A 57,671-nucleotide genomic window follows, 5' to 3' on the forward strand; every position below is an offset into this window, starting at 1 on the left:
CTGCGCAACGCCATCGAGCGTAACGAATTCCGGCTGTTCGTGCAGCCCAAGATCATGCTCGACACGGGGCAGGTGGTGGGCATGGAAGCGCTGGTGCGCTGGGTGCATCCGGAGCGCGGCAACGTCTTCCCGGACGAGTTCATTCCGTTTGCCGAGCAGACCGGCTTCATCCGCCTGCTCACGCGCTGGGTGATGGAAAAATCGGCGCAGCTGTGCCAGCAACTGGCCGCACAGGGCCATCACCTGAAGGTCTCGGTCAACCTGTCCACCCGCGATTTGCTGGACCAGGACCTGCCGGTCAAGTTTGCCGACCTGCTGGCGCGCCACCGCCTCTCGCCCGCGTCGTTCTGCCTCGAGATCACGGAAAGCGCCATCATGGACGACCCGGTGCGCGCCCAGACCACCCTCGAGCGGCTGTCGCACATGGGCGTGGATCTGTCGATCGACGATTTCGGCACCGGCTATTCGTCGCTCGCCTACCTGAAGCGCCTGCCCGTCAACGAACTCAAGATCGACAAGTCCTTCGTGCTCAACATGGAAAACGACGAGGGCGACACCAAGATCGTGCGCTCGACCATCGACCTGGGGCACAACATGGGCCTGCGCGTGGTCGCCGAAGGCATCGAGAGCGAGGCCGTCTGGCGCCTGCTGGCGGAACTGGGCTGCGACCAGGGCCAGGGCTACTTCATGAGCCGGCCGATTCCGGGCGACCAGCTGGTCGCCTGGCTGGCGACCTGGCAGGCGCCGATCGCGGTGCCTGTGGCAGCGCCGTTTGCAGCCGCTTATCTGGCCGAATAAAAGTTTCCTGGCGGGCTGGCCTGGCGTGTCATATTCGTCATCGTTCAGGCTATGATCTGGTGGCCGGACACCTCCGTCCGTTTTCACCAAGGATCGCAATGCCACGACGACTGACTCTCCTCGCTTCCCTGATCTTGACGCAAGCTGCCGCCATGGCGCAAACCTGCAACGGCAACTGGCCGGCCATCGATTACCCCGTGACCCGCACGGTGGACCAGCAGGACAACTACCACGGCGCCACCGTCGCCGACCCGTACCGCTGGCTCGAAGACGCCAACAGCGCCGAAACGGCAGCCTGGGTCCAGCAGCAGAACCGGCTCACCCAAGGTTACCTGGCGCAGATCCCGGGCCGCGACGCCATCAAGGCGCGGCTCACCAAACTGTGGAACTACGAGCGGTTCAGTGTGCCGTTCAAGGAGGGCGGACGTTATTTCTACAGCCGCAACGACGGCCTGCAAAACCAGGCGGTGCTCTACACGATGAAGTCGCTGGCCGATACGCCGCGCCTGCTGCTCGATCCGAACACCCTGGCTGCCGACGGCACCGTGGCGCTGGCCGGACTGGCGATCAGCCCGACCGGCAAATACCTGGCCTACAGCACGGCCGCCTCGGGGTCGGACTGGAACGAGATCCGCGTGCGCGACATCGACACCGGCAAGGATATTCCCGACCAGATCAAGTGGGTCAAGTTTTCGAACACCGCGTGGCTGCACGACGGTTCCGGCTTTTTCTACAGCCGCTACGACGAGCCGACCGAAGCGGGCAAGCTCGCTGCCGTCAACTACTTCCAGAAGCTGTACTTCCACAAGCTCGGCACGCCGCAAAGCGCGGACGCGCTGGTGTACGACCGTCCCGACAACAAGGACTGGGGCTTCTCGGCCGAGGTGACCGAGGATGGCCGCTACCTGGTGATCACGTCCTCGCAGGGTACCGAGAACAAGAACCGGGTCTTCTACAAGGACCTGCAACAGCAGGACGGCAAGGTGGTGAGCCTGCTGGAGCAGTTCGACGCTGCCTACAACTTCGTCGGCAACGATGGTCCCGTGTTCTACTTCCATACCGAGCGCAATGCGCCGCGCGGACGCATCGTCGCCATCGATGTCAGGCAGCCGGCGGTCGCGAGCTGGCGCCAGGTGGTGCCCGAGAGCGGCAGCACGCTGGTGTCGGCCTCGCTGGTCAACAACGAATTGCTGGTCGATTACCTGAGCGACGCCCACAGCCTGGTCAAGGTGTTCGACCTGCAAGGCAAGCCGCTGCACGACGTGGCGCTGCCGGGCCTGGGCACCGCGTCCGGCTTCTCGGGCAAGCGTGCCGACACCGAGACCTTCTATTCGTACACCAGCTTCACCACGCCGGCGACCATCTACCGCTACGATCTCAAGACCAACAAGAGCAGCGTGTACCGCCAGCCCAAGGTGGACTTCGACCCGTCCGCGTATGAGACGCGCCAGGAATTCTTCACCAGCCGCGACGGCACCCGGGTACCGATGTTCATCGTCGCCAAGAAAGGCATCAAGTACGATGGCAGCAATCCGACCTATCTGTATGGCTACGGCGGGTTCAATATCTCGCTCACGCCCACCTTCTCGGTGGCCAACCTGGCCTGGCTCGAGATGGGCGGCGTCTACGTGATGGCCAATCTGCGCGGCGGCGGCGAGTACGGCGAAGCGTGGCACGAAGCAGGCACCAAGCTGAAAAAGCAGAATGTCTTTGACGACTTCATCGGCGCAGCCGAATGGCTGGTGGCGCACAAGGTGACGTCGCCGGCGAAACTGGCGATCGGCGGCGGCAGCAACGGCGGCCTGCTGGTGGGCGCCGCCATGACACAGCGTCCCGACCTGTTTGCAGCAGCCATCCCGCAGGTGGGTGTGCTGGACATGCTGCGCTTCCATAAGTTTACGATCGGCTGGGCGTGGACGTCCGATTATGGCTCGTCCGACAACGCCGACGAATTCAAGGCGCTGCTCAAGTACTCGCCGCTGCACAACGTGAAAAAGGGCGCCTGCTACCCGGCCACCATGATCACCACGGCCGACCACGACGACCGCGTGGTGCCCGCCCACAGCTTCAAGTTTGCAGCCACCGTCCAGGCGGCACAGGCAGGACACCCCGGCGCCGCCCCGGTCCTGATCCGCATCGACAGCAAGGCAGGCCACGGCGCCGGCAAGCCGACGGCCAAGCAGATCGAAGAAGTCGCCGACCGCTGGGCCTTCCTCACCCGCGCCCTGCACATGGGCTCCAGCAATACCGGCAATACCAGCAACATCAGCAACACCAGCAACCTCAGCAAATAAAGGGGCCCCTCGTAAACCGCTGCGCGGCCCGCTGTCGCTTCTGCGTTGCGCAGCGTGCCGTCGCACGCTTGCGCTACGCAAGACGATGGCAGGCCGCGCGCAACGGTTTGTCGAACTCCCCCGAGCTTCGGTCCTTGGGCTAGCGGTGGATGACCACCATCAGTGCCTTGGCTTCGGTCTTGCCGACGTTGCGGATCACGTGCTGGAGGTCGGCCGGGTAGCGGGCGGTGGCGCCGAGTTTGACTTTCTTCCTGTCGGTGCCGACCGCCACTTCCACCGAGCCGTGCAGCAGTGTCAGATGTTCCTGCGCGCCCGGGTCGTGGCCCTGCGAGGCCAGTTCGCCGCCCGGCGCGAGCGTCAGTTCATACCATTCGTATTTGCCGGCCAGTTCCATGGGGCCGAGGATGCGCAGTACGTAGCCCGCGTGGTGGCCGGGCAGGGTCGGGGTTTCGTGGGCGTCGAGCACGCGGATGGTGGCGATCTCCTTTTCGGCCGTCGCCAGCAGGTCGCCGATCGGCACGCCCAGTGCATTGGCCAGGCGCCAGGTGATGGCGATGGTCGGATTGGCCTTTTCACGCTCGATCTGCGACAGCATCGACTTCGACACGCCGGCAATGCGCGACAGGTCTTCGAGCGTCAGGCCGCGCGCCAGGCGCAGGCGTTGCAGGGCGGCGCCCACTTCGGGCGGGGCGTTGGTCGACACGGGTATAGTCATTGTTTTATCGGACGGTGAATAAATTGGCAGGGGTGACGTCAGGCCTGCAGCAGCCGCTTCGCGTGATGACGGCTTGCGCGGTTCACTACTTCTCTATAATATTCACTATATTGAATTTTAGTTCGACATAGCGGATTTCTGCCCCGGCAGTGAAAACGTGTCGAGATCGTACCATATTCCACCGCGGCTACCGGCACCACCATCCAGACAAGGGACCACCAATGAGCATCGACGCCAAACAAACCTTCTTCACCGGCCTGCAGCATTCCCTCGACCAGCTGCGCAGCGACGGCCTGTTCAAGCCGGAACGGGTGCTGGCGTCGCGCCAGGGCGCCGAAGTGGTCGGCCAGGACGGCCGCACCCTGATCAATATGTGCGCCAACAACTACCTGGGCCTGTCCGGCGAGGAGTGGGTGGCACAGGCGTCGATCGACGCCACCGAAAAATACGGTTACGGCCTGTCGTCGGTACGCTTCATCTGCGGCACCCAGACCGTGCACAAGCAGCTGGAGCAGGCGATTTCGGCTTTCCTCGGCACGGAAGACACGATCCTGTACGCGGCCGCGTTCGACGCTAACGGCGGCGTGTTCGAGCCGTTGTTCGACGACAACGACGCCATCATCTCGGACGCGCTCAATCACGCGTCGATCATCGACGGCATCCGCCTGTGCAAGGCCGCGCGCTTCCGTTACGCCCACAACGACATGGCCGACCTTGAAAAGCAGCTGCAAGCGGCAGCCGGCAAGCGCCACAAGGTCATCGTCACCGATGGCGTGTTCTCGATGGACGGCACCATCGCCCAGTTGGACAAGATCTGCGACCTGGCCGACCGGTACGGCGCGCTGGTGATGATCGACGAGTGCCACGCCTCCGGCTTCATGGGCGCCACCGGCCGCGGTACCCACGAACACCACAACGTGATGGGCCGCATCGACATCATCACCGGCACGCTGGGCAAGGCCCTGGGCGGCGCCATGGGCGGCTTCACCTCGGCGCGCAAGGAAGTGATCGACATGCTGCGCCAGAAATCGCGTCCCTACCTGTTCTCCAACACGCTGGCGCCATCGATTGCCGGCGCGTCGCTGGCGGTGCTCGAGCGGCTGTCGCAATCGACCGAGCTGCGCGACCGCCTGCATCTCAATACCGCCTACTTCCGCAAGGAGATCGAGCGCATTGGCTTTACCATCAAGCCAGGCACCCACCCGGTGGTGCCGGTGATGCTGTTCGACGCGCCGGTGGCGCAGAAATTCGCGGCCCGCATGTACGAACTCGGGGTGCTGCTGTCGGGCTTCTTCTACCCGGTGGTGCCGCTGGGCCAGGCCCGCGTGCGCGTGCAGCTGTCGGCCGCCCACACGCGCGAACAGCTCGACACCGTACTCAAGGCCTTCGAACAGGCCGGCAATGAACTGGGCTTGTTGAATCACGCCGCCAAACAATAATATGCAGATCGTCAGGAACCCCATGAACACCCATACTCCCAGCGCCGAACGTCGTCCCGTCGAACGCATCCTCGTCATCGGCGCCAACGGCCAGATCGGCAGCGAACTGGTGGAGGCGCTGGCCGCCACCCACGGCGCCGACAACGTCTTCGCGGCCGACATCAGCCCCACCAACCTGTATAACGCCGCGCGCTACCTGACCCTCAATGTGCTCGACAAGGAAGCGCTGGCGGCATTGGTGACCGGCGAAGGCATCACCCAGGTATACCAGCTGGCGGCCATGCTGTCGGCCACCGGCGAAGCGGCTCCGCTCAAGGCCTGGACCCTGAACATGGATGGCCTGCTCAACATCCTCGAGGTCGCGCGCGAGCGCGGCGCCATCGGCAAGCCGTTGAAAGTGTTCTGGCCGTCGTCGATCGCCGCCTTCGGACCGAGCACGCCGGCGGTGGACACGCCGCAAACCACGGTGATGGATCCGACCACCATCTACGGCATCAGCAAGCTGGCCGGCGAGCGCCTGTGCGAGTATTACTTCATCAAGTACGGCGTGGACGTGCGCAGCATCCGCTACCCCGGCATCATCAGCTACAAGTCGCCGCCGGGCGGCGGCACCACCGATTACGCCATCGCGATCTTCCACGCGGCGCTGCGCGGCGAGCGTTATGAATGCTTCCTCGGCCCGCATACCACGCTGCCGATGATCTACATGCCCGACGCCATCCGCGCCACCATCGAACTGATGGACGCACCGGCCGAGCAGGTCAAGGTGCGCTCGTCGTACAATGTGGCGGGCGTATCGTTCAATCCCGAGCAGCTGGCGGCCGCCATTACCCGCGCGGTGCCGGCATTTACCATCGCCTACCAGCCGGACAGCCGCCAGGCGATTGCCGACTCCTGGCCGCAAAGCCTGGATGACGCCGTTGCCACGGCCGACTGGGGCTGGCAGGCGCGCATCGGCATCGACGCCATGGTCGCCGACATGCTGGCCAACGTGGACGTGCAGCCGGGGCAGGCCGTGCAAGGCAAGGCCGCTTAAGCACATTCGACCAGGCAGGCCGCCGGGTCGCACCGGTAGCGACTATCACCAAAAACATAACGAGAGACACTGATGGACATGAGCGTATTCGATCTGTTCAAGATCGGCATAGGACCGTCGAGTTCCCACACCGTGGGGCCGATGGTGGCGGCGCGCCGCTTTCTGCTCGACTGCGGACCGCTCGACGACGCAACCGGCGTTACCGCCGAGCTGTACGGTTCGCTGGCGCTGACCGGCGTGGGCCACGCCACCGACAAGGCGGTGATCCTGGGCCTGATGGGCGAGACCCCGCAGGACGTGGCGCCCACCGAGGTCGATGGCCGGCTCGCGGCCGCCGAAGCGGCCGGGCAGCTGGCGCTGCTCGGACAGCATCGGGTGCCGTTCAAGCGCGGCGTCCACCTGATCTTCCACATGGCGGAATCGCTGGCCGAGCACCCGAACGGCATGCGGTTCACGCTTACCCGCAGCAGCGGCGCCACCACCAGCAAGGTGTATTACTCGGTCGGCGGCGGCTTTATCCGCGAGGAGGGCGAGGCCCAGCAGCCCGCGCCCGACGCCGGCCGCCCGACCTTGCCCTATCCGTTCGATACCATGGACCAGCTGCTGGCGCACGGCCAGGCCAGCGGCCTGACCATCCCGCAGATGTTGCGCGCCAACGAGTGCGCGCGCCTCGGCAACGATGAACTCGACGCCGGCATCGACCGCATCTGGCACGTGATGCGCGACTGCATCCGGCACGGCCTCGATACGGGCGGCCTGCTGCCTGGCGGGCTGCAGGTCAAGCGCCGCGCGGCCCACCTGTGGCAGCAGGCGCAATCGAATGTCGTCCCCGCCAACCACTTGCCACACGATGCGCTGCACCAGGTCAGCCTGTATGCGATGGCGGTCAACGAGGAAAACGCCGCCGGCGGCCGCGTGGTGACGGCGCCCACCAATGGCGCTGCCGGCATCATCCCGGCCGTGCTGCGGTACTACGCTGAAGACTGCAAACCGAGCGATCCGGTTACCGGCATCCGCGACTTCCTGCTCACGGCAGCTGCCGTCGGCATGCTGTGCAAGCGCAACGCCTCGATCTCCGGCGCCGAGGTAGGCTGCCAGGGCGAAGTGGGCGTGGCCTGCGCGATGGCTGCAGCAGGCCTGGTGGCAGCGCTGGGCGGGACCAACCTGCAAATCGAGAATGCGGCCGAAATCGGCATCGAGCATCACCTGGGCATGACCTGCGATCCGATCGGCGGCCTGGTGCAGATTCCCTGCATCGAGCGCAATGGCATGGGCGCAGTCAAGGCGATTACGGCAGCGTCGCTGGCGCTGAAGGGCGACGGCACCCATTTCGTCAGCCTCGACGAGGTGATCGAAACCATGCGCCAGACCGGCGCCGACATGCAGGTCAAGTACAAGGAAACGTCCCTGGGCGGCCTGGCGATCCACGTCATCACGGTCAACCACGCGGCCTGCTGAGGCGTGGCACGGCGGCGCGGCGCTGGGGGGCGCCGGTGACTGGCAAGGCGGCGTCACGTGAGCGATAAAACAACGCGATCTGCACCGTAATCGCCGTGGCGCACTATAATGTTCGCTCATTTTGCAGTGTTCCGTTTTTTCGTCGCCAGTACAACCGGACTTATCTCACCTATGCACTACGTCTCCACCCGCGCCGCCACCGCTGCGGCGGCTGCCGCCTCGCCCGATTCCCCCCGATTCTCGGACATCCTGCTCGGCGGCCTGGCCACCGACGGCGGCCTGTTCCTGCCGGCAGAATACCCGCAGGTGACCGGCGCCGAACTCGATGCGTGGCGCCAGCTCTCGTACGCCGACTTGGCGTTCGAAATCCTGCGCAAGTTCGCCACCGACATACCGGAAGCCGACCTGCGCGCGCTCACCGCCAGGACCTATACGCAGGACGTGTACCGTAACGCCCGCGCCGACGACGATGCAGCGCGCATCACGCCGCTGCGGGTGCTGGAAGAGGGCGCCGATGGCAGCAAACTGATGCTGCAGGCGCTGTCGAACGGCCCCACGCTGGCGTTCAAGGATATGGCCATGCAATTGCTGGGCAACCTGTTCGAGTATGCGCTGGCCAGGCAGAACGCGGAACTCAATATTTTTGGCGCGACGTCCGGCGACACCGGCAGCGCAGCCGAATACGCGATGCGCGGCAAGCGCGGCATCCGCGTGTTCATGCTGTCGCCGCACCGGAAGATGAGCGCATTCCAGACCGCTCAGATGTTCAGCCTGCAGGATCCGAATATTTTCAACATCGCCATCGAGGGTGTGTTCGACGACGCCCAGGACATGGTCAAGGCCGTCTCGAACGACCTCGCTTTCAAAACGCGCCACAAGATCGGCACCGTCAACTCGATCAACTGGGCGCGCGTGGTGGCGCAGGTCGTGTACTACTTCCGCGGCTACCTCGAAGCGACCACCGCCAACGACCAGAAAGTGTCGTTCACGGTCCCGTCGGGGAACTTCGGCAATATCTGCGCCGGTCACATTGCCCGCATGATGGGTCTGCCGATCGACAAGCTGGTGGCCGCCACCAACGAAAACGACGTGCTCGACGAATTCTTCCGTACCGGCGTGTACCGCGTGCGCAAGTCGTCCGAGACCTACCACACCAGCAGCCCGTCGATGGACATCTCCAAGGCGTCCAACTTCGAGCGCTTCGTCTATGAACTGGTGGGGCGCGACGGCGACCGCACGCGGGCGCTGTTCCGCAAGGTGGAAACCCACGGCGGCTTCGACCTGTCCGGCAAGCCGGGCAGCGACGGCGACGAGTTCAAGCTGGTGGCGAAATACGGTTTCGCGTCCGGCAAATCGACCCATGCCGACCGGCTGGACACGATCCGCGACGTGGCCGACGACTACGGCATCGTGATCGATACCCATACCGCCGACGGCGTCAAGGTCGCGCGCGAGCACCTGCAGCCGGGCGTGCCGATGATCGTGCTGGAAACGGCGCTGGCGGCCAAGTTCAACGAAACCATCCTCGAGGCGCTGGGCGAAGATGCCGAGCGCCCGCCGGGCTTCGAGCACATCGAAGACCTGCCGCAGAAGTTCGTGGTCATGCAGGCCGACGTGGAGGCGATGAAAGCCTACATCGCCGCCAACACCGGCCTGTGAGCGGCGCCATGCATACCCCCAAGCCGATGCTGACCATGGCCGAAGCGCTGGCGCAGATGCTGGCCGCCGCGCGTCCGGTGACCGACGTCGAGACCGTGCCCACGCTGGCCGCCAATGGCCGCGTGCTGGCACAGGCCCAGGTCTCCGGCATGAATGTGCCGGGCCAGGACAATACGCAGATGGACGGTTATGCCGTGCGCGCGCACGAGTGCATCAGCGGCCACGCGGTGCTCAAGGTGTCGCAGCGCATTCCGGCCGGTCACGTGGGCCAGCCGCTGGAACCGGGCAGCGCGGCGCGCATCTTCACCGGCGCGCTGATCCCGCCCGGCGCTGACGCGGTCGTGATGCAGGAGCAATGCGAAGCGGGCGGCGGCGATACGGTCACCATCCGCCATGCACCGAAGGCCGGCGAGTGGATACGCCTCGCCGGCGAGGACATTACCGCCGGCAGCACCATTCTGCCGGCCGGTGTGCGCCTGCGCAGCCAGGAGCTGGGCCTGGCCGCCTCGGTGGGCCTGGCAACGCTGCCGGTGCGGCGCAAGCTGCGCGTGGCCGTGTTCTTCACCGGCGACGAGCTGACCATGCCGGGCGAGCCGCTGGCGCCGGGCGCCATCTACAATTCCAACCGGTTTACCCTGCGCGCGCTGCTGGAAAATCTCGGCTGCGAGATCAGCGATTTCGGCATCGTGCCCGATACGCTGGACGCTACCCGCGCCGTGCTGCGCGAGTGCGCGGGCGGCCATGACCTGATCATCACGTCCGGCGGCGTCTCCGTCGGCGAGGAAGACCATATCAAGCCGGCCGTGGAAGCGGAAGGCCGGCTCACCATGTGGCAGATCGCCATCAAGCCGGGCAAGCCGCTGGCGTTCGGCGAGGTCGGGCAGGCGGCTTTCGTCGGCTTGCCCGGCAACCCGGTATCGAGCTTCATCACCTTCCTGATGTTCGTGCGGCCCTTCATCTTGCGCCTGCAGGGCGTGCAGGGAGCGGTGGCGCCGCGCGCGTTCACCATGCGTGCCGATTTCAATCTGCCCAAGGCCGACCGCCGCAACGAATTCCTGCGCGCGCGCATCAATGCCGGCGGCGGCCTCGAACCGTTCCGCAACCAGAGTTCGGGCGTGCTCACTTCCACCGTGTGGGGCGACGGCGTGATCGACAATCCCCCGAACCGCACCATTACCGAGGGCGACATGGTGCGCTTCATTCCTTTCAGCGAGTTGATGTACTGATGGCAGTGACCGTAAAATTTTTTGCCAGCGTGCGTGAAGCCGTCGGTACCGGGACCGTCACGCTGGACCTGCCGGCAGGCGTGGCAACGGTCGGGCAATTGCGCGAGCACCTGTCCGCGCGCGGCGAAGCATGGCACGCGGCGCTGGCCAGCCCGTCCCTGCGCATGGCCTGCCAGCAGGTGATGTGCGACGCCGCCACCCCGGTGGTCGATGGCATGGAAGTGGCGTTCTTCCCGCCGGTGACCGGCGGCTGACCAACACCATGCAGCCTAGTGTGCCATCTTTTCGTGTCGCCGTCATCGGCGGCGGCCCGGCCGGCCTGATGGCGGCCGAAACCCTGGCGCGGGGCGGGGCGCAGGTGGAGGTCTTCGACGCGATGGCGTCGGTCGGCCGCAAATTCCTGCTGGCCGGGCGCGGCGGCATGAACATCACCCATGCCGAACCGTATGCCGATTTCGTCACCCGTTATGCGACGGGCCGCGGCGCGCGGGCGCTGGCGCTGCGGCCGATGCTCGATGCCTTCGGTCCCGACGCCGTGCGGGCCTGGATCCACGGACTGGGCGTGGCGACGTTCGTCGGCAGCTCCAACCGCGTCTTCCCCAGCGATATGAAAGCCGCGCCGCTGCTGCGCGCCTGGCTGCACCGGCTGCGCGAGCAGGGCGTGCACTTTCACATGCGCCACCGCTGGACCGGCTGGCGCGACGCCGGCGACGTGCTGACTTTCGAGTCGCCGGAGGGCGCCGTGGCGGTGCAGGCCGACGCGGTGGTGCTGGCCCTGGGCGGCGGCAGCTGGGCGCGGCTCGGATCGGACGGCGCCTGGATACCGCTGCTGCAGGCGCGCGGCGTGGGCGTGGCGCCGCTGGCGCCGGCCAATTGCGGTTTCGACGTCGACTGGAGCGCGCATTTCAGCGACCGCCATGCGGGCGAGCCGCTGACCACCGTGGCCGTCACGTCGGTCGGTGCGGACGGCCGTGCGTTCCGCAAGCAGGGCCAGTTCGTGGTGACGGCTGGCGGCGTCGAGGGCAGCCTGATTTATGCGCTGTCGGCGGCGCTGCGCGAGCAGATCGCCGCTGACGGTCAAGCCACCATCCATCTCGACCTGCTGCCGGACCTGACTGCCGAGCGGGTGGCCGACCAAGTGGCGCACCCGCGCGGCGCCCGGTCGCTGGCCAGCCACCTGCAAAGCCGGCTCGGAATCAAGGGTGTCAAGGCGGGGCTGCTGCGCGAATGCCTGGACAAGGATGCCTACGCCGATCCCGTGCGGCTGGCGCAGGCCATCAAGCACCTGCCGCTGCGCCTGCGCCGTCCGCGTCCGCTCGACGAGGCGATCAGCAGTGCCGGCGGAGTAAAGTGGGATGCGCTCGATGGCCTGATGCTCAGGGCGGCGCCCGGCGTGTTTGTGGCCGGTGAAATGGTCGACTGGGAAGCGCCGACCGGCGGCTACCTGCTGACCGCCTGCTTCGCCAGCGGCGTGGCTGCCGGACAGGCGGCTCTGGACTGGCAGAGCAGGCGGCGCGACCGGGCATAGTTCCCGGCGCGATGGCGGTCGTATTCCCGACGCGATCGCAGACGTCCACGTTGCCGTGACGGCAGGCGCGCACCCGAACCCGATAGCGGGTATCCGCCGATGACCGGTGTGCCTATGGACGCGCGGGTGGGCGCCATTCGTGGCTGATGGCGGACGTTCATTCGGACGCGGCCGCGGCCGGGGCTGCAGAGGCGGGCCCGCTGCGCCGCTGCCGGCGCGGGCACCACCGGCAACGCCCGCTCACTGCCAGTCCACCGATCCCGATCCCTTGTGGCTGACGTCGCGCTGCACCGGTTTGCCGTACACGGTCAGGTTGCCGCTGCCCTGCAACGCGACTTCGGCAGCTTGGCGCGCGAAGACGTGGCCCGTACCCGATCCCTTGAGCATGACCTGCACCCGGTCGGCCGCCAGGTGGCGCGCATCGACCGTGCCCGAACCGAGCAGATGCATGTCCATGACCTGGCAGCTGCCGGCGGCCGTGATACGTCCCGAACCCAGCAGTTCCAGCTCCACGTGCTGGCTGCTGCCGGCATTGAGCGCCAGGTTGCCGCTGCCGTGCAGTGCCGCGCCCAGCTTGCTGTAGCGGCCGTTAAAGGCGACGTCGCCGGAACCCTGCAATTGCATTTCCATCAGTTCGCCGGTGAATCCGCTGACCTTGACGCTGCCGCTGCTGCGCACCACCAGCGCCTGCAGCTGCGGTAGCACCAGTTCCACCTGCAGGCGGTGGCGCGGGTTGAGCAGCATGCCCGTGGTGCGGATCTGCAGGTCGCGGCCGTGTTGATCGGTGGCGATATTGCCCAGCGACCGCTGCTCGCCGCGCACCTTGAGCGACGCTGTCGGCCCCTGGGTGAGGACCAGGTCGATCGGCCCGGAGACATCGACCACCGAGGTCGTGGCGTCCACGCGGCGCGTTTCGCTGGCCAGCGACCGTCCGGCATTGCTGGACGGGTTGGCGGCGCCGTACGATTTCAGCATGCTGTAGGTGATGCCGATCAGCACGAACGAGAGCAGCAGCAGGCTGAAACCGATCTTGAGCAGGGAACGCATGGCCGGCCCCTCACTGTCCGCGCAGCAGCGACAGGTTCATGGCCGCGTAGCGGCGCATGCCGATCGCCGTGTAACGGGTCAGCACGATGCAGATCAGGCACAGCCCTATGCCGCCCAGCACCATCCCCATGCCGATCAGGGCCTGGGTGGTGCGGGCGCCGCTGTCGATATCGGTGGTGATGGTCATGTCCGCGTTGGCCACGGCTTCGGCCCGGTCCCACAGGCGGGCATTGCGGTCCGCGCCGGCGTTGTCGGCTGCGCTGTCGCTGGCCTCGTTGACGGCGATGGCAGTGCGGGCCGTGCCCGGTTCGCCGTCGCGAAACACCTGCAAGCCGTGTGCGGTGATCGCGACCTTCCAGCCCATGGCCTGGTCTTCCTCTTCCTGGGTGTCGAAGTGCGAATCGGTGAGCGCCATCAGCTGGCGGATCGGTCCCTGCAGCGACAGTTCGTTTTGCCCGGACAGGCCGCTGGCCGTCACCGCCACGCCGCCGATGTAGGAACTGAACGACACCAGGTACATGCTCAGCAGCAGCGCCGCGTACACCAGTCCCGGAATGACCATGAACAGGTTGAAGATCGACAGTCCCACCAGCGAACCCACGGTGCGGATGATGTGGCGTTGCGGCGGGGTTGCTGTCGGCTGGTGAACGGGAGCGGGTTTCATGACATTCAATATATGTTGCTGCGGATATTGCCACTGTACGCAAGCACGCAGAGCCGCGCCATCGCCATGTGACAGGCTGCGCAAATGGCGGTACAGGCGACACGCCGGTGCGCCAGGCCGTCGGCGCCCGTGACGGCGAGACTGCCTGCGGGCCGGCTCACGCGCCGTTGACCAGGCGCGCCGCCGCCATACCGCTGCGCACGGCCGATTCGATGGTGGCCGGGTAGTCGCCTGCCGTATAGTCGCCGGCCAGCACCAGGCCCGGCACGCCGGTCGCGTTGGCCGGGCGCACCAGTCCCGGCGTACTGGCGTGGGTGGCGCGTTTTTCCGTGATCACCTTGAACCACTGCGGCCGGCCCAGTTCCGGACGCTGGAAGGCCACGGCCAGCTGCACCGCCACCGCCTCGGCCAGCAGCGCCTGCTGCTCGGCGGCGGCGCTGGCCGAGGCGCTGATCACCACGGCCAGCAGGCCGGCCTGGGCCCGGTCCAGCTGGCCGCGGTCGAAGACGAACTGGCCCCATTCGTGGTTCTCGGCATCGTCGAGCAGGGCATAGAACGGCAGGTCGAGCCCGATGTCGGCGGAAAACTGCAGGTAGACGGTGGTGATGGTTTCGGATTCCAGCGCCGTCAGCCGGGCGCAGGACTGCGCCGTGTCGCAGTCCGGTATCGCGTGCAGCAGCGTTGCCGCCTGGTGCGGGCCGGTAGCGACCACTACCGCGTGGAAATAGGTGCTCCAGACGCCGCCGACCGCTGCGCCGCTGATGTCGGCCTGCCACAGCCGCCCTTCGACCGGACGCAGCGCCTGCACCTTGGCGCCGATGCGCACCGCGCCGCCGTGCGTTTCGATGAACTTCGCGGCGGCGTCCGGCAGCAGCGCGGACAGGTCCACGCGCGGCAGCAGCATGTCGGACGCGGCGCGGCGCGCACCGAGGCTGTCGCGCAGCACGGCCAGGAACACCTGGGCCGATGCGCGTTCGGGCGGGGTATTGAGCGCAGCCAGGCACAGCGGGCGCCACAGCAGTTGCGTGAGCCGCGCGGTCTGGTCATGGCGCTGCAGCAGCTCGGCCACCGTGCAGTCGTGGTGCAGCTGCCAGCCCATCCAGCGTGCGGCGCTGGAAAATCTCAACAGGCTGAGCTTGTCGGCGCGGTCCAGGCCCTTGCTGCGCCACAGGGCGATCGCCACGTGCAGCGGCGCCGGCAGACGCGGGGCAACGAAGTCTATGCCGCCCGGATTGCCGTACTCGCCAGGGATGCGCGGATAGCGCATCTGCAGCGGCAGGCGCAACAGCGTCGTGGCCGGATCGACGCCAACGAGCTTCATCATGCGCAAGGTTTCGCTGTAGGCGCCGAGCAGGATGTGCTGGCCGTTGTCGAGCCGCTTGCGGTCGGTGTCGACCCGGCGCGCCCGTCCGCCCAGCACGCGCGCCGCTTCGAACAAGGTCACCTTGAAGCCGGCGCGCGCCAGTTCCACGGCAGCCGTGCAGCCGGCCCAGCCGCCGCCGATGACGGCGACCGCGCGGCGCGGGTCGTTGTGGCCCGTGCCCCGGGGCGGCGGCGCGAGGCGCTGGTCGAAGGCGACCGGGCTGGCAGTGCCGCCGTGGCTGCCCTCAGCCGCGGACATAGGTTTTCCACGCCAGCCACAGCTTGCGGATCGGGGTGAGCGATATGCGCTGGGTCAGCACGTGGTAGCCGTCGGCCTGCACCTCGTCGAGCAGGGTGCGGTAGATGGCCGCCATCATCAGGCCCGGGCGCTGGGCGCGGCGGTCCTGCTTCGGCAGCAGGGCGAAGGCGTCGTCGTAGGCCTGCTGGGCGCGGGCGACCTGGAACGCCATCAGTTGTTCAAACTTGTCGGAGTGGCGGGCGTTGAGCAGGTCGGCCGCCGTGACGCCGAATTGCTGCAGTTCGTTGACCGGCAGGTAGATGCGGCCCTTGCGCGCATCCTCGCCGACGTCGCGGATGATGTTGGTGAGCTGGAAGGCGTGACCGAGCTTTTCCGCGAACTGCAGCGTCTGCGGCGTGGTCACGCCGAAGATGCTGGCCGACAGGATGCCGACCACGCTGGCCACGTGCCAGCAGTAGCGGGTCAGCGCCGCGTAATCGAGGTAACGGGTCTGGTTCAGGTCCATTTCCATGCCGTCGATGATGGCCTGCAAGTGCTCCTGCTTGAGGTCGTACACGGCCAGGTGCGGCTGCAGCGCCTGCGTCACCGGATGGCTCTGGCGCCCTTCGTACATGCCGGCAATTTCTTTGCGCCACCACGCCAGCTTGACGCGGGCCACCGACTCGTCGGTGCAATCATCGACGGTGTCATCCACCTCGCGGCAAAAGGCATACAGGGCGGTAATGGCGCGACGACGCTCCGGCGTGAGAAACAGGAAGCTGTAGTAAAAACTGGAGCCGCTTTGCGCGGTCTTTTGCTGGCAGTAGTCGTCGGGTGACATGAAAAAGCGGGGTTGGCTGATCGAAGCCGCTATTTTATAGCGTCGCGCCCTGTAACGGGGCCGATTTCATCCGCTGCCGCATGTGCAGCGCCGCCCACAACACGTGCAGCCAGTCGCGCCTGGTCAGCTGGGGACGGTGGCGGAACACGTCGTATTGCACGCGCTCGATCTCGTCCAGGATCTTCAGCCCGCCTTGCACCACCATGCGCAGTTCGAAACCGATGCGGCCCTTCATGCGCAGCGCCAGCGGTGCGCCGCTCAGCATCAGGGCGCGCGCGCGCGCCACCTGGAACTTCATCATGGCGCGCCAGCGGGCGCGCGAGTCGGGCGCATCGAGCGCACCGGGCAGGATGGCATAGCGGTTCAGGTCTTCCAGCGGTAGATAGATGCGCTCCTTGTGCAGGTCGATCGCCACGTCCTGCAGGAAGTTGATCAGCTGTAGGGCGCTGCAGATGGCGTCCGAGTCGCGTAGATTGTCTTCGGTGGCGGCGCCGTACAGGTGCAGCATCAGGTGCCCGACCGGGTTGGCCGACCGCGCGCAGTAATCGAGCAGGGCGCCGTAGCTGGCATAGCGGTGCACGGTGACATCCTGCTTGAAGGCCGACAGCAGCGCGTACATCGGCTCGAGCGGCAGCTGGTACGCGCGCACCACCACCGCCAGCCGTTCGAACAACGGGCTGTGATCGGTGGCGCCGGCGGCGATGCGGTCGAGCGCGGCTTCGTAGCCGGCCAGGTCGGCCAGGCGCTGCGCGGGCGTGGCGTCGCCCTCGTCGGCCAGGTCGTCGGCGCTGCGGGCAAAGGCGTAGATGGCCTCAACTGCAGGGCGCAACTTTTTTGGCAACAAGATGGATGCGACAGGGAAATTTTCGTAGTGTTCTACCGACATTGTGCTCTGCATTCCCAGCAAAAAATTGCCGACTTTTATTTAATGACCCGAAAGTCATTTGCAAACCAGGTTGCTGGGTTTATAATCAATTTAGTTAGTTATAGGAAAGTTATTTGTTTCCAGCCCGTAATGGTATTACCTCCCGTCATAGGGAGCAAGAAAAAGGAAAGTACCGTGCGCTTCTTCAGTTGTTCCCAGTTTTCTTCGCGATGCTCTGCCGCCGGTCCTCAGGCGCCGGCCCGTCCCATGCTGTTATCGCCGATCGCGGTGGCCGTTGTCTGTGCGCTGCTCGGCGCCTGCTCGAAACCGGTGGAAAAAACCGAGGATATCCGCCCGGTGCGGGTAATGGTGCTGGCCGGCAGCGACGTCGATGTCAACGCCGAGTTCGCAGGCGAAGTGCGGGCGCGGATCACCTCGCAGCTCGGTTTCCGTGTGGGCGGCAAGATCGTCAGCCGCAAGGTCGAGGTCGGCACACCGGTCAAGCGCGGCCAGGTGCTGATGGCGCTCGATCCGCAGGACCTGAAGTTGTCGCAGGCGCAGGCCCTGGCCGCGCTGCGCTCGGCCGAGACCAGCCGCGACCTGGCGCGCGCCGATGTCCAGCGCTACCGCGAGCTGCGCAGCAAAAATTTCGTCAGCCAGGCCGTGCTCGACGAGAAGGAGTCGGCGCTGAAGTCGGCCCAGGCATCGGTCGAGGCCCAGCAGGCGCTCTACAGCGGCCAGTCCAACCAGGCCGCCTATGCCACGCTGGTGTCGGACGTCGATGGCGTGGTCACCCAGGTCGAAGCGGAAGCAGGGCAGGTGGTGGCGCCCGGCACGCCGGTGGTGCAGGTGGCCAAGGACGGCGACAAGGAAGTGGTGATCGGTCTGCCGGAAGATAAGGTCGACGCCTTGCGCAAGGTCAGCGATGTGCGGGTGCGGCTGTGGGCCGATCCGGCCCGCACGGTGGCAGGCAAGATCCGCGAAATTGCGCCGGTGGCCGATGCGGCCACCCGTACCTACACGGCCAAGGTGACGGTGCCCGACGCCCTCGAGGCCAGGCTCGGCATGACGGCCGTGGTGCAGTTCGCCTCGCGCATGGCCACGCCGCAGATCAAGGTGCCGCTGACGGCGCTGTTCCACGAAAAATCGGCCACCGCGGTATGGGTGGTGGAAAACGGCGCGGTCCGGCTGGTGCCGGTAACGGTGGCTGGCGCCGACGGCAACGACCTGGTGCTGTCGGGCGGCGTCAAGCCCGGTCAGCGCGTGGTCACCGCCGGCGTCAACCTACTCAAGCCCGGCCAGAAGGTGACCATCCTCGGTAACGATGTGCCGGTAGCCAGCCCGGCCGGCGCTGCGGTTGCCCCCGCCGGAGCCGCCAAATGAAGGGTGGTTTCAACCTGTCGCGCTGGGCGCTCGAACACATCCCGCTCACCCGTTACCTGATCGCCGTGCTGCTGATCGGCGGCGCGCTCGCCTACGGCAGCCTGGGCCAGGATGAGGATCCGCCGTTCACGTTCCGCGCCATGGTGGTGCGCGCCATGTGGCCGGGCGCCACCGCCCTGCAAATGGCGGAACAGGTGACCGACAAGCTCGAGAAAAAGCTGCAGGAAACCCCGGGCATCGATGAAATCAGCAGTTATTCCAAGCCCGGCGAGACGCTGATCATCCTGAAATTGCGCGAATCGACGGCGCCCAAAGATGTGCCGCAATCGTGGTACCAGGTGCGCAAGAAAATCGGCGACATCGCCGGCACCCTGCCGTCGGGCGTGATCGGGCCCTTCTTCAACGACGAGTTCGGCGATACCTATGGCTCGATCTTTGCCCTGTCCGGCGACGGTTTCAATTACGCGGAAGTGAAGGAATATGCCGACTTCGTGCGCCAGCGCCTGCTGCGCGTGCCGTCGGTGGCCAAGGTCGAGCTGTTCGGGGTCCAGGATGAAAAGCTGATCATCGAGTTCTCGCACAAGAAATTCGCCCAGCTCGGCATTCCGATCGAGGCCATCGCCAACCAGATCGCCGCCCAGAACGCGGTGGAATCGACGGGCGTGCTGGTCACGCCCACCGACAACCTGCAGGTGCGGGTGTCGGGTGCCCTGAAAACCCCGCGCGACCTCGAGCAGCTGGAACTGCGCGCCAACGGCACCACGTTCCGGCTCGGCGATTTCGCCACTGTCAAGCGCGCCTACCAGGACCCGCCGAGCGACAAGATGCGTTTCAACGGCAAGGAAGTGATCGGGCTCGGCGTGTCGATGGAAAAGGGCGGCAACATCATCACGCTCGGCCGCAACATGGAAAAAACCGTGGCCGAGATCAAGGCCAGGCTGCCGGTCGGCATCGAGCTCGAACGCGTCTCGGACCAGCCGCAGGCGGTCAAGGCGTCGGTGGGCGAGTTCGTGCACACGCTGATCGAAGCGGTGCTGATCGTACTGGCCGTCAGCTTTGTCGCGCTCGGCCTGCATACCAAGCCGTTCCGGCTCGACGTGCGCCCGGGGCTGGTGGTGGCGCTGTCGATTCCGCTGGTGCTGGCAGTCACGTTCCTGTTCATGCGCATGCTCGACATCGACCTGCACAAGATCTCGCTCGGCGCCCTGATCATCGCGCTCGGCCTGCTGGTCGATGACGCCATCATCGCGGTGGAAATGATGGTGCGCAAGATGGAGGAGGGCATGTCGCGCTTCGATGCGGCCACGTTTGCCTACACGTCCACCGCGATCCCGATGTTGACCGGCACCCTGATCACGGTGGCCGGCTTCCTGCCGATCGGCCTGGCCAAGTCGGCAGCGGGCGAGTACACGTTCTCGCTGTTCTCGGTCAATGCGCTGGCACTGGTGATCTCGTGGGTGGTGGCGGTGACGTTTACGCCTTACCTGGGCTTCTTGCTGCTCAAGGTGAAGCCGCACGCGGCAGGCGGTCACAGCGACCACGACCTGTTCGACACGCCGGCGTTTCGCCGTTTCCGGGCGCTGGTCAACTGGTGCGTGGAATACCGCAAGACCACGATCGCGGCCACGCTGCTGGTGTTCGCGCTGGGCGTGTACGGCTTTAATTTCATCGAGAAGCAGTTCTTCCCCGATTCCAGCCGGCCCGAGCTGATGGTCGAGCTGTGGACGCCGGAAGGCACAAGCTTTGCCGCCAACGAAGCCCAGGTCAGGAAATTCGAAGCGTTCGTGCGCAAGCTGCCGGGCGTGGTCAGCGTGACCAGCTATGTCGGCACGGGCAGCCCGCGCTTTTACCTGCCGCTCGACCAGATTTTCCCGCAAAGTAATGTCTCGCAAATCGTCGTTCTGCCGCAGGACCTGGCTGCCCGGGCCGCCTTGCGCGAGCGCATCACCAAGGTGTTCCACGACGATTTTCCGGAAGTGCGCGGCCGCGTCAAGCTGCTGCCGAACGGACCGCCCGTGCCTTACCCGGTGCAGTTCCGCGTGACCGGCACCGAGGTGGCCAAGGTGCGCGCGATTGCCGACCAGGTCAAGGACATCATGCGCGCCAATCCCAACGCGATCGGCGTCAACGACAACTGGAACGAGTCGGTCAAGGTGCTGCGCCTGGACCTGGACCAGGACAAGATGCGGGCGCTGGGCGTGACCTCGCAGACGGTGATGCGCGCTGCCAACACCATCCTGTCCGGCACGACGGTGGGCCAGTTCCGCGAAGATATCAAGCTGATCGACATCCAGATCCGCCAGCCGGTCGAAGAGCGCAACACGATCTCGGTGCTCAACGACACAAACATTCCGACGGCCAGCGGCAAATACGTGCCGATCAGCCAGCTGGCGCGCGCGCACTTCGTGTGGGAGCCGGGCGTGGTGTGGCGCGAAGGGCGCGAGTGGGCGATCACGGTGCAGGCCGACGTGGGCGACCATATCCAGGGGGCGACCGTCTCAGGCCAGATCGACCCGCAGCTGAAGTCGCTGCGGGCGGCGCTGCCGCCCGGCTACGCCATCACCGTCAAGGGCGCCGCGGCCGACAGCGGCACGGCCGAAGCCTCGATTGCGGCCAACCTGCCGCTGGCGATCTTCATCATCTTCACGCTGCTGATGCTGCAGCTGCACAGCTTCTCGCGGGCGCTGCTGGTGTTCCTGACCGGTCCGCTGGGCGTGGCCGGCGCGGCAATGGCCTTGCTGCTGCTGGGCCGGCCGCTGGGCTTTGTCGCCAACCTCGGCATCATTGCGCTGTTCGGCATGATCATCCGCAACTCGGTGATCCTGGTGGACCAGATCGAGCAGGACATCGCTGCCGGGCATGATGCCTGGACCGCCATCGTTGAATCGGCCGTGCGGCGCTGCCGGCCCATTATCCTGACGGCTGCGGCGGCCGCGCTGGCCATGATCCCGCTGTCGCGCTCGGTGTTTTGGGGGCCGATGGCAGTCGCCATCATGGGCGGCCTGATCCTGGCGACCGCGTTGACGCTGCTGTTCCTGCCGGCCCTGTATGCGGCCTGGTTCCGGGTAAAAAAGCCGGTGGCCCGGCAGGAAACCGGCGTCGAAACGCGGTAAAACAGGGGAAATGCGGTGAGTAAATAGGTTCGATCGGGGCCTGATTTAAAAAACACCACATTTCTTAAAAAAACCCGTTAGAATACCGCGTTGAAGTTGAAAGCCCCCGAGTCTACCGGGGTAAGGGCGACCGTTTTCACTTACGGGTCGCCCTTTGCTTTTGTGCAAACATGCCGCGAGGATGGCGAAATTGGTAGACGCACCAGGTTTAGGTCCTGACGCCAGCAATGGTGTGGGGGTTCGAGTCCCCCTCCTCGCACCAACTGTATGATATTTTTTTGGACGATTTTTACATGGCAACTGCAGTCGAAACCTTGGGCAAACTCGAACGTCGTATCACGATCTCCTTCCCGCTGACCGAAGTCCGCGCCGAAGTGGAGAAGCGCCTGAAAGTGCAAGCCAAAACGGCTAAAGCACCGGGCTTCCGTCCGGGCAAAGTGCCGCTGAAAATGGTCGCAGCACAGTACGGTTATCAGATCGAAACCGACGTGCTGAACGATAAAGTTGGTCGTGCTTTCAACGACGCCGCAAACGAAGCGCAACTGCGCGTTGCCGGCTACCCGAACATCCAGCCGAAGGAAGACTCGCCAGCAGGCGTGCTGACCTTCGATGCCACCTTTGAAGTCTATCCGGAAGTACAGGTCGGCGACCTGACCACCGTGGAAATCGAAACCGTCAAGGCGGAAGTCACCGACGCCGAAATCGACAAGACCATCGACATCCTGCGCAAGCAGCGCGTGCACTTCCACACCAAGGGCGAAGCCGGCGAACACGGCGACGGCGGCGAGCCAGTCGCTGCCAACGGCGACCGCGCCACCGTCGATTTCGTCGGTTCGATCGACGGTGTCGAGTTCCCGGGCGGCAAAGCAGACGATTACCCGTTCGTGCTCGGCGAAGGCCGCATGCTGCCGGAATTCGAAGCAGCGACCATCGGCCTGAAAGTGGGCGAGTCGAAGACCTTCCCGCTGGCCTTCCCCGAGGACTACCATGGCAAGGACGTGGCCGGCAAGACCGCTTCGTTCACCATCACCCTGAAAAAACTGGAGTGGGCGCACCTGCCGGAAGTCGATGCAGAATTTGCCAAGTCGCTGGGCGTAGCGGACGGCGACATCGCCAAGATGCGCGAAGACATCAAGGTCAACCTGGAGCGCGAAGTGGCAGGCCGTGTCAAGGCACGCAACAAGGAAGCCGTCATGGATGCGCTGGTGAAAACCGCCACCCTGGACGTGCCGCAATCGCTGATCGCCCAGGACACCGAGCGTCTGGCCGAGATCACCCGCCAGGACATGGCGCAGCGCGGCATGAACGTCAAGGACGTGCCATTCCCGCCAGAACTGTTCGCAGACAAGGCCGAACGCCGCGTGCGCCTGGGCCTGATCCTGTCGCAGCTGGTCGGCGAAAACAACCTGCAAGCCCAGCCTGAACAGGTCAAGGCGCAGATCGAAGACTTCGCGCAAAGCTACGAAGACCCACGCGAAGTGCTGAAGTACTACTACAGCGATCGCCGCCGCCTGGCCGAAGTCGAAGCCCTTGTATTGGAAGAAAACGTCGTCAACTACGTGCTGGGCCTGTCGAAAACCTCGTCCAAGGCGATCGCCTTCGACGAACTGATGGGAAGCAACGCGCAAGCGTAATCCAGCTACGCTAGAATAGCGTTATACCCGGCGGCCCAAGCACCGTCATTCCCGCGCAGGCGGGAATCCAGTTTCGCGGCGTATCAGCAAAACTGGGCCCCCGCCCGTGCGGGGGTGACGCGCGAAGGTCGCCGTTCCTCCCTCTGGGCCCTAGCTGCTTCACAAGGAAAAAGAATGACTGGTTATAAAGATAACTTCGGCCGCAATCCTGCACTGGATGCCCAAGCCCTCGGCCTGGTGCCGATGGTGGTCGAACAAAGCGGTCGTGGCGAACGCTCGTACGACATCTACTCGCGCCTGCTCAAGGAGCGCGTGATCTTCCTCGTTGGCCCCGTCAACGACCAGATGGCCAACCTGATCGTGGCCCAGCTGCTGTTCCTGGAAAGCGAAAATCCGGACAAGGACATCTCGCTGTACATCAATTCCCCCGGCGGCTCCGTTTCGGCCGGCCTGGCGATCTTTGACACCATGCAGTTCATCAAGCCTGAAGTCTCGACCCTGTGCACCGGCATCGCCGCGTCGATGGGCGCCTTCCTGCTCGCGGCCGGCGCCAAGGGCAAGCGGTTCTCGCTGCCGAACTCGCGCGTCATGATTCACCAGCCATCGGGCGGTTCGCAAGGCATGGCGTCCGACATCGAGATCCAGGCCAAGGAAATCCTGTACCTGCGCCATCGCCTGAACGCCATCATGGCCGAGCGTACCGGCCAAACCATCGAACAGGTGGCAAAAGACACCGATCGCGACCGTTTCATGTCGGCCGAAGAGGCGGTAGAGTACGGCATTATCGACCAGGTACTGACCCATCGTGCCTGATCTGCGGGCTTGACGCCTGGCGATCATCACCGACGCCAACGCGCTGACGAATTGCCATGAAACGCCCGGGCGATCAATCGTTCGGGCGTTTCGTTTTTATTTCGGGTAGCATGTATCTGTGCGGACAGATCCGCGCCCATGCTTGCTTTCTGTGAAGTCAGCTTCAGCCCCTGTAACTAGAGAAAATTGCCCCATGTCAGACAAAAAATCCTCCAGCGGCGAAAAATTACTGTACTGCTCGTTTTGCGGCAAGAGCCAGCACGAGGTAAAGAAATTGATCGCCGGCCCGTCGGTGTTCATCTGCGACGAGTGCATCGACCTGTGCAACGACATCATCCGTGACGAAACCTCGGCCGTGGAAACGGTGGCCGGCGCCAAGTCGGACTTGCCGACCCCGAACGAAATCAAGGACTTGCTCGACCAGTACGTGATCGGTCAGCAGACCGCCAAGCGCATCCTGTCGGTGGCGGTGTATAACCACTACAAGCGCCTCAAGCACCTGGGCAAGAAAGACGATGTCGAACTGGCCAAGAGCAACATCCTGCTGGTCGGCCCGACCGGTTCCGGCAAGACGCTGCTGGCGCAAACGCTGGCGCGCATGCTCAACGTGCCGTTCGTGATCGCCGATGCGACCACGCTGACCGAAGCCGGCTACGTCGGTGAAGACGTCGAGAACATCATTCAGAAGCTGCTGCAGAGCTGCAACTACGACGTCGAGAAGGCCCAGCGCGGCATCGTCTATATCGACGAGATCGACAAGATTTCGCGCAAGTCGGACAATCCGTCGATCACCCGCGACGTCTCGGGCGAGGGCGTGCAGCAGGCGCTGCTGAAACTGATCGAAGGCACGATGGCGTCGGTGCCGCCGCAGGGCGGGCGCAAGCATCCGAACCAGGACTTCGTGCAGATCGACACCACCAACATCATGTTCATCTGCGGCGGCGCGTTCGACGGCCTGGCCAAGGTGATCTCGAACCGCTCGGAAAAATCGGGCATCGGTTTCTCGGCCAGCGTGAAGAGCAAGAAAGAACGCAGCAACAGCGAAGTGATGCAGGACGCCGAGCCGGAAGACCTGATCAAGTTCGGCCTGATTCCGGAACTGGTCGGCCGTCTGCCGGTGGTCGCCACCCTGGCCGAGCTGACCGAGGAAGCGCTGATCCAGATCCTGGTGGAGCCGAAGAATGCACTGGTCAAGCAATACGCCAAGCTGCTCGACATGGAAGGCGCCGAGCTGGAAATCCGTCCGGCCGCGCTGCATGCGATCGCCAAGAAGGCGCTGGCGCGCAAGACCGGCGCCCGTGGCCTGCGTTCCATCCTGGAACACGCGCTGCTCGACACCATGTACGAACTGCCGAATGAAACCAATGTCGTGAAAGTGGTCATTGATGAAAATACCATTACCAGCGGTGCCAAACCTTTATTGATTTACCAGGAACCGGCCAAAGTCTCTGGTGAGAATTAATTAAGAGGTGCACACTTATTCCGGGCCGGTGCAAAATTCATTTCGCGCTGCCCGGAGCAGGCGGTACAATTTAAATCAGGAACAGGGCAGGCTTGATTCGAAAAGCCACGCGTGACAGCAGCTGTTGCGCGTGGCTTTTGTCATTGCATCATCGGCGATATTGCGAACCGGATACGGCGGGGGGCAGTATTCTTTCATCCATAGTATTATTTCTCGTCGTTCGGTCTTGTGATTGGCCAGACCATCGCCACATCATCTTCACGCTTTCACATAAGGTACGCCATGACAACTTCCAAATTAACAGAGCAAACTCAACTGCCGTTATTGCCGCTGCGGGACGTCGTCGTATTTCCGCATATGGTGATACCGCTGTTCGTAGGACGCCCGAAATCGATCAAGGCGCTGGAAGCCGCTATGGAGCAGGGCAAGAGCATCATGCTTGCCGCCCAAAAAGCGGCCGCCAAGGATGAACCTTCTGCAGCCGATATCTATGAAATCGGCTGCGTAGCCAATATTCTGCAAATGCTCAAGCTGCCGGACGGCACGGTCAAGGTGCTGGTCGAAGGCGCCCAGCGCGCCCGCATCAACAGCATCGGCGACACGCCGACCCACTTCGTGGCCGAACTGACGCCGCTCGAGTCCGAGCTGGGCGACGATTCCGAAATCGAGGCAATGCGCCGCGCCATCGTTCAGCAGTTCGACCAGTACGTCAAACTGAACAAGAAAATCCCGCCCGAGATCCTCGCCTCGCTGTCGGGCATCGACGACGCCGGCCGCCTGGCCGACACGGTCGCCGCCCACCTGCCGCTCAAGCTCGAGCAGAAACAGGTGATCCTGGAGATCTTCAGCGTCGCCAAGCGCCTTGAACACCTGCTGGGCCAGCTCGAAGGCGAGCTCGACATCCTGCAGGTCGAAAAACGCATCCGTGGCCGCGTCAAGCGCCAGATGGAAAAATCGCAGCGCGAGTACTACCTGAACGAGCAGGTCAAGGCCATCCAGAAAGAACTGGGCGAGGGCGAAGACGGCGCCGACCTCGACGAGCTCGAGAAGAAAGTCGCGCTGGCCAAGATGCCGAAGGAAGCACTGGACAAGGCCACGGCCGAGCTGAAAAAACTCAAGCTGATGTCGCCGATGTCGGCCGAAGCCACCGTCGTGCGCAACTATATCGACACGCTGGTGAGCCTGCCGTGGAAGAAAAAATCCAAGGTCAACAACGACCTGTCGAATGCCGAGAAAGTGCTCGAAGGCGAACACTATGGCCTCGACAAGGTCAAGGAACGCATCCTCGAATACCTCGCGGTACAGCAGCGCGTCGACAAGCTGAAAGCGCCGATCCTGTGCTTCGTCGGTCCACCGGGCGTCGGTAAAACCTCGCTGGGGCAGTCGATCGCCCGCGCCACCAACCGCAAGTTCGTGCGCATGGCGCTCGGTGGCGTGCGCGACGAGGCCGAGATCCGCGGTCACCGTCGTACCTACATCGGCTCGATGCCGGGCAAGGTGCTGCAATCGCTGTCGAAAGTCGGCGTGCGCAACCCGCTGTTCCTGCTCGACGAGATCGACAAGATGGGCGCCGATTTCCGCGGCGATCCGTCGTCGGCCCTGCTCGAGGTGCTCGATCCTGAACAGAACCACACGTTCTCGGACCACTACATCGAAGTGGACTTCGACCTGTCGGACGTGATGTTCGTGGCCACCTCGAACTCGTACAACATTCCGCCGGCGCTGCTCGACCGCATGGAAGTGATCCGCCTGTCCGGCTACACCGAGGACGAGAAGACCAACATCGCCATGCGCTACCTGCTGCCCAAGCAGATCAAGAACAACGGCCTCAAGGAAGACGAGATTTCGGTGTCCGAAGCGACGCTGCGCGACATCATCCGTTACTACACGCGCGAAGCCGGCGTGCGTTCGCTGGAACGCGAAGTGTCGAAAATCTGCCGCAAGGTCGTCAAGATGCTGCTGCTGAAAAAGTCCGACAAAAAAGTGCTGGTTACGCCGAAAAACCTGGACAAATTCCTCGGTGTGCGCCGTTACGATTTCGGCGTGGCAGAGAAGGAAAACCAGATCGGCCAGGTGGTCGGCCTGGCCTGGACCGAAGTCGGCGGCGACCTGCTGACCATCGAAGCGGTGTCGATGCCCGGCAAAGGCGGCGTGATCCGCACCGGTACGCTCGGCGACGTGATGAAGGAATCGATCGAAGCGGCCCGCACCGTCGTGCGCAGCCGCGCCCAGCGCCTCGGCATCAAGAACGAGGTGTTCGAGAAGAGCGATATCCACATCCACGTGCCGGAAGGCGCCACGCCGAAAGACGGTCCATCGGCCGGTGCGGCGATGACGGTGGCGATGGTGTCGGTATTTACCGGCATCCCGGTGCGCGCCGACGTGGCGATGACGGGCGAGATCACGCTGCGCGGTGAAGTCCTGCCGATCGGCGGTCTCAAGGAAAAACTGCTGGCGGCCCAGCGCGGCGGCATCAAGACCGTGCTGATCCCCGAGCAGAACGTCAAGGACCTGGCCGATATTCCGGACAACGTCAAGAACAAGCTCGAGATCGTGCCGGTGCGCTGGATCGACAAGGTGCTGGAAGTGGCGCTCGAGCGTCAGCCGGAACCGTTGACGGAGACGGCGCCGGTCGAAGCGGTGGCAGCGGCAGCAGCGAAACCGGACGGCAAAGCGGACGTAGTAAAGCACTAACAGACATTCGTTTTTAGTATCGTGTTTTATCCGAAACAGGCGCTTTTATAGCGCCTGTTTTTATTTTTTTACCTGGTTTTCTACCGTGCCAACCTTGACAGCACGGCAGGCTGGCTTGTTTAATACGGCCTGAGATTTTTCTCGGCCCGGATTCAAAGGTTTATGACCGATAAATGACGGGCCAAATGTTATAACTTATGTGACGGGGAATTGCTTTGAATAAGACTGAATTGATCGACCATATCGCTGCTTCCGCTGATATTTCGAAAGCTGCTGCTGCACGTGCGCTGGACGCCGTCATCGACGGTGTGACCACCACCCTGCAAAAGAACGACAGCGTTACCCTGGTCGGCTTCGGCACTTTCTCTGTGAGCGAACGCGCCGCCCGTACCGGCCGCAATCCGCGCACCAAGGAAGAAATCACGATCGACGCTGCAAAAGTTCCTAAATTTAAAGCTGGCAAAGCGTTGAAAGATGCTGTAAACTAACGGACTTCGGTGAGCAGCCAGGCTGGTTCGGCTGCTTGCGATGGCAAAACTGGGGCGGTTAGCTCAGTTGGTAGAGCGGAGCCCTTACAAGGCTTAGGTCGGGAGTTCGAGCCTCTCACCGCCCACCAGAGTTTGCAAAATGTTGTGCCCTGTAGTAGAATGTTGCACCTGATAAGTTTGCTGGAGCGGTAGTTCAGTTGGTTAGAATACCGGCCTGTCACGCCGGGGGTCGCGGGTTCGAGTCCCGTCCGCTCCGCCAGCAGATTGTCAGAGTATGCAATATAGGTTGTACCCAAAGGAGCGGTAGTTCAGTTGGTTAGAATACCGGCCTGTCACGCCGGGGGTCGCGGGTTCGAGTCCCGTCCGCTCCGCCAAGAACAAGATACCCCGCAGCCAGCAATGGCTGCGGGGTTTTTCTTTTTCAGCTTCCTTATTGACGGGCTGATTAATTCGGCCTCATCCTTAAAGCCCGATCCGGGCCATAGCAAGCTGCCATGATTACCCTTGCTATAGAGGTGTGTGCGCTGTAAAATCCCCTGGAGTTGGCGGACGCGAGTTCGCCATTTTTGTATGTGCAAGTCCCTATCAATCCGAATTGGCTGACCATGTTTGAATTTATTCGTAATCATCAACGTTTGATGCAGATTCTCCTGGCGATCATCATCGTCCCGTCGTTTGCCCTCGTCGGTCTGGAAAGCTACAAAGGTTTCGGTGATGCCGCCACCACCATTGCCAAGGTCGGCGGTCAACCGCTGAGCCAGCAGGAGTTCGACAATGCCCTGCGTAACGCGCTCGACAACTACCGCCAGCGCATGGGCCAGCAGTTCGACCAGAAACTGTTCGATACGCCCGAGTTCAAGCAAAACATCCTCGACCAGCTGATCGCCGAGCGCGCCATCGGCGCCGAAGTCACGCGTTCCAACCTCACCATCAGCGATGGCCAGCTGCAACGCGCCATTATCGACCTGTTCGGCGGCGCCGCCAATTTCGACATGGAGCGCTACAAGGCCATCCTGGCGTCGCAAGGCCTGACGCCGGCCATGAACGATGCGCGCATGCGCCGCGACATGGCCCTGCAACAGCTGGGCGGCGCCGTGCAAAATACCGGTTTCGCCCCGCGCACGGTGGCCACCGCGCTGTCGAACATCGGTTCGCAGGAACGCGAAGTCCAGGAACTGATGTTGCCGGTCACCGATTTCGTGCCGCAGGTCAAGGTGACCGACGCCATGGTCAAAGCCTATTACGACAAGAACGCCAAGTTCTTCGAAGTGCCGGAGCAGGCCCGCATCGAATACGTGGTGCTCAACAACGAAGCCGTGCTGAACCAGGTAAAAATTACCGACGCGGACATCGCCAAGTATTACGACGCCAACCAGGCCGCGTTCACCGTACCGGAAAGCCGCCGCGCCGCCCACATCCTGATCGCCGTGAAAAAAGATGCGAGCGCTGCCGACGTGGCTGCCGCCAAGGCCAAGGCCGATGCCATCGCTGCCGAACTGCGCAAGGCGCCGGGCGACTTCGCCAAGGTGGCCAAGGAAAAATCGCAGGATCCGACGTCCGAGCAGGGCGGCGACCTCGATATCGTGACAAAGGGCAGCCTACCGGCGCCGCTGGAAGCGGTCGTTATGAAACTCAAGCAGGGCGAGATCAGCGATCCGGTCCGGTCCGATTATGGTTTCCACGTGCTGACCGTGACCGCGCTCAAGCCTGCCGTGGTCAAGCCGCTGGAATCGGTCAAGACCGAAGTGGCCGATGCCCTGAAAGCGTCGCAGGCATCGAAGAAATACTCGGAGATGGCGGAAACCTTCACCAACACCGTCTACGAGCAGGCGGACAGCCTGAAGCCGGTCGCCGACAAGCTGGGCCTGAAAATCGAAACCGCCAGCAATGTCTCGCGTGTACCATCGCCGCAGGCGGGCAAGGCGCCGTATAACAACGCCAAGTTCCTTACCGCGCTGTTCTCGAACGAATCGCTGACCAAGAAGACCAACACCGAAGCCGTCGAAACCGCGCCGAGCACGCTGGTGGCCGGCCGCATCGTCGACTTCAAACCGGCGTCGCGCCGTCCGCTGGCCGAAGTCGATGCGGCCATCCGCCAGCGCGTGACGATGGAAGAAGCGGCCAAGCTGGCCGCCAAGGCCGGCGCCGAGAAACTGGCTGCCGCCAAGAAGTCCGGTGACGCTGCCGGCTTCGGTCCCGCCAAGCTGGTGTCGCGCAGCAAGCCCGAAGGCTTGAACGGCGTGGCGCTGCAAGACGTGATGAAAGCCGACACCAGCAAGCTGCCAGCTTACGTGGGCGTGGACTTGCCGGGCATGGGCTACGCCGTGTACCGCATCGGCAAAGTGCAGCAGCCGGCCCAGCAGGACGCCGAGCGCCGCAAGCAGGAAGCCGAGCAGATCGGCACCATCATTGCCCAGCAGGAGATGTACGAGTACATCGAGCTGCTCAAGCAGCGCGCCAAGGTCAAGATCCTCAAGCCGATCGCCACTGCCACGGTGACCGAAGTGAAGGAATAAAAGGGAGCCTCAACAGCACCATCCAAAAAAAAGCCGCGTTTTATACGCGGCTTTTTTTCGTCTGCCGGGTGGCTAGGCGACGGTGTCGATCAGGTAGCGCGCGCCCTGGGCAAAATCGGCGGCGCCGATATCGGCCAGTGTCAGCGGCAGCGCCTGTTCGTAGCGGACGAAGTTGCGGTCGATCGAGCGCAGGTAGGCCGGGTCGTAGTGCTCGGCCAGCAGCTCGTCGACCAGTTGCGGCATGGCGCCGCTGTCGGCCATGGCCTGCCAGCGCCGGATTTTTTCCTTGCCGTGCAGCGCGGTCAGGTGTTCGAGCTGGGCATTGAGCGTGGCGGGGCTGACCAGGAAGTGCGCGTAGTCTTCCATCAGCAGGCGCACGCGGTCGCCCCGTGACAGGGTCAGCGCGATGCAGTCCGAGGCGCGCATGGCGTCCATCAGCGCGGCCGGCACGCGCAGGTTGCCGACCTTTTTGCTTTCCGATTCCACGAACACGGGCCGCGCCGGATCGCAGCGGCGCAGGCAGTCCCAGATGCGGGTCTCGAAAGCTTTCTGGCTCGGTTGCGCCTGGCTGGGCAGGTGACCGAGCACCGAGCCGCGGTGGGCGGCCAGCTGTTCCAGGTCCAGCACCTGCGCGCCGTGCGCGGCCAGCACTTCGAGCAGGCGGCTCTTGCCGCTGCCCGTGGTGCCGCAGATGACCTTGAAGCGCAGTTGCGGCGCCTGCTCCAGTGCCGCATTCACCTCGGCGCGGAAGGCCTTGTAGCCGCCTTCGAGCTGGACCACGGGCCAGCCGATCTTGGACAGGATGTGCGCCATGGCGCCGCTGCGGTTGCCGCCGCGCCAGCAATAGACGAGCGGGCGCCATTCGCGCGGGTGCGCCAGCCACAGCTGCTCGATGTGGTCGGCGATATTCCTGGCAACCAGGGCGCCGCCCAGCTTCTTGGCTTCGAACGATCCGACCTGCTTGTACATGGTGCCGACGCGGATGCGCTGCTCGTCGTCGAGCACCGGGGCGTTGATGGCGCCGGGCAGGTGGTCTTGCGCATACTCGCAGGGACTGCGGGCGTCGATGATGGCGTCGAAGCTGGCCAGCTGGGGCAACACCTCGGCGATGCCGAGCACTTCCGGATATTTCATTTTGCCTTGATCGCTTTTTCCAGCACGGGCCAGATATTGTTGAGAATGACGGGGTGGGCCTCGGCCAGCGGATGCAGGCGGTCGGGCTGGAACAGCTGCGGTTTGTCGGCCACGCCGTCGAGCATGAACGGCACCAGCGGCGCTTTCAGCTCACGGCTCAGCGTGCCGTACATGGCGTAGAACTTGTCGGCATAATCGCGGCCGTAATTGGGCGGAATGCGCATGCCGATCAGCATGACCTTGCTGCCAGACTTGCCGGCAGCGTCGGCCATGGCCTGGAGGTTGGCCTGGGCGGCCGCCACCGGCAAGCCGCGCAAGCCATCGTTGGCGCCCAGTTCGATCACCACCAGCGCCGGCTGGTACTTGGCCAGCAGCGCCGGCAGGCGCGAGCGCCCGCCACTGGTGGTCTCGCCGCTGACGCTGGCGTTGACCAGCTCGGCATCGATTTTCTGCTGTTTGAGCTTTCTGTCGGCCAGCGCCACCCAGCCCGTGCCACGGGCCAGGCCGTATTCGGCAGACAGGCTGTCGCCGAGCACGAGGACTGTTTTTGGTGCAGAATAAGCGCTCGCCGCTGCCGCCAGCATCAGGCAGGCAGCTGCTGCGTGTACACTCAGTTTTTTTGCTAACTTCATTACCATATCGCGCATGCCAGATTTTCCTCAAGCGTCTTCCAAATTTGTGCCGGATGGTCCCGGATTTCCTGCAGCCGATGGGCGCGCCAGCGCTGCGGCGGGCCAGCTGCCCGGCCCGGCCGCCATCGTCGTCAGCGGTCTTGCCAAGCGCGTGGCGGACGCCAGCGGCGAACTGACGATCCTGCATGAGGTGGATTTTACCGTGCAACGGGCTGAGACGCTTGCCATCGTCGGCGCCTCGGGCTCCGGCAAGTCTACCTTGCTGGGCTTGCTGGCAGGGCTGGATGCGCCAAGCGCCGGCAAGGTACTGCTCGACGGCGTCGATATCTATGCGCTCGATGAAGACGGCCGCGCCGCGCTGCGCAAGGAAAAGCTCGGCTTCGTGTTCCAGTCTTTCCAGCTGCTGGCGCATCTGACTGCCCTCGAAAACGTCATGCTGCCGCTGGAACTGGCCGGCGCGGCGGACGCGCGCGCCAGGGCCGAAGCCATGCTGGCGCGTGTGGGCCTGTCCTCGCGGCTCCGGCATTATCCGAAGTACCTGTCCGGCGGCGAGCAGCAGCGCGTGGCGCTGGCGCGCGCCTTCGTCGGCGCGCCGCCGCTGCTGTTTGCCGACGAGCCGACCGGCAGCCTCGACGCCGCTACCGGCAACGCCGTGATCGAACTGATGTTCGAGCTCAATCGCCAGCACGGCTCGACACTGGTGCTGGTCACGCACGATCAATCGATGGCCGCGCGCTGCGGCCGCACGATCACCATCGCCGCCGGGCGGCTGGTGTGAGCAGGGGAACACGCATGGATACCACGAATAACAACGCTATCAAATTCCGCGCGCGCTGGCGCACCGGCGCGGTCGGCGCCGTGCTGGCCCTGGCCGTCGCCGGCGCGTTTGCGCAGGGATCGCGGCCAGCGGCAGCCGCTGCGGCACCAGCATTGCCCACGATGAGCGCCGAGCAGTGGCGCCAGGCTGCCGTGGCCGATGTCGAAGCGGCCTATCTGACCACGCTGGACGACCATCCGGGCACGGTCGATCCGGCCAACCCGGACTTTGCCCGCAACCTCGAGAAAGCGCGCGAAGGGGGGCATGCGCTCGCTGCCAGGGTGCGCGATGCGGCCGGCTACGCGGCAGCGCTGCAGCACTTCAACGCCTTGCTCGGCGATGGCCGCGCCGGGGTGGTGCTCAAGGACATGCCGCCCGCACCGCCGCGCTGGCCCGGCTTCATCACGGCCTGGCGCGGCGACAACATGTTCGTGGCCGCCACCACGCCCGGCGGTCCGGCAGTCGGCGCGCGCATTGCCGATTGCGACGGCAAGCCGATCGCACAGCTGGTCGAGACCAACGTGTTCGGTTTCGGCCAGCGCAGCGGCGGCACCGGCCCGTGGTGGACCTTTGCGCCCGATGTCTTCATCGACCAGGGCAACCCCTTCATCACGCTGCCGGTGCAGTGCATCTTCATCGACGAGGGCCGCGAATCGCGCATCACGCTGAGCTGGCGCGCCATGGACGACGCGGCGCGGCGCCTGCGCGACGACAGCTTCAACGGCGTGACCCAGCCGATCGGCATCAGCACCCCGCGCCCCAAACTGTACTGGTTCGCGCTGCCCACGTTCCAGCCCGGCGAGACCGAACGCGCGGCTTACCACGCCATGCTGGCCGAAGCCCAGGCCAGCCGCCCGCGCTACCTCGAGGCCGATGCGCTGGTGATCGACCTGCGCGGCAACCAGGGCGGCGACGCCGGCTGGGCGCTGAAGCTGGCGCGGACACTGTGGGGCGAGGCGCGCGTGAACCGCCGCGTCAAGGTGGCGCAGGCGCGGCAGGCCGTGCTGTGGCGCGCCTCGTTCGGCAATATCGCCTACACGTCGTTCGAATCGGCCCAGTTGACCGACAAGCAGCGCAGCCAGCTCGGCTACGACCCGGCCGTCATCAGCCAGGGCATGCTGGCGGCCCAGTCGCGCGATGAAAAATTCTATCCCGATCCGGCCCGCCGCGACGCGGTCAGCGACAGCGACCGCGCCGAGAACCTGCCCGGCGATCCGCCGCCGCTGACCCGGCCCGTGTACGTGGTGGTGCCGGGCCAGTGCACCGGCGCCTGCCTCGAAGCGCTCGACGTGTTCTCGCTGTTCCCCAACACCAAGCGGATCGGTGCGCCCAGCGCGGCCGATTCGTCGTACACCGGCATCCGGCTCGAACCGCTCAAGTCGGGCCTGGCCTCGGTGATCGTGCCGTCCAGGGTGGTGGTGAACCGCCCGCGCAGCGTGACCACGTTCTACACGCCCGCCATCGCGGTCAATGACCTCGAATGGTCGCAGCGCGCCTTCCTGAAAGCGATCGAAGCCGACCTGGTGCGCCGGTGAAGCCGCTGCGCCCGGTGTGACGGGCGGCGTGCACGCGATCATGGATGCGCTCGCTGCCGGCTTCGGCGTCTTCCTGGTATTCCTGCGCCTGGGCCTGACCTCGTTCGGCGGCCCGGTCGCCCACCTCGGCTACTTCCACGATGAATTCGTTGTGCGGCGGCGCTGGCTCACGCCGGCCGCGTACGCCGACCTGGTGGCGCTGTGCCAGTTCCTGCCCGGACCGGCCAGCAGCCAGGTCGGCATGGGGCTGGGCCTGGCGCGCGCCGGTTACGCCGGCGCACTGGGCGCCTGGGCCGGCTTCACGCTGCCATCGGCCGTGCTGCTGATCGGCTGCGCAACCGGCATGGCCAGCCATGGCGCGTGGTTGCCGGCCGGCGTGCTGCACGGCCTGAAGGTGGCCGCCGTGGCGGTCGTCGCGCAAGCGGTGTGGGGCATGGGCCGCAAGCTGTGCACCGACGTGCCGCGCGTGCTGCTGATGGCCGCTGCCGCCGCTTGCGTGGTGCTGGTGCCGTCGGCGTGGGGGCAGGTGCTCGTGATTGCCGCGGCGGGCATCCTGGGCATCCTGGGCAGCTTGCGCCGGCTGTCGGTGACGCCAGCCACAGCGGGCGCTGGCGAACAGCAGCCGGCGCCGCTCAGCCGGCGCGCCGGCGTCCTATGGCTGCTGCTGTTCGTGCTGCTGCTGGTCGGCTTGCCGATGGCCGCGCGCGACCTGCAGGCGCCGCCGCTGGCCATGGCGGCAGCGTTCTACCGCAGCGGTGCCCTGGTGTTCGGCGGCGGGCACGTCGTGCTGCCGCTGCTGCAGGCCGAGGTGGTGACCACCGGCTGGGTGAATCAGCAGACCTTTTTGGCCGGCTACGGTCTGGCGCAGGCGGTGCCCGGGCCGCTGTTCACGTTTGCCGGATTCCTGGGCGCTGCGGCGACGATCGCGCCGGCGGGCTGGCTCGGTGGCGCGATGTGCCTGCTGGCGATCTTCACGCCATCCTTCCTGCTGCTGGCCGGCGCCTTGCCGTTCTGGCACCACCTGAGACATAGCCGGCGCGCGCAGGGCGCGCTGGCGGGCATGAACGCCGCCGTGGTGGGCGTGCTGCTGGCGGCGCTGGTCGATCCCGTATGGACCGGCGCCATCCACGCCTGGCCGGACCTGGCGCTCGCGGCCCTGGCGCTGGCCGCGCTGAGCTGGTGGAGGCTGCCGCCGTGGCTGGTGGTGCTTGCCTGCGCCGCGGCCGGGTGGTGCAGCGTCGCGTGGCCGCTCAGCTGACCTGGCGATTGACCATCCCATTGACCTGGTCATTGAGCAGGCGGCGGATCGCCGGTATCAGTTCGCCGGCCGTCATGCCGACCGGTCCGATGCCCGTCTCGACCAGATGGTCTGCCGCCGCGCCGTGCAGCCATACGGCCGCCAGCGCGGCCGGCCATGGCGGACAGCCTTGCGCCAGCAGGGCGCTGCACAAGCCGGACAGCACGTCGCCGGTGCCGGCCGTGGCCAGCGCCGGGTTGCCGGTGGGGTTGATCACGCAATCGCCGTCGGGGGCGGCAATCACCGTGCCCGAACCCTTCAAGACCACCACTGCCTGCAGCCGCGCTGCCAGCGTGCGGGCGGCCGCCACCCGGTCCGCCTGCACGGCCGCCACCTCGACGCCGAGCAGGCGCGCCGCTTCCAGCGGGTGGGGCGTCAACACGGTGGCGTGAGCGGGCCGGTCATGTCGACCCGGGCGCGCCGGTGCAGGGTGTGCAGGTTGGACGGGGCGTGCAGGGTGTGCGGGATGTGCAGGTTGGGCGGGTTGCGGGGTGTGCCCGGCTTGCGCGGTAGCGCCGGCTCGGCTGGCGGCGTCGGTGTGCCCGGTCTGACCGACGCGCCCAGCGCTATCGCTGCGGCGGGCAACGGCCGTCTGCAGCGAGGTATCGCGGGCCAGCAGGTTGAGGGCGTCCGCGTCGATCAGCAGCGCGCTGCTGCTGGCAATGGCGCGCTTCAACAGCCCGGTGGCCATGGCCGAGTCGCCGAGACCGGGACCGATGGCCAGCGTTGCCTGGTCCAGGTCATAACCTTCGGCCAGGCGGCACATCAGTTCCGGCTGGCCGCTGTCGGCCGGCAGCGCGTCGTCCGGGTACAGCACATAGACCCGTCCCGCACCGGCGTGCAGCGCGGTGCGCGCGGACAAAATGGGCGCGCCGCGCATGCCGTGAGCGCCGCCGATCACGGCCACGCTGCCGTAAGTGCCCTTGTGACCGCTGTGACGGCGCGCGTGCAGGTGCGGCCGGAACAAGGCCTCCTGGTTCAGCTGCATCCGCGCGGGGGGCAGCGACGGCAACGCCGCGTCGCCATGCCGGTCCTGCTCCGCCAAGAGTGGCGCCACCGCGACCACGCCGGCGTGATCGCGCCCCTCGTTGGTGTGCAGGCCCGGCTTGTCGCCGATGAAGGTGAGGGTATGGCTGGCGCGCAGCGCGACGCCATTGGGACCGACCACGGCGCCGGTATCGGCATCGAGCCCGCTCGGCACGTCCAGCGCCAGGACCGGGCACCCGAGCCGGTTGACCGCCTGCACCAGGTCGCGCGCCGCGCCGGTGATCGGGCGCGTCAGCCCGATGCCGAACAGGCCGTCGATCACTAGCCCCCAGCCGTCGGCGCGGGACTGGCGGCTGTCGCAACGGGACCGTGCGGCGGGCTGTACATCGCGAGGCCTGGCGGGCTGCGTCATCGCCTGGCCATCGTCCTGCATAACAGGCTGCGCAGTGTCCTGCCTTCCTGACTGCGCATTTGTCCGCCGAGCGGCCTGCACCTCGAACTGCATCAGGGACTGCGCCTCGGCCGACGTCAGCGCGATGAGGCGTGCGGCGCTGCGTTGCGCCCGCTGCCAGGCTGCCGTGCGCTCGGGCGACTGCGCGCCGGCCGGCGCGCTGTGCAGCACGGTGACAGGCAGGCCTGCCTCGGCCAGCAGCGCTGCGGCTTCGAGCGCATCGCCGCCGTTGTTGCCGGGACCGGCCAGCACCAGTATCGGCGTGGCAGCTGCAGCCGACGCCGAGGATGCAGCGGGAGCGAGCAGCGTGCGGGCAAGTGCGGCGGCGGCCTGTCCGGCACGGCGCATCAAGGCGCCCTCGGGCAAAGTGGCAGCGGCCGCGCGTTCGACGGCGCGGATGTCGGCGGTGCAGTAAAGTGGTTTCATCGCCTCATCTTAGCACCGGCCAGCGCGCATCTTGTGTTGGGTGGCTGACCGAACACGCACTACAATGGCGGCTTCGAGCATCGAGACGAGGCAGGGATGGACTGGCAATTCTGGATCGACCGTGGCGGCACTTTTACCGACATCGTGGCGCTGGCGCCCGACGGCAGGCTCCGCACGCTCAAGCTGCTCTCCGAAAATCCCGAATACTATGCCGATGCCGCCATCGCCGGCATCCGCCAGCTGCTCGGCGTGGCGGCGCACGAGGCGATCCCGGTCGAACGGATCGCCGCGGTCAAGATGGGCACCACGGTGGCCACCAACGCGCTGCTCGAGCGCAAGGGCGAACCGACCGTGCTGGCCATCACGCGCGGGTTCGGCGATGCGCTGCGCATCGCCTACCAGAACCGTCCGCGCCTGTTCGACCGCCAGATCGTGCTGCCCGAGCTGCTGTACACGGAGGTGATCGAGGTTGACGAGCGCATCGGCGCCCACGGCGACACGGTCGTGCCGCTCGACCTGGCGGCAGCCCGTGCCGCGTTGCAGGCCGCCTACGACCGTGGCCTGCGGTCGCTGGCCATCGTCTTCATGCACGGCTACCGCTACCACGCGCACGAGAACCGCGTGGCGGACGCCGCGCGCGCCATCGGCTACACCCAGGTCTCGGTGTCGCACCAGGCCAGTCCCCTGATGAAGCTGGTCGCGCGCGGCGACACCACGGTGGTCGATGCCTATCTGTCGCCGATCCTGCGCCGCTACGTGGACCTGGTGGCATCCGAGCTGCCGGGCGTGAATGTGCAGTTCATGCAGTCGTCGGGCGGCCTGACCGATGCGCGCGCCTTCCAGGGCAAGGACAGCATCCTGAGCGGGCCGGCCGGCGGCATCGTCGGCATGGTGCGCGCCAGCCAGCTGGCCGGTTTCGACAAGGTGATCGGCTTCGACATGGGCGGCACCTCCACCGATGTGTCGCATTTTTCGGGCGAGTTCGAACGCGTGTTCGAGACCCAGGTGGCCGGCGTGCGCATGCGCGCGCCGATGATGAGCATCCACACGGTGGCTGCCGGCGGCGGCTCGCTGCTGCACTTCGACGGCAGCCGCTACCGGGTGGGCCCGGACAGCGCCGGCGCCAACCCGGGACCGGCCAGCTACCGGCGCGGCGGCCCGCTGGCGGTCACCGACTGCAACGTCATGCTGGGCAAGATACAGCCCGAGCACTTCCCGCACCTGTTCGGCGCCGACGGCCGCCAGCCGCTGGACGCGCAGACGGTGCGGGTGCGCTTCGTCGAGCTGGCGGCGCGCATTGCCGCCGCCACCGGCAAGCCCACCACGCCCGAGAAGGTGGCCGCAGGCTTCCTCGATATCGCAGTCGGCAACATGGCCAACGCGATCAAGCAGATCTCGGTGCAGCGCGGCCACGACGTGACCGGCTACGCGCTCACCAGCTTCGGCGGCGCCGGCGGCCAGCACGCCTGCCAGGTGGCAGATGCGCTGGGCATGAAGACGGTGTTCGTGCACACGCTGGCCGGCGTGATGTCGGCCTACGGCATGGGACTGGCCGACCAGTCCAGCATGCGCGAGGCCGCAGTGGAAGCGCGGCTCGATCCCGCTGCGCTGCCCGAACTCGAAGCGCGGCTGCACGCGCTGGGCCGGCAGGCTGACGCCGATCTGCTGCACCAGGGCGTGGCGCCCGAGCGCATCACCCTGATCGAGCGCATCCACCTGCGCTACGAGGGCACCGACACCGCCCTGATCGTGCTGTACGACCGGAGCGACGGCATCGACGGCATCGACGGCATCGACAGCATGCGCGCCCGGTTCGAAGCGGCCTACCGCAAGCGCTACTCGTTCCTGATGGAGGGCAGGGCGCTGATCGTGGAAGCGGTGTCGGTGGAGGCGGTCGGCGCGTCCGACGCGCCGCCTGAAACGCCGCCCGCACCACGGACGGCAGCGGCTCCGGTTCCGGCTGCGACGGTGCCGATGTACGTCGGCGGCCAGTGGTTGCAAACTGGCTTGTACCAGCGCGCGCACATTGCGGCCGGCGCCGTCATCGACGGCCCGGCCATCATCGCCGAGGCCAACGCCACCACCATCGTCGAAGCGGGCTGGCGCGCCGAGGCCACGCCGCACGGCCACCTGGTCCTGCGCCGCGTGGTGGCGCTGCCGGCGCAGCGGGCGATCGGCACCAGCGCCGACCCGGTCATGCTCGAAATTTTCAACAACCTGTTCATGTCGATCGCCGAGCAGATGGGACTGCGGCTGCAAAACACCGCGTACTCGGTCAACATCAAGGAGCGGCTCGATTTCAGCTGCGCGATCTTCGACGCCGACGGCAACCTGATCGCCAACGCGCCGCACATGCCGGTGCACCTCGGCTCCATGGGCGAGAGCATCAAGACCGTCATGCGCGACAATGCCGGCCGCATGCGGCCCGGCGACGTGTTCATGCTCAACGATCCTTACAACGGCGGCACCCACCTGCCCGACGTGACGGTGATCTCGCCCGTGTTCGACGCGGCCGGCAGCGAGATCCTGTTCTACGTCGGCTCGCGCGGCCACCACGCCGACATCGGCGGCACCACGCCCGGCTCGATGCCGCCGGACTCGCGCACGATCGATGAAGAGGGCGTCCTGATCAGCAATTTCAAGCTGGTGGACGGCGTGGACGGCGGCCGGCTGCGCGAAACGGAAACGCGGGCGCTGCTGGCCGGTGCGCGCCACCCGGCGCGCAATCCCGACCAGAACCTGGCCGACCTGCGCGCCCAGGTGGCCGCCAACCAGAAGGGCGTGGACGAACTGCGCAAGATGGTCGACCATTTCGGCCTCGATGTGGTGCGCGCCTACATGGGCCACGTGCAGGACAACGCGGAAGAGGCGGTGCGGCGCGTGATCGGCGCCCTGCACGACGGCAGCTACCGGCTGCAGCTCGACAACGGCGCCCGCATCGAGGTCGCCGTGACGGTCGATCGCGACACGCGCAGCGCCACCATCGACTTCACCGGCACCTCGCCCCAGCTCGACAACAACTTCAACGCGCCGTGGGCGGTGTGCATGGCGGCCGTGCTGTACGTGTTCCGCACCCTGGTCGATGACGACATCCCGCTCAATGCCGGCTGCCTGAAGCCGCTGCGCGTGGTGATACCGCCCGGTTCCATGCTCAATCCCCATTACCCGGCCTCGGTCGTCTCGGGCAACGTCGAAACCTCGACCTGCATCACCAACGCGCTGTACGGCGCCCTGGGCGTGATGGCGGCGGCCCAGGGCACGATGAACAATTTCACGTTCGGCAACGCCCGGCACCAGTATTACGAGACCATCAGCGGCGGCTCCGGCGCCGGCCCCGGCTTTGACGGCGTGAGCGTGGTGCAGACCAATATGACCAACTCGCGCCTGACCGATCCCGAGATCCTGGAATTCCGCTTCCCGGTCCGGCTCGAGAGCTACCGCATCCGCGCCGGCAGCGGCGGCGCCGGCCAGTGGCGCGGCGGTGACGGCGGCGTGCGCACCGTGCGCTTCCTGGAACCGATGACGGCAGCGATCCTGTCCAACAACCGCATTTACCCGCCGTTCGGCATGGCCGGCGGCCACCCGGGCGCGCTGGGCCGCAACACCGTGCTGCGGGCGGACGGTGCGGTCGAGCAGCTGGGCCACATCGGCAAGGCCGACATGGCGGCCGGCGACGTCTTCGTGATCGAAACCCCGGGCGGGGGCGGCTACGGCACGGTCTTGCCGTGAAATGACTCAGGCCGACGTGGCGATGCCGTACTTGCGCTGGGTGTGCTGGTACTGCGCCACCAGCGCGTCGAGTGCCGGGTGGCTGGCGTCAATCTTGCGCATGCGCTCGATCAGGTAGGCGGCCTGGTCGGCCAATGGCGCTTCCCAGCCGGCCGCGTCGAGCTGCCCGAGCATGGCCGAGGCGGTGGCCGGCAGCAGCGCCATGTTGGCCGGGGCCTTGCGCAGGCCGGCGTTGAGGGCGTCCAGCGCTGCGCGCAAGTCGCCCTGCGCGCGTTTTTCCGCCGCATGGGCCAGCAGTTCGCCGACCTGCATCCTGATCTGCTCGCCCATGCCCTGCGCCAGGTCGTGGCGACCGGCCTGTTCGAATACCGCGACCGCCTCGTCCATCGACACGCCGCTGGCGTCGTCGTTCATCAGGTCCAGCATCACCGACGATGCCTGCTGGTCGAGCTTGACATCGAGGCAGCGTTGCACCAGGTCGAGCTTGAGGCCGCTCGACAGGCTGCGCGTGTTGCCGAGGTTGTTGACGGCCAGCGTCAGTTCGGTCGCCGCAGCGCCGAGGTTGCCGACCATCTGCTGCACCATGCCGGCCGCGATGGCGCGGCAGGTCTCGGTGTCGGCATTGCTGCGCAGCGAGCGCTCCATGTCGCGGATCACGTTGCCGGCCTGGTGGGCGTCGCCCTTCTTGACCAGCGTCTTGACCAGCTTGAGATGGTCTTCGGGATCGCGGAACTCGGAATACCGCGCCTTCGACACCACCTGCTTGAATGCCCGCTCGGCTGCGCCGACGTCGCCGCTGGCGTAGGCCACCTCGCCGAGGTGACGCAGCCGGCGCACCATGTGCGGTGAAATCTCGACCGCGTCTTCGAGCACCTTTTTGGCCGACTGCTGCTGGCCCAGCGCCTGCAGGGTGCGCGCCAGCACGTCGTAGGCCGCCATGAAGCTGGGGTGCTCCTGCAGCAGCGCGGTCAGGGTTTGCTGGGCTTCCGCCAGCTTGCCCAGGCCGAACTGGCAGCGCGCCAGGCCCAGCCTGGCCCAGGCGGTGGGGCGGGTCAGCAGCAGTGCCTGGTACACGAATTCGGCTTCGGCAAGATCGTCGATCGACACCAGCAGTTCGGCGCGCAGGCGGGCGTAATCGGCGCCGTAGCGCGGATTGGCCTGTTCGCCTTCCCGGCAGCTGGCAATCGCGGCGCGGACATCGCCGGCCGCCACCTGCCGGTAGACGGGCCAGAAGATGTCGCGCCGCTCGACGGCACGGCGGATGCGCTGCAGCAGGGCATCGACGGTAAACGGTTTGAGCACGTAATCGGTGGGCGCCAGCTCCACCGCGCCGATCACGCGGCTGTACACGCCTTCGGACGTGATCATGATGAAGATGCTCCACGGCGCAATCAGGCGGTGGTGGCGCAGGTCTTCCAGCAGCTGCTGGCCATCCTGGCCGCTGTTCTCGTTGCCGTTGCCAAGGTCGTACTCGCACAACACGATGTCGAACTGGCGCTTGCTCAGCTGGCGGATGGCCGTGCCGGAACCGACCGCATACTCGATGCGGGTGATCTCGCACTGGTTCAGCATATTGTGCAGGCTGCCGCGCATGCCCGGGTTCGGGTCCACGATCAGTACCGACAGTTCGCTATAGTCCGCCATAGTCAGCCATATTCAGCCATATTCAGCCATGTTTTCCATCCGTTCAGGTGATCCCAGCATACCCGAACGGCGCCGCGATCATGCATTTTTGCCCGAAACGGCGCTGTTTTCAGCTTTAAACGTTGCTTGGCGAATACTTCATGGACGTGGCAGCCGGCATTCTGGCGCTGTCTCCGCAGGGTGGGAACGGGTATAATGCGCGCAAAAGGATTTCTGCAAGCTGTAGCCCGTGTTTAATTTTCGCCGCTTTCACCCGCTTTGACCCGCCTTGATCTTTTAATCCGCAGCCACGCTGCATCAACGACCTCTCAATCATGTTGATACTTCCGGGCTCCAATGCCCTGTCCGCTTTCCGCAGCCAACGCCTGTTAAATCAACTGCAAGCCGTGCTTCCCCAGGTTGCCGCAGTCCAGGCCCGCTATGTCCACTTCATCGATGCCGCCCAGCCGCTGTCGGCCGAGGATACCAGCCGCCTCGGCGCGCTGCTGACCTACGGCGAGCCGGCCCGGGAAGACAATGCGGAAGGTGCGGTCGAGGAGTTCTTCGTGATCCCGCGTTTCGGCACCATTTCGCCGTGGGCGTCGAAGGCCACCGACATCGTGCACAACTGCGGCATGACCGACATCCGGCGCGTCGAGCGCGGCATCGCGTTCCGCATCAACCTCAAAAGCGGCATACTCGGCAGCAGCATCGGCGCGCCGAAAAAACTGTCGGAGGACGACGTGCAGACCGTGGCCGGCCTGCTGCACGACCGCATGACCGAATCGGTGCTGCGCCACCCGGACGAAGCGGCCGGACTGTTCCGCACGCTCGACGCGAAGCCGCTGGAAACGGTGGATGTGATCGGCAGGGGCGCTGCCGCGCTGGAGCAGGCGAATACCGACCTCGGCCTGGCCATGTCGCACGACGAGATCGAGTACCTGGACGCCGCGTTCACGCGCGCCGGCCGCAATCCGACCGATGTCGAACTGATGATGTTCGCCCAGGCCAACAGCGAACATTGCCGTCACAAGATCTTCAACGCCGACTGGACCATCGACGGCGTGGCGCAGCCCAAGTCGCTGTTCGGCATGATCAAGAACACCCACCAGCTGCAGCCGAAGGGCACGGTGGTGGCCTACAGCGACAACTCGTCGATCATGGAAGGCGCGCACGTGATGCGCTTCTTCCCGCAGGGCGCGGCCCACGAGTATGCGCCGCTCAGCGAGCTGACCCATACCCTGATGAAGGTGGAAACCCACAACCACCCGACCGCCATCTCGCCGTTCCCGGGCGCTTCCACCGGCGCCGGCGGCGAGATCCGCGACGAGGGCGCCACCGGCCGCGGCGCCAAGCCGAAAGCGGGCCTGGCCGGCTTCACCGTCTCCAACCTGCTGCTGCCGGGCGCCGTGCAGCCGTGGGAGGTCGATGCCGACGGCAAGGCGTACGGCAAGCCCGAACGCATCGCCTCGCCACTGCAGATCATGATCGACGGCCCGCTCGGCGGCGCCGCATTCAGCAACGAATTCGGCCGCCCGGTACTGGGCGGCTACTTCCGCACCTACGAACAGAATGTCTCCGCCCAGTTCGGCGAGGCGACCGTGTTCGGTTACCACAAGCCGATCATGATCGCGGGCGGCATCGGCAACATCTCGGCCCAGCACACGCACAAGAACGATATCCCGGTCGGCAGCCTGCTGGTGCAGCTCGGCGGTCCCGGCATGCGCATCGGCATGGGCGGCTCGGCCGCCTCGTCGATGGCCACCGGCACCAACACGGCCGACCTGGACTTCGACTCGGTCCAGCGCGGCAACCCGGAAATGGAGCGCCGCGCCCAGGAAGTGATCAACGGCTGCTGGCAGCTCGGTGCCGACAATCCGATCATCTCGATCCACGACGTCGGCGCCGGCGGCCTGTCGAACGCTTTCCCGGAAATCACCAACGATGCCAAGCGCGGCGCGATTTTCGACTTGCGCAAGATTCCGCTCGAAGAGAGCGGCATGGCGCCGAAAGAAATCTGGTCCAACGAATCGCAGGAGCGCTACGTGCTGGCGATTGCACCAGAGAGCCTGCCGCTGTTCCAGGCGCTATGCGAGCGCGAGCGCTGCCTGTTTGCCGTGGTCGGCACCGCGACCGAGGAGCGCCAGCTCAAGCTGATCGATCCCGAACTGGGCAACAACCCGGTCGACATGCCGATGGACGTCCTGCTCGGCAAGCCGCCGAAGATGCAGCGCGACGTGCAGCACGTGGCGCGCGAGCTGCCGGCGCTGGACCTGACCAGCATCGACCTGGCCGAGGCGGCCAAACGCGTGTTGCTGCTGCCGACGGTGGGCGACAAATCGTTCCTGATCACCATCGGCGACCGCACCGTGGGCGGCATGTCGGTGCGCGACCAGATGGTGGGCCCGTGGCAGGTGCCGGTCGGCGACTGCGCCGTCACCACCATGAGCTTCGAGGGCTACCTGGGCGAAGCGATGGCGATGGGCGAGCGTACGCCGCTGGCCGTGATCGACGCTGCCGCCTCGGGCCGCATGGCGGTGGCCGAAGCGATCACCAATATCGCTGCCGCGCCGATCGCCGACATTTCCGACATCAAGCTGTCGGCCAACTGGATGGCCGCCTGCGGCCAGCCGGGCCAGGACGCTGCGCTGTACGACACCGTCAAGGCGGTCGGCATGGAGCTGTGCCCGGCGCTCGGGATCAGCATCCCGGTCGGCAAGGATTCGCTGTCGATGCGCACCACCTGGCAAGACGACGGCGAGGCCAAGGCCGTGCTGTCGCCGGTGTCGCTGATCGTCTCGGCCTTTGCCCCGGTCTATGATGTGCGCAAGTCGCTGACGCCGCAGATCAACACCGAGGCCGGCGACACCGCCATCATCCTGATCGACCTCGGTCGCGGCAAGAACCGCCTGGGCGCCTCGGCGCTGTCGCTGGTGCTGAACCAGCTCGGCAACGAAACCCCTGACGTAGACAGCCCGGACGACCTGAAAGGCTTCTTCGCAGCGATCCAGCAACTGAACCGCGACGGCAAGCTGCTGGCCTACCATGACCGCTCCGACGGCGGCCTGTTCGGCACCCTCGCCGAGATGGCGTTTGCCGGCCGTGCCGGCCTGTCGATCAACCTCGACATCCTGACACTGGAGCAGGGCCACGGCGCCGACCAGGGCGACGCCAAGAACTGGGCCGGCCAGATCGCCGAGCGCCGCAACGAGCAGACGCTGCGCGCGCTGTTCTCGGAAGAGCTGGGCGCCGTGATCCAGGTGCGCGCCGAGGAAAAATCGCAGGTCATGGACGTGCTGCGCAGCTTCAACCTCGGCGCCTGCAGCCACATCATCGGCAAGCCGAACGACCGCGGCGTGATCGAATTCACCCGCGACGCCAAGCTGATCTACAGCCAGCCGCGCAGCGCGCTGCACCGCCTGTGGAGCGAGACCAGCTGGCGTATCGCCCGCCTGCGCGACAATCCGGCCTGCGCCGACGCCGAATACGACCGCCTGCTCGACGAACAGGATCCGGGCATGCAGCCGAAGGTCGGCTTCGACCTGGCCGACAATGTCGCCGCGCCATTCCTGGCGACCGGCGTGCGGCCGCGCGTGGCCATCCTGCGCGAGCAGGGCGTCAACTCGCACATCGAAACCGCTTACGTGATGCACCTGGCCGGCTTTACCGCGGTGGACGTCCACATGAGCGACCTGATTGCCGGCCGCGCCAGGCTCGACGACTTCCAGGGCATCATCGCCGTCGGTGGTTTCTCGTACGGCGACGTGCTGGGCGCCGGCGAGGGCTGGGCCAAGACCATCCTGTTCAACAGCGCGTTGTCGGAGCAGTTCGCCCGCTTCTTTGCCCGCAGCGACAGTTTCGGCCTCGGCGTGTGCAACGGCTGCCAGATGATGAGCAACCTGAAATCGATGATCCCGGGCGCCCATGCCTGGCCGAAGTTCACCACGAATAAATCGGAAAAGTTCGAAGCCCGGTTCTCAATGGTGGAGGTGCTGGACTCGCCGTCGATCTTCTTCCAGGGCATGGCCGGCACCCAGACGCCGATCGCGATCGCCCACGGCGAAGGCTATGCCGACTTCAGCCAGACAGGCAACGTCAGCGAAGCCGTGGCAGCAATGCGCTTCATCGACAACCGCGGCGCCGCCACCGAAGCCTATCCGTACAACCCCAACGGTTCGCCGCAGGGCATCACCTCGGTCACCACGAACGACGGCCGCTTCACGGTCATGATGCCGCACGCCGAGCGGGTATTCCGCACGGTCCAGCACTCCTGGCACCCGGCAGGTTGGGGCGAGGAATCGCCATGGATGCGCATGTTCCGCAATGCGCGCAAGTTCATCGGCTAACGCACGTTAGCCGATCACCAGGCCGGGCCCTGCGCAAGCAGCGGCCCGGTTTTTTTATGGCATCCGGTGGAGAAGGGCACGCTGACAATGCTGCGCGCCCGCTGTCGGCGCGCAAAACAATCGCCGCGCGCCAGGAACTGGCGTGTACATGCCAGTTTGTGGTCGCTACCAGATGTTCGTCAACGGGTGCGCGACCGCGAACAAGCGATAACGCTTGAATGCCAATGCGGGAAAGGCAACCCGTAAACGACAACGCCCGGCACGAGGCCGGGCGCTACTGCTCCGTTGGCAGCCTTGGGCTGCCGCGTTGATGCTTACTGCACCTTGGCTTTCTTGATCAGCTCGTCGCGGTAGGCAGCGATTTTACCTTGCTGCATCTGCTGGGCGATCTGGCCCTTGACTTGCTCGAACGGTGGGAACTGCACATCGCGCGGTGCTTCGTCCAGCTTGATCACGTGATAGCCGAACTCGGTCTTGACCGGGGTTTCGGTGATTGCGCCCGGTTTCAGGGCCACCATCGCATCGGCAAATGGCTTGACCAGTTTGCCTGGCGACATCCAGCCGAGGTCGCCGCCGTTGTTGGCGGAACCGTCTTTCGAAACCTTGGCCAGTTCTTCGAACTTACCGCCGGCTTTGAGCTTGGCGATAATATCCTTGGCTTCCTGTTCGGTGGCCACCAGAATATGGCGCGAGTGGTATTCCTTGCCGCCGTTGGCTGCCTTGTATTTATCGTACTCGGCTTTGATATCGGCGTCCTTGACCGGATTCTTTTTCACGTAATCGGCCAGCATGGCGTTGATGGTAATACTCTGGCTGGCGTTATCGATGGCGGCTTTGACGTCGGGCTTGTTGCCATAACCTTGCTTATTCGCTTCCTGCAGCAGCACTTCGCGGCCGATCAATTCTTTCTTGACCATTTCGCGCAATTGCGGGCTGTCCGGTTGCTGGCCCTGGGCCACGACTTGTTTGACCATCTGGTCTGCCTTGGCGGCCGGAATGGCTTTGCCATTGACGGTAGCGAGATTTTGAGCAAAAGCGGGCGCTGCGGTAACAGCGATCATGGCTAACAGCAGACGGGCTGGTTTCAACATCATTATGTAAATCCTTTAAAAGCTTGAGATTGCACTTGGGCGCGCATATTACCGACTTAGAAAAACGGCGCCCAGTGGGGCGCCGCCTGCATAACATTACTGCACTTTTGCCTTCTTGACCAGTTCTTCCTGGTAGGCTTGCACTTTCTTCTGCATCAGGCCTTCCTGTACCTGGCCTTTGACTTCTTCCAGCGGCGGCAGTTTCACGGCGCGGGTGTCATCGACCTTAATCACGTGCCAGCCGTTCGGCGTTTGCACCGGCTTCTCGGTCACGCCACCTTTTTGCAGGTTGACGAATGCTTGCGAGAACACGGGTGGGAACGACGACGGGGTCGCCCAGTCCAGGTCGCCACCATTGGCTGCCGAGCCGGTGTCTTTCGACTGCTTGGCCAGGTCTTCGAACTTGGCGCCGCCCTTGAGCTTGGCGATCACGTCGTTGGCTTCGGCTTCGGTGCCGAGCAGGATGTGCCGCACGTGGTACTCTTTTTCTGCCGACGCGGCAGCCACGGCCTTGTCGTACTCTGCCTTGACGTCGGCGTCCGATACGGGATTTTTCTTGACGTAATCCATCACCAGTGCGTTGGTGATGATTTGCTGGCGCGCGTTTTCGATCTGTTCCTTGACGGCAGCGCTCTTGCCGTAGCCTTGTTTTTCGGCTTCCTGCATCAAGACTTCGCGGCCGATCAGGTCTTTCTTGATCAGTTCGCGCAGCTGCGGCGAATCCGGTTGCTGACCTTGAGCGACGACCTGCTTGACGACGGCGTCAACACGCGAGCTCGGGATGGCTTTGCCATTAACAACGGCAACATTTTGTGCGAATGCAGGTACGGCGGCAACGGCGAGAAGTGCAATCAGCAAACGGGCTGGCTTGAAAGTCATTATTGATTCCTGTAGGGGGAAAATTGAGCGAAAACCGGCGGAGGGAGTTAGATCTGCTATCTGTTTTTTTAGTTCAGCTTTTATCGTCGATTATTTCTGAAACCGATAGCCTGCATCTCCAACCGGCACAACATCATACTTCGGACGGTGCCAATGCAGTAATGGCCAATGCATGAATTTCTTTATGCATCATATCGTTCACGGAATCATACACGAGTCGATGTCTTGTGACGAGTTTCTGCCCTTCAAATTGTAACGAAACAATTCTGACACTGTAATGGCCGCCACCGGAAGCTGCACCGGCATGGCCGGCATGTAAATGGGAGTCGTCATCGAGCGTCAATTCAACCGGCGCCAGCGCCGCTTGCATCCGGCTGCGGATCCGTTCGATGCGGCTGTCCTGCAGATTATTCATGGTTGTTCCTTCATGTGACGCGAAAGGTAGACCGTTTGCCCGATGATGAAGACAAACATCAGGGCGGTGGTGCCGAACATCTTGAAATTGACCCAGGCGTCGGTATTACCCTTGAAGAGCACGAACGCGACATACCAGTTCAGCACGCCCATCACGGTAAAGAAGGCGATCCAGGCCAGGTTGATCCGGCTCCAGCCGGCGTCCGGCAATTCGACGAATTCGCCCATCGATTTGCGCATCAGGTTTTTCTTGAAAACCAGGTCGCTGATCAGCAGGCCCAGCGCGAATGACCAGTACACGATGCTGAGTTTCCATTTGACGAATGTTTCGTCGTGCAGATAGATGGTCAGGCCGCCGAAGAACACGAACATCGCCAGCGAAAACCACATTACCCCTTCGACCTTGCGCCCGCGTACTTTCAGGTAGGCGATCTGCAGCACGGTGGCCAGAATGCCCACCACCGTGGCCAGCACGATGGGCGCCTGTTCGGCGGTGACGGTGCCGCCCGAGATGATGCCGCCCAGGTAGGTGTTGGTCAGCAGCTGGGCTGCTTCGGCGTGCATGCCGGCCAGCTTGTAGGCGCCGAAGAACAGCAGGACCGGGAATAAGTCGAACAGGAATTTCATGATGCCTCGGAAATTAACACTTTAATAGCAGGCTGATGGTTCGTTATGCAGGTTCGAACCGCAGCGATGCGGAGTTGATGCAATAGCGCAGACCTGTCGGCGGCGGACCGTCCGGGAACACGTGGCCCAGGTGGGCGTCGCACACGGCGCACAGGATTTCGGTGCGCAGCATACCATGCGAACGGTCGGTCTTCTCGATCACGTTGGCCGGATCGATGGCTTCGAAGTAGCTGGGCCAGCCGCAGCCCGAATCGAACTTGGTGTCGGACCGGAACAGCGGCGTGTTGCAGCATACGCAGGTGTACGTGCCATGCTCGTGGTGATCCCAGAACTTGCCGGTAAAAGCGCGTTCGGTGGCAGCATGGCGCGTGACTTCGTATTCCATCGGGTCGAGCATGGCGCGCCATTCGGCGTCGGACTTGGTGACTTTATTGGTCATGGCTTAGATCTTTCTTAAGAAGAACAACTCACTTCGAGGTGACTGGCCCAGTCGGGCGGCAGGGCGGCGTATTGCTCGTGCTCGGGCTGCTCGTCGTACGGCCGCTCCAGAATCGCCAGCAGCTTGGTCACTTCCGAGTAATCCTTTTGCTGCGCCTTGTCGATGGCGACCTGGGCCAGGTAATTGCGTAGCACGTACTTGGGGTTGATCCGGTTCATCGCAAGCTGGCGGTCGGCATCCACGCTGTGCTCGGCCTGCAGGCGCTGGCGGTACTGCTGCGCCCACGCATCGAAGGCCGGACGGTCGATGAACAGGTCGCGCAGCGGCGCATCGGCGCTTGCGTCCGCCATCTGCAGACCGCCGAGACGGCGGAAGAACAGCGTGAAGTCGACACCGTTTGCCTGCAGCAGGGCGAACATGGCGTCGAACAGCCCACGGTCGTGGTCGGCGTGTGCATCGAGCGGCGTCAGTCCCAGCTTGGCGTGCAGCAGCAGGTCGAGTTCTGCTGCAAAAGCGGGCTGGTAGGCATCGAGCGCGGCCTGGGCGTCTTCGGGCTCGCCGATCAGCGGCAACAGCGCCTGCGCCAGCGCATAGCAGTTCCAGTGGCCGACCTGCGGCTGGTTGGCGTAGCTGTAGCGGCCCTGCTGGTCGGTATGGTTGCAGATGTGATCGGGGTCGAAGGCTTCCATGAAGCCGAACGGACCATAGTCGAGCGTCAGGCCCAGGATAGACATATTGTCGGTGTTCATGACACCGTGCATGAAGCCGACCGACTGCCAGCGCGCGATCAGGCGGGCGGTGCGGCGCGTCACTTCTTCGAGCAGGGCCTGGTACGGGTTGCTGCTGGCGTGCACTTCGGGATAAAACTGGTCGATCACGTAGTCGGCCAGGATCTTCAGCTGCTCCGGCTGCTTGCGGTAATACCAGTGCTCGAACGAGCCGAAGCGCACGAAACTGGGCGCCATGCGCACCACGACCGCAGCCGTTTCCACCGTTTCGCGCATCACGCCCTGGTCGGAGCCGGCAACCGACAGCGCGCGCGAGGTCGGTATGCCGAGGCCGTGCATCGCTTCCGAGCACAGGAACTCGCGGATCGACGAGCGCAGCACGGCGCGGCCGTCGCCCATGCGCGAGTAGGGCGTCATGCCGGCGCCTTTCCACTGCAGTTCCAGCGGGCCGCCCGGGGTGGCGGCGGCGCCGAACAGGATCGCGCGGCCATCGCCGAGCTGGCCGGCCCAGACGCCGAACTGGTGGCCGGAATACACGGCCGCCAGCGGCTGCGCCTGGGCCGGCACCGCGTTGCCGATCAAGATGTCGAGACTGTCCGCCACCTGCTGCGCCGTCAGGCCGAGCAGCTGGGCCGCCGGCTGGCTGACTGCCACCAGGTAGGGGGCAGGCAGCGGAGTGGGCATGAGCCGGGTATAGAACGCTGGCGGCAGGGACGCAAAAGAATTGTCCAGCGGTAGCGTGTTGAGCGTGTAAGCGATGATAGTTCCTGTAGAGAACAACCAGCCCGGAAGCCGGAAAGCGCGATTTTACCCCAGCGTGGCCGGCTGCGCTCTGGACGCGCCAGCGATGCGGCGCGATGGCTTACAGATCGACCTGCATGCTGAGCTTGACCGTGCGCGGCGCACCGGCCGCCAGGCGGGTGCCGGCGCCGGCCCAGACCTGTTTATCGCCGAGGTTTTCGACATTGACCTGCCACGTGGTGCGCTTGCCGAACGCCTGGCCGACGTAGCGGCCGCCCAGCGCGAACAGCGTGTTGCCGCCGAGCCAGGCCTGGTTCAGGTCGTTGACGGGACGGCGGCCCGTGTAATAGGCGCCGCTGTTGACCGACAGCCCCGGCGCGACGGTGTCCAGCGCGTAGGACAGGAAGGCGCTGGCCGTCTGTCTGGCGGCGTTTTCCGGCAGCTTGCCGTCATACGCACGGCCGATGTTGCGAAATTCCGGCCGCAGCACCTGGGCCGAAGTCTGCCACGCCAGCGCGCGCGTCAGCTGGCCCTGGGTCGACAACTCGATGCCCCGGTAGTTCTGCTGGCCGTCGGCCACGAACACGTTGGCGGTATTGGTGTAATAGCCGGGGCGATCGATATCGAACACGGCCGCCGAGACCAGCGTGCCGCCGGCCGTGCGCCAGCGCATGCCCAGTTCCTTCTGCCTGCTCACGCCGGGCGCCATCCGTTCGTTCTGGTTGGCGGTGCCGGTCGGTGCGGCTTCGCCTTCTTCCAGGCCCTGGGCTGCCGACGCATAGAACGACAGGTCGGCCAGCGGGCGGTAGATCGCTGCCAGCATCGGCGTGGTCTTGTCGGCATCGTAGTGGTTGGCGCCCTGGTCGCTGCGGTAGCTGACCTTGCGCACGCCGGCGATGACCTGCCACTGCGGCGACAGCGTCACGCGGTCCAGTGCGTACAAGCCGTCGTCGCGCGTCTGCAGTCCGGCCGTGGTGGGCGCGGCGGGCCGGGCGCCGTACACGATGTTGGTTGCCGGTACCGGGTCGTACAGATTCTGGGCGGCGATCGTGTAATTGCTTTGGTAGATAGGGTCTTGCGACTTGTCGGTGCGGCTGACGCCGAGCGTCAGCTCGTGCCTGAGCGGGCCGGTGACGGCGGTGCCGAACAGTTCCGCCCGCAGGAGATCGGACCCGACCTCCAGGTGCTGGATATTGCCGGTGATGCGGCCTGCACCGGTGGCAACCGCTGCCGCATTATTGAAACGGAAAATCGCCAGGTTGCGGTCGCGCGCCACTTCCGAGTGGCCGCCTTCGAGCGTCAGCGCCCAGCCGGCGCCCAGTGCGTAATCGGCGCGCAGGGCGGCAACCTTGCTGGTGGTTTCAAAACGGGCATTGTCGGGGCCGACCAGCCGCGTCGGATCGACTGCGCGCGGCAGCGTGATCACGCCGTTGACGGCGGTCGGCAGGGCGACACCGGCTTCCTCGATCACCTTGCGGTGATCGTATTCGAGATCGGCCTTGAGCAGCAGACGCTGGCTGACGCGCCAGTCCAGCGCGGCCGAGGCGAACCGGCGGTTGCCATCGCCCACGTGGTCGAGAAACGTGCCGAGCGCACCGCCGGCGGCGTTGATGCGCACACCGAACTGCTGCTGCGCGCCGAAACGGCGGCCCAGGTCAAGGTTGGCGATGGCCGTGCCCTGGTCATCGAACGCGACGCCGGCGCTGCTGACATCGGTGCTGCCGGCGCGCTTGGTGACGAAATTGACCACGCCGGCCGGCGAGGTGAAGCCGTAATACAACGCAGACGCGCCTTTCAGCACTTCGACCCGCTCCTTGTTTTCCAGCGGTACCTGCGAAAAGTTCATGATCGGCACCGAGCCGTTCAGGCGATAGTTGGTGCGGTTTTCCACCGAGATGCCACGGATCACCAGCTGGTCCCAGGTGTCGCCGCCGTTTTGCTGGCGGGTGACACCGGCCGTATTGCGCACGGCGTCGTACAGGCCCGACGCTGCCTGCAATGACAGCAGCTCGCGCGTGATCACGTTGACGGTGGACGGCACGTCCATCACGTCGGAACCGCGGAAGCTTCCCGCCTCGACCGTATTGGGCGCCAGGCCCTGGGCGCGCGCTGCGGTGATCTGCACCGCTTCCAGCACTTGCTGGTCTGCGGCCTGGGCGGTAGCGTACAGGGGCGCGCATGCAAGCGGCAGGGCGAACACGAGGCGGAAGTAACGGGGCGGATGACGCTGTATCATGGCTTGTTGTTTGACAGTCAAAATGACAGTATATTCTTAATGATACTCATTCGCAATTATCGTTTGCGTTGATGAAATTTTTGATCCCGGGGAGACAAGCATGGCAGAGGCTTACACAGTGCGCGCACTCGACGCCGACCAGACGCGCGCAGCGATCGCGCCACTGGCCGCAGTGCTGCTCGATTGCGTGGCGGGCGGCGCCTCGGTCAGCTTCATGGCGCCGATGGCGCCGGCGACCGCTACCGATTTCTGGCAAGCGGTGGCCGATGGCGTGGCGCACGGCGAACGCACCCTGATCGTGGCCGAAGATGCGCTCGGCATCGCCGGCACCGTCCAGCTGATCACCGGCATGCCCGAAAATCAGCCGCACCGGGCCGACGTGGCCAAGCTGCTGGTGCACCGGCGCGCGCGCAACAGCGGCGTCGGTCTGGCGCTGATGCGCTGCGTCGAGGAGGCAGCGCGTGCCCAGCACAAGACCTTGCTGGTGCTCGACACGGCCAGCCCGGGCGCGGCGCGACTGTATGAGCGTCTGGGCTGGCAGCGCGTCGGCAGCGTGCCCAACTACGCCCTGCTGCCCGACGGTGCGTTATGCGACACCACGTTCTTTTACAAGGCGCTGTGAGTCGGACCACGTGCAGCAGTCGTGCGCGCAGCCTTGGTGCGAGCAGCCGTCATGGAGGCAGCGGTGACAGGCAGCCGTGATGCAGGCAGCCGTGATGCAGGCAGTCTTGGTACCAGCGCGGCCAGGTGAGGGCGCTGCGCATGCCGACTGTTCTGATCTCCGCGCCGATCGGGATGCTTATCGACCAGCCGGGTCAGCTGCTGCCGTCGGCAAGCAGCAGCGACACATACAGCAGAAAGCGGTCTTCGAGCCGCGCCAGGTCCAGTCCGGTGATGTCGCCGATGCGCCGCAGCCGGTAGTCGAGCGTATTGCGGTGGATGTGCAGCGCCTGTGCGGTAGCAGCCAGGTGATTGTCGTGCCGGAACCAGGCGTCGAGCGTGCGCTGCAACGGTCCCTGCCGGTTTTCCTGCGCCCGCAGGCGCGCCATCGGCTGCCGCAATTGTTCGGCCTGCCAGCCGGCGTCCAGGCCCGACAGCAGGACCGGCAAGGCCTGCTCGTAGTAGCTGTGGCGCCGTCCACCCTGGTGCTGCCCCTGCGCAGCCTGCGGGCGGCCGGCGCCGGCTGGCGCGACCTGCGCGGCTGCGGCGGCTGAGCTGTCGAACAAGTTGGCTACCGGCCGGGCTGCGGAATTCGTCGCCGGCTTGCTTGTCGCCTCGCTTGCCAGCTGGTTTGCCGACTTGCTCATCGGATCAGTTGCAGGGCTGCGCGCCAGATTGCGCGCGAGGCTGCGCGCGGCGATCCGCGCCGCCGTGCGCGCGCTCTGGTAGGAAATCGCCACCTGGTCCAGCCCGGTCAGCACAATACCGGCCGTCAGGGCAAACGACGGCGCGCCTTCCTCCTCGAGCAGGGCGGCCACGCTGTCGAGCTTGCGCCGGGTCCAGGCTGCCGGATCGGCGGACGCGTTGCCGTCGAAAAAATCGATGATGACCAGTTCGTGCGAACTCGACGCTGCCGTCAGCGCCGCCGGCAGGCGCGCCAGCAGGCGCAGCTGCAGGCGCTGGAGCTGGCCGAATGCTTCCACCGTGCCCGCCGCGTGTGCGTCGAGTTCGAGCAGCAGCACCGCGTGCGGCCGGCTGAAATCGGCGCCGAGCCGGCGCGCCCAGGCTCCCAGCCCGGCGCGGGCGGCGGGATCGCCGGCAATCAGCTGCAGCACGAACGTCTCGCGATAGCGCGTATCGCGTTGCAGCGCGTCCGTCAGTTGCGCCTGTTCCAGGATCATCTCGGCCGTCAGCCGCACCAGCGCCCCGAACTGGCGCACGTCGTCGGGCGCGCCGGACAGGCCGATGGCGCCGCACACCTGGCCGTTGACGGTCAGCGGCAGATTGATGCCGGGCTGGGCGCCGTGCATATTGCGGGCGCTGGCGCTGTCTATTTCCACCGGCAACTGCTTGGCCAGCGCCAGCATGGCGCCCGTGTGCAGCTCACCGATGCGTGCAGCGTTGCCGCTGGCAACGATGCTGCCGTGTGCATCCATCACATTGACGTTGTAGGGGATGATCTGCATCGTGCGGGTGACGATGTCCTGCGCCAGGGCGCTGTTGAGGAGGTTCATAGGGTGCGGCGCGCGCAAAATGCCTATTTTATGGCGGCTTTGTGCGTTTGCACAGTTTTCGTCAGCGCCAGCCGCGCGCACTCGTGCATTTC

At 65.2% G+C, this 57,671-nt stretch carries 41 protein-coding genes and 4 tRNA genes (1 of these 45 only partly in view); 27 read left to right on the forward strand and 18 right to left on the reverse strand.

Going from position 1 to position 57,671, the window contains the following annotated elements:
* On the forward strand, window positions 1–798 hold the 3' portion of the coding sequence (locus tag ASF61_RS19695) for a bifunctional diguanylate cyclase/phosphodiesterase (RefSeq protein ID WP_056159941.1). It extends 1,623 nt beyond the left edge of the window; only the last 798 of its 2,421 coding nucleotides appear in the window; its start codon lies beyond the left edge, outside the window; its stop codon occupies window positions 796–798.
* 98 nt (window positions 799–896) lie between these two features.
* The gene (locus tag ASF61_RS19700; protein WP_156369653.1) at window positions 897–3,092 is read left to right on the forward strand and encodes a prolyl oligopeptidase family protein; all 2,196 of its coding nucleotides are present in this window, start codon (window positions 897–899) and stop codon (window positions 3,090–3,092) included.
* 139 nt (window positions 3,093–3,231) lie between these two features.
* Here the strand turns inward: ASF61_RS19700 and ASF61_RS19705 are convergent, their stop codons facing one another.
* Entirely contained in the window at window positions 3,232–3,807 is a 576-nt protein-coding gene (locus ASF61_RS19705) for a helix-turn-helix domain-containing protein (protein ID WP_056159949.1), read from the reverse strand.
* 221 nt (window positions 3,808–4,028) lie between these two features.
* On the opposite strand from ASF61_RS19705, the gene kbl reads away from it, so the two are divergent.
* From kbl to ASF61_RS19740, 7 genes are all read left to right on the forward strand, one after another.
* A complete protein-coding gene (gene kbl, locus ASF61_RS19710; protein WP_056159952.1) occupies window positions 4,029–5,246 on the forward strand; it encodes a glycine C-acetyltransferase in 1,218 nt (405 codons plus the stop codon).
* 22 nt (window positions 5,247–5,268) lie between these two features.
* Complete coding sequence (locus ASF61_RS19715; RefSeq protein ID WP_056160272.1) at window positions 5,269–6,282, forward strand: NAD-dependent epimerase/dehydratase family protein; 1,014 nt, start codon at window positions 5,269–5,271, stop codon at window positions 6,280–6,282.
* 72 nt (window positions 6,283–6,354) lie between these two features.
* A complete protein-coding gene (locus ASF61_RS19720; protein ID WP_056159955.1) occupies window positions 6,355–7,740 on the forward strand; it encodes an L-serine ammonia-lyase in 1,386 nt (461 codons plus the stop codon).
* A 171-nt stretch (window positions 7,741–7,911) separates the two neighbouring features.
* Window positions 7,912–9,399, forward strand: coding sequence for a threonine synthase (thrC, locus tag ASF61_RS19725; protein ID WP_056159958.1), 1,488 nt, complete (start codon window positions 7,912–7,914; stop codon window positions 9,397–9,399).
* An 8-nt stretch (window positions 9,400–9,407) separates the two neighbouring features.
* Window positions 9,408–10,625: a gephyrin-like molybdotransferase Glp gene (glp, locus tag ASF61_RS19730; RefSeq protein WP_056160275.1), complete on the forward strand. Its 1,218-nt coding sequence runs from the start codon at window positions 9,408–9,410 to the stop codon at window positions 10,623–10,625.
* Window positions 10,625–10,879, forward strand: a complete 255-nt coding sequence (gene moaD, locus ASF61_RS19735) for a molybdopterin converting factor subunit 1 (RefSeq protein WP_056159960.1) — start codon at window positions 10,625–10,627, stop codon at window positions 10,877–10,879. The genes glp and moaD overlap by 1 nt, the downstream gene beginning before the upstream one ends.
* Window positions 10,880–10,887: 8 nt before the next feature.
* A complete protein-coding gene (locus ASF61_RS19740; RefSeq protein ID WP_056159963.1) occupies window positions 10,888–12,153 on the forward strand; it encodes a TIGR03862 family flavoprotein in 1,266 nt (421 codons plus the stop codon).
* A 240-nt stretch (window positions 12,154–12,393) separates the two neighbouring features.
* Here ASF61_RS19740 and ASF61_RS19745 read toward each other — a convergent pair whose 3' ends face one another.
* The 5 genes from ASF61_RS19745 to hpnC all read right to left on the reverse strand — a co-directional run bounded on the left by ASF61_RS19745 (window position 12,394) and on the right by hpnC (window position 17,191).
* Window positions 12,394–13,200 (reverse strand): GIN domain-containing protein, encoded by an 807-nt coding sequence (locus ASF61_RS19745; protein WP_056159967.1) that lies wholly within the window; start codon window positions 13,198–13,200, stop codon window positions 12,394–12,396.
* A gap of 10 nt (window positions 13,201–13,210) precedes the next feature.
* Window positions 13,211–13,864 carry a DUF1700 domain-containing protein gene (locus tag ASF61_RS19750; protein WP_229205940.1) on the reverse strand — a complete coding sequence of 218 codons (654 nt, stop codon included), beginning with the start codon at window positions 13,862–13,864 and terminating at the stop codon, window positions 13,211–13,213.
* A 157-nt stretch (window positions 13,865–14,021) separates the two neighbouring features.
* Window positions 14,022–15,485: a hydroxysqualene dehydroxylase HpnE gene (gene hpnE / locus ASF61_RS19755; RefSeq protein ID WP_082491837.1), complete on the reverse strand. Its 1,464-nt coding sequence runs from the start codon at window positions 15,483–15,485 to the stop codon at window positions 14,022–14,024.
* Window positions 15,472–16,305 (reverse strand): presqualene diphosphate synthase HpnD, encoded by an 834-nt coding sequence (hpnD, locus tag ASF61_RS19760; protein ID WP_056159973.1) that lies wholly within the window; start codon window positions 16,303–16,305, stop codon window positions 15,472–15,474. Before hpnD ends, hpnE begins: the two co-directional genes overlap by 14 nt.
* Before the next feature lie 34 nt (window positions 16,306–16,339).
* Window positions 16,340–17,191, reverse strand: a complete 852-nt coding sequence (hpnC, locus tag ASF61_RS19765) for a squalene synthase HpnC (RefSeq protein ID WP_056159976.1) — start codon at window positions 17,189–17,191, stop codon at window positions 16,340–16,342.
* Between the two features lie 246 nt (window positions 17,192–17,437).
* On the opposite strand from hpnC, the gene ASF61_RS19770 reads away from it, so the two are divergent.
* From ASF61_RS19770 to ASF61_RS19825, 12 genes are all read left to right on the forward strand, one after another.
* Window positions 17,438–18,553, forward strand: coding sequence for an efflux RND transporter periplasmic adaptor subunit (locus ASF61_RS19770; RefSeq protein ID WP_056159979.1), 1,116 nt, complete (start codon window positions 17,438–17,440; stop codon window positions 18,551–18,553).
* Window positions 18,550–21,666, forward strand: coding sequence for an efflux RND transporter permease subunit (locus tag ASF61_RS19775; RefSeq protein WP_056159982.1), 3,117 nt, complete (start codon window positions 18,550–18,552; stop codon window positions 21,664–21,666). Before ASF61_RS19770 ends, ASF61_RS19775 begins: the two co-directional genes overlap by 4 nt.
* Before the next feature lie 175 nt (window positions 21,667–21,841).
* Window positions 21,842–21,928 (forward strand) — tRNA-Leu (locus tag ASF61_RS19780).
* 31 nt (window positions 21,929–21,959) lie between these two features.
* A complete protein-coding gene (tig, locus tag ASF61_RS19785) occupies window positions 21,960–23,300 on the forward strand; it encodes a trigger factor (protein WP_056160281.1) in 1,341 nt (446 codons plus the stop codon).
* Between the two features lie 174 nt (window positions 23,301–23,474).
* On the forward strand, window positions 23,475–24,113 hold the full coding sequence (clpP, locus tag ASF61_RS19790) for an ATP-dependent Clp endopeptidase proteolytic subunit ClpP (RefSeq protein WP_056159984.1): 639 nt from the start codon (window positions 23,475–23,477) through the stop codon (window positions 24,111–24,113).
* Between the two features lie 193 nt (window positions 24,114–24,306).
* Window positions 24,307–25,575, forward strand: a complete 1,269-nt coding sequence (gene clpX / locus ASF61_RS19795) for an ATP-dependent Clp protease ATP-binding subunit ClpX (protein ID WP_056159987.1) — start codon at window positions 24,307–24,309, stop codon at window positions 25,573–25,575.
* A gap of 282 nt (window positions 25,576–25,857) precedes the next feature.
* Window positions 25,858–28,269 carry an endopeptidase La gene (gene lon / locus ASF61_RS19800; RefSeq protein ID WP_056159990.1) on the forward strand — a complete coding sequence of 804 codons (2,412 nt, stop codon included), beginning with the start codon at window positions 25,858–25,860 and terminating at the stop codon, window positions 28,267–28,269.
* Between the two features lie 215 nt (window positions 28,270–28,484).
* A complete protein-coding gene (locus ASF61_RS19805; protein WP_056159993.1) occupies window positions 28,485–28,757 on the forward strand; it encodes an HU family DNA-binding protein in 273 nt (90 codons plus the stop codon).
* 52 nt (window positions 28,758–28,809) lie between these two features.
* Window positions 28,810–28,885 (forward strand) — tRNA-Val (locus ASF61_RS19810).
* A gap of 54 nt (window positions 28,886–28,939) precedes the next feature.
* Window positions 28,940–29,016 (forward strand) — tRNA-Asp (locus ASF61_RS19815).
* 38 nt (window positions 29,017–29,054) lie between these two features.
* Window positions 29,055–29,131, forward strand: a tRNA-Asp gene (locus tag ASF61_RS19820).
* A 231-nt stretch (window positions 29,132–29,362) separates the two neighbouring features.
* Window positions 29,363–31,273, forward strand: coding sequence for a SurA N-terminal domain-containing protein (locus ASF61_RS19825; protein WP_082491838.1), 1,911 nt, complete (start codon window positions 29,363–29,365; stop codon window positions 31,271–31,273).
* Window positions 31,274–31,345: 72 nt separating this feature from the next.
* On the opposite strand, the gene mnmH is transcribed toward ASF61_RS19825, so the two are convergent.
* Window positions 31,346–32,407 carry a tRNA 2-selenouridine(34) synthase MnmH gene (gene mnmH / locus ASF61_RS19830; RefSeq protein WP_056159998.1) on the reverse strand — a complete coding sequence of 354 codons (1,062 nt, stop codon included), beginning with the start codon at window positions 32,405–32,407 and terminating at the stop codon, window positions 31,346–31,348.
* Window positions 32,404–33,054, reverse strand: a complete 651-nt coding sequence (locus tag ASF61_RS19835; RefSeq protein ID WP_056160001.1) for an arylesterase — start codon at window positions 33,052–33,054, stop codon at window positions 32,404–32,406. Before ASF61_RS19835 ends, mnmH begins: the two co-directional genes overlap by 4 nt.
* 31 nt (window positions 33,055–33,085) lie before the next feature.
* On the opposite strand from ASF61_RS19835, the gene ASF61_RS19840 reads away from it, so the two are divergent.
* The 3 genes from ASF61_RS19840 to chrA are packed head-to-tail and all read left to right on the forward strand — an operon-like array spanning window position 33,086 to window position 36,649.
* Window positions 33,086–33,817: an ABC transporter ATP-binding protein gene (locus ASF61_RS19840; protein ID WP_056160005.1), complete on the forward strand. Its 732-nt coding sequence runs from the start codon at window positions 33,086–33,088 to the stop codon at window positions 33,815–33,817.
* A 14-nt stretch (window positions 33,818–33,831) separates the two neighbouring features.
* The gene (locus ASF61_RS19845; RefSeq protein ID WP_056160007.1) at window positions 33,832–35,391 is read left to right on the forward strand and encodes a hypothetical protein; all 1,560 of its coding nucleotides are present in this window, start codon (window positions 33,832–33,834) and stop codon (window positions 35,389–35,391) included.
* A 40-nt stretch (window positions 35,392–35,431) separates the two neighbouring features.
* On the forward strand, window positions 35,432–36,649 hold the full coding sequence (gene chrA / locus ASF61_RS19850; protein ID WP_056160284.1) for a chromate efflux transporter: 1,218 nt from the start codon (window positions 35,432–35,434) through the stop codon (window positions 36,647–36,649).
* On the opposite strand, the gene ASF61_RS19855 is transcribed toward chrA, so the two are convergent.
* Window positions 36,642–38,552 (reverse strand): bifunctional ADP-dependent NAD(P)H-hydrate dehydratase/NAD(P)H-hydrate epimerase, encoded by a 1,911-nt coding sequence (locus ASF61_RS19855; RefSeq protein ID WP_056160010.1) that lies wholly within the window; start codon window positions 38,550–38,552, stop codon window positions 36,642–36,644. The two genes, chrA and ASF61_RS19855, sit on opposite strands and share 8 nt — an antisense overlap.
* A gap of 96 nt (window positions 38,553–38,648) precedes the next feature.
* On the opposite strand from ASF61_RS19855, the gene ASF61_RS19860 reads away from it, so the two are divergent.
* Entirely contained in the window at window positions 38,649–42,281 is a 3,633-nt protein-coding gene (locus ASF61_RS19860; RefSeq protein ID WP_056160013.1) for a hydantoinase B/oxoprolinase family protein, read from the forward strand.
* 6 nt (window positions 42,282–42,287) lie between these two features.
* Here ASF61_RS19860 and ASF61_RS19865 read toward each other — a convergent pair whose 3' ends face one another.
* Window positions 42,288–43,925 carry a response regulator gene (locus tag ASF61_RS19865; RefSeq protein ID WP_056160017.1) on the reverse strand — a complete coding sequence of 546 codons (1,638 nt, stop codon included), beginning with the start codon at window positions 43,923–43,925 and terminating at the stop codon, window positions 42,288–42,290.
* A 314-nt stretch (window positions 43,926–44,239) separates the two neighbouring features.
* On the opposite strand from ASF61_RS19865, the gene purL reads away from it, so the two are divergent.
* On the forward strand, window positions 44,240–48,250 hold the full coding sequence (gene purL / locus ASF61_RS19870) for a phosphoribosylformylglycinamidine synthase (protein ID WP_056160021.1): 4,011 nt from the start codon (window positions 44,240–44,242) through the stop codon (window positions 48,248–48,250).
* Window positions 48,251–48,564: 314 nt separating this feature from the next.
* Here purL and ASF61_RS19875 read toward each other — a convergent pair whose 3' ends face one another.
* From ASF61_RS19875 to ASF61_RS19900, 7 genes are all read right to left on the reverse strand, one after another.
* Window positions 48,565–49,344, reverse strand: coding sequence for a peptidylprolyl isomerase (locus ASF61_RS19875; protein ID WP_056160024.1), 780 nt, complete (start codon window positions 49,342–49,344; stop codon window positions 48,565–48,567).
* 93 nt (window positions 49,345–49,437) lie between these two features.
* Entirely contained in the window at window positions 49,438–50,220 is a 783-nt protein-coding gene (locus ASF61_RS19880) for a peptidylprolyl isomerase (RefSeq protein WP_056160027.1), read from the reverse strand.
* A gap of 133 nt (window positions 50,221–50,353) precedes the next feature.
* Window positions 50,354–50,635, reverse strand: a complete 282-nt coding sequence (locus ASF61_RS22985; protein ID WP_082491839.1) for a BolA family transcriptional regulator — start codon at window positions 50,633–50,635, stop codon at window positions 50,354–50,356.
* Window positions 50,632–51,261, reverse strand: coding sequence for a septation protein A (locus ASF61_RS19885; protein ID WP_056160030.1), 630 nt, complete (start codon window positions 51,259–51,261; stop codon window positions 50,632–50,634). Before ASF61_RS19885 ends, ASF61_RS22985 begins: the two co-directional genes overlap by 4 nt.
* Window positions 51,262–51,304: 43 nt before the next feature.
* Entirely contained in the window at window positions 51,305–51,700 is a 396-nt protein-coding gene (gene msrB, locus ASF61_RS19890) for a peptide-methionine (R)-S-oxide reductase MsrB (RefSeq protein ID WP_056160032.1), read from the reverse strand.
* A 14-nt stretch (window positions 51,701–51,714) separates the two neighbouring features.
* Window positions 51,715–53,112, reverse strand: coding sequence for a YdiU family protein (locus ASF61_RS19895; protein ID WP_056160034.1), 1,398 nt, complete (start codon window positions 53,110–53,112; stop codon window positions 51,715–51,717).
* A 178-nt stretch (window positions 53,113–53,290) separates the two neighbouring features.
* Window positions 53,291–55,405 (reverse strand): TonB-dependent siderophore receptor, encoded by a 2,115-nt coding sequence (locus ASF61_RS19900; protein ID WP_056160037.1) that lies wholly within the window; start codon window positions 55,403–55,405, stop codon window positions 53,291–53,293.
* Between the two features lie 100 nt (window positions 55,406–55,505).
* Here ASF61_RS19900 and ASF61_RS19905 point away from each other — a divergent pair, with 100 nt between their 5' ends.
* Complete coding sequence (locus tag ASF61_RS19905; RefSeq protein ID WP_056160040.1) at window positions 55,506–56,027, forward strand: GNAT family N-acetyltransferase; 522 nt, start codon at window positions 55,506–55,508, stop codon at window positions 56,025–56,027.
* 193 nt (window positions 56,028–56,220) lie between these two features.
* On the opposite strand, the gene ASF61_RS19910 is transcribed toward ASF61_RS19905, so the two are convergent.
* A complete protein-coding gene (locus ASF61_RS19910; RefSeq protein ID WP_056160042.1) occupies window positions 56,221–57,579 on the reverse strand; it encodes a sugar diacid recognition domain-containing protein in 1,359 nt (452 codons plus the stop codon).
* Window positions 57,580–57,671: the final 92 nt, after the last annotated feature.

The organism is Duganella sp. Leaf126 (genome assembly GCF_001423125.1).
Classification (GTDB): Bacteria; Pseudomonadota; Gammaproteobacteria; order Burkholderiales; family Burkholderiaceae_D; genus Rugamonas.

What these genes read in the sequence shown, in the direction of transcription:
- ASF61_RS19720 (WP_056159955.1), top strand. Translation starts at nt 6,355, where the DNA reads ATGGACATGAGCGTATTCGATCTGTTCAAGATCGGCATAGGACCGTCG.
- ASF61_RS19900 (WP_056160037.1), bottom strand. Translation starts at nt 55,405, where the DNA reads ATGATACAGCGTCATCCGCCCCGTTACTTCCGCCTCGTGTTCGCCCTG.
- ASF61_RS19855 (WP_056160010.1), bottom strand. Translation starts at nt 38,552, where the DNA reads ATGAAACCACTTTACTGCACCGCCGACATCCGCGCCGTCGAACGCGCG.
- ASF61_RS19910 (WP_056160042.1), bottom strand. Translation starts at nt 57,579, where the DNA reads ATGAACCTCCTCAACAGCGCCCTGGCGCAGGACATCGTCACCCGCACG.
- ASF61_RS19825 (WP_082491838.1), top strand. Translation starts at nt 29,363, where the DNA reads ATGTTTGAATTTATTCGTAATCATCAACGTTTGATGCAGATTCTCCTG.
- ASF61_RS19770 (WP_056159979.1), top strand. Translation starts at nt 17,438, where the DNA reads ATGCTGTTATCGCCGATCGCGGTGGCCGTTGTCTGTGCGCTGCTCGGC.
- chrA (WP_056160284.1), top strand. Translation starts at nt 35,432, where the DNA reads ATGGATGCGCTCGCTGCCGGCTTCGGCGTCTTCCTGGTATTCCTGCGC.
- clpP (WP_056159984.1), top strand. Translation starts at nt 23,475, where the DNA reads ATGACTGGTTATAAAGATAACTTCGGCCGCAATCCTGCACTGGATGCC.
- ASF61_RS19740 (WP_056159963.1), top strand. Translation starts at nt 10,888, where the DNA reads ATGCAGCCTAGTGTGCCATCTTTTCGTGTCGCCGTCATCGGCGGCGGC.
- ASF61_RS19775 (WP_056159982.1), top strand. Translation starts at nt 18,550, where the DNA reads ATGAAGGGTGGTTTCAACCTGTCGCGCTGGGCGCTCGAACACATCCCG.
- clpX (WP_056159987.1), top strand. Translation starts at nt 24,307, where the DNA reads ATGTCAGACAAAAAATCCTCCAGCGGCGAAAAATTACTGTACTGCTCG.
- moaD (WP_056159960.1), top strand. Translation starts at nt 10,625, where the DNA reads ATGGCAGTGACCGTAAAATTTTTTGCCAGCGTGCGTGAAGCCGTCGGT.
- tig (WP_056160281.1), top strand. Translation starts at nt 21,960, where the DNA reads ATGGCAACTGCAGTCGAAACCTTGGGCAAACTCGAACGTCGTATCACG.
- ASF61_RS19700 (WP_156369653.1), top strand. Translation starts at nt 897, where the DNA reads ATGCCACGACGACTGACTCTCCTCGCTTCCCTGATCTTGACGCAAGCT.
- ASF61_RS19895 (WP_056160034.1), bottom strand. Translation starts at nt 53,112, where the DNA reads ATGCCCACTCCGCTGCCTGCCCCCTACCTGGTGGCAGTCAGCCAGCCG.
- hpnC (WP_056159976.1), bottom strand. Translation starts at nt 17,191, where the DNA reads ATGTCGGTAGAACACTACGAAAATTTCCCTGTCGCATCCATCTTGTTG.
- thrC (WP_056159958.1), top strand. Translation starts at nt 7,912, where the DNA reads ATGCACTACGTCTCCACCCGCGCCGCCACCGCTGCGGCGGCTGCCGCC.
- ASF61_RS19860 (WP_056160013.1), top strand. Translation starts at nt 38,649, where the DNA reads ATGGACTGGCAATTCTGGATCGACCGTGGCGGCACTTTTACCGACATC.
- hpnD (WP_056159973.1), bottom strand. Translation starts at nt 16,305, where the DNA reads ATGTCACCCGACGACTACTGCCAGCAAAAGACCGCGCAAAGCGGCTCC.
- glp (WP_056160275.1), top strand. Translation starts at nt 9,408, where the DNA reads ATGCATACCCCCAAGCCGATGCTGACCATGGCCGAAGCGCTGGCGCAG.
- ASF61_RS19835 (WP_056160001.1), bottom strand. Translation starts at nt 33,054, where the DNA reads ATGCGCGATATGGTAATGAAGTTAGCAAAAAAACTGAGTGTACACGCA.
- ASF61_RS19705 (WP_056159949.1), bottom strand. Translation starts at nt 3,807, where the DNA reads ATGACTATACCCGTGTCGACCAACGCCCCGCCCGAAGTGGGCGCCGCC.
- ASF61_RS19885 (WP_056160030.1), bottom strand. Translation starts at nt 51,261, where the DNA reads ATGAAATTCCTGTTCGACTTATTCCCGGTCCTGCTGTTCTTCGGCGCC.
- ASF61_RS19865 (WP_056160017.1), bottom strand. Translation starts at nt 43,925, where the DNA reads ATGGCGGACTATAGCGAACTGTCGGTACTGATCGTGGACCCGAACCCG.
- ASF61_RS19905 (WP_056160040.1), top strand. Translation starts at nt 55,506, where the DNA reads ATGGCAGAGGCTTACACAGTGCGCGCACTCGACGCCGACCAGACGCGC.
- msrB (WP_056160032.1), bottom strand. Translation starts at nt 51,700, where the DNA reads ATGACCAATAAAGTCACCAAGTCCGACGCCGAATGGCGCGCCATGCTC.
- ASF61_RS19715 (WP_056160272.1), top strand. Translation starts at nt 5,269, where the DNA reads ATGAACACCCATACTCCCAGCGCCGAACGTCGTCCCGTCGAACGCATC.
- ASF61_RS19880 (WP_056160027.1), bottom strand. Translation starts at nt 50,220, where the DNA reads ATGACTTTCAAGCCAGCCCGTTTGCTGATTGCACTTCTCGCCGTTGCC.
- mnmH (WP_056159998.1), bottom strand. Translation starts at nt 32,407, where the DNA reads ATGAAATATCCGGAAGTGCTCGGCATCGCCGAGGTGTTGCCCCAGCTG.
- ASF61_RS22985 (WP_082491839.1), bottom strand. Translation starts at nt 50,635, where the DNA reads ATGAATAATCTGCAGGACAGCCGCATCGAACGGATCCGCAGCCGGATG.
- ASF61_RS19845 (WP_056160007.1), top strand. Translation starts at nt 33,832, where the DNA reads ATGGATACCACGAATAACAACGCTATCAAATTCCGCGCGCGCTGGCGC.
- ASF61_RS19875 (WP_056160024.1), bottom strand. Translation starts at nt 49,344, where the DNA reads ATGATGTTGAAACCAGCCCGTCTGCTGTTAGCCATGATCGCTGTTACC.
- ASF61_RS19745 (WP_056159967.1), bottom strand. Translation starts at nt 13,200, where the DNA reads ATGCGTTCCCTGCTCAAGATCGGTTTCAGCCTGCTGCTGCTCTCGTTC.
- ASF61_RS19750 (WP_229205940.1), bottom strand. Translation starts at nt 13,864, where the DNA reads ATGAAACCCGCTCCCGTTCACCAGCCGACAGCAACCCCGCCGCAACGC.
- purL (WP_056160021.1), top strand. Translation starts at nt 44,240, where the DNA reads ATGTTGATACTTCCGGGCTCCAATGCCCTGTCCGCTTTCCGCAGCCAA.
- lon (WP_056159990.1), top strand. Translation starts at nt 25,858, where the DNA reads ATGACAACTTCCAAATTAACAGAGCAAACTCAACTGCCGTTATTGCCG.
- hpnE (WP_082491837.1), bottom strand. Translation starts at nt 15,485, where the DNA reads ATGTCCGCGGCTGAGGGCAGCCACGGCGGCACTGCCAGCCCGGTCGCC.
- kbl (WP_056159952.1), top strand. Translation starts at nt 4,029, where the DNA reads ATGAGCATCGACGCCAAACAAACCTTCTTCACCGGCCTGCAGCATTCC.